This window comes from Streptomyces sp. NPDC003032, assembly GCF_053591415.1.
Genome location: NZ_JBSFTT010000042.1, coordinates 1 through 54,742, shown reverse-complemented (window position 1 = coordinate 54,742; position 54,742 = coordinate 1). Strand labels below are relative to the sequence as shown.

The following is a 54,742-nucleotide window of genomic DNA, read 5'->3' as shown; positions in this document are numbered from 1 at the left end:
CTCACCGAAGTGAGTCGGGGTATCAACATATCTGGCGTTGACTTTTGGCACGCTGTTGAGTTCTCAAGGAACGGACGCTTCCTTTGTACTCACCCGCAGAACATTCTCTGGGGCTTTCCTCCGGGCGCTTCCCTTCGGTATTTCGTGTTTCCAACCCTACCAGATCCGCTTTCCGTTCCGTTTCCGGTTCGGATTTCATTTCCGGTGGCCGTTGGAGGGCCTTTGCCTTTCGGCGTGTTCACTACGTTAGCGGATTCCCTCCGCAACTCATAATCGAGTTCCGCGGGTTCGAATTCCGACATGCGAGCATGCGAAACAAGCCCCCGCCGAGGGGAAGTCGTAGGTAGTGGTTGGCCGCTTCCAGCTCCCGGCAGATTGCCGTGACCGGTTCAAGCGGCTCGGACTACATTACGGAGGCCCCCAGGCCGCGTCAAGTTCGGCGGCGACGGGGCGCGTGGGCCCGATAGGGGCTGACCGTAGGGTCGTTGGCCGTCCAGAACCGCCAGGGGTGGACCGACCCCTCCCCTCCTACTCCGGTGCGGGGACCCTCACTGACCTGGTCGGCCTCGACGGGAGTGCCCGCGAGGACCGTGAAGGGACTGGCCGGGTCTCCACAGAGGTCCGCGCCGTCGAGGCTTCGGTCCACATCGAGGGCGGTGGCCAGGCGGGCCGGGCCTTTGGCCAGTTCCTTGTCGTTACGGGCCGAGAGTCGACGCTTGCGGGCCAGCTCGGCGCCCACGGTGATCTCGCCGGCCCGCAGCAGGACCGCGCTCGCCATGCCCTCCGGGCCGCACACCATGTTCATGCAGTGCCACATGCCGTAGGTGAAGTAGACGTACACATGTCCCGGCGGACCGAACATCACGTCGTTGCGGGGTGTGCGGCCGCGGTAGGCGTGCGAGCCGGGGTCGACTTCACCGGCGTATGCCTCCACCTCTGTCAGGCGCAGCTCGATCGGTCCTTCGTCCGAGTCGCGTACAAGGACGCGTCCCAGGAGGTCCCGGGCGACCTCCAGGACGGGGCGGTCGAAGAAGTCTCGGCTCAGAGGCGTACGGTCAGGGGTCGCGATCATGCCTTACGAGCGTAGCGCACCTGGTCCGTATATACGGATGGCCTTCGGGGCGCTCGGTCGCCAGGGTGGTGACGCGGAACCGGGTGGGGTTCCCTCGCGTTTGTACCGATCAAAGATTCCATTCGAAGAGGAGAGTCATGGGGTTCAAGAAGCTGCTCGCGAGTCTGGGGGCCGGAGGTGCCTCGGTCGAGACCGTGCTGACCGAGGTCAATGTGGTCCCGGGCGGCGTGGTCCAGGGTGAGGTGCGGATCCAGGGCGGGTCGGTGGACCAGCAGATCGAGGGGCTCTCCGTCGGTCTGCAGGCCCGGGTCGAGGTCGAGGGCAACGACCAGGAGACCAAGCAGGACATCGAGTTCACCAAGCTGCGGCTCGGCGGCGCCTTCACGCTCCTGGCCAACGAGGTGCACGCGGTGCCGTTCGGCCTGGAGATCCCCTGGGAGACGCCGGTCACGAGCATCGACGGGCAGCAGCTGCGCGGCATGAACATCGGTGTGACCACCGAGCTGGAGATCGCGCGCGCCGTGGACTCCGGGGACCTCGACCCGATCAACGTGCACCCGCTGCCGGCGCAGCAGGCCATTCTGGACGCCTTCATTCAGCTGGGCTTCCGCTTCAAGAACGCCGACATGGAGCGCGGCCACATCCGCGGTACACGGCAGAAGCTGCCGTTCTACCAGGAGATCGAGTTCTACCCGCCGCAGCAGTACCGCGGCCTCAACCAGGTCGAGTTGAGTTTCGTCGCGGACGACCGGGAGATGGACGTCGTCCTGGAGATGGACAAGAAGCCGGGTCTGTTCAGTGAGGGCAGCGACTCGTTCCGGTCGTTCAAGGTGGGTCTGAACGACTTCCAGGGCACGGACTGGACGGCGTACCTGAACGAGTGGCTGTCCCAGGTCGGCAGCAAGCGCAACTGGTTCTAGGCTCGGACGCACAGCAATCGACCAGGAGGTGCTCACGTGACCGAGCTGAAGAGGCCGCCGCTTCCCCACGACTTCCACCCGCCCGTGCCGTCGTTCACAGTCGCGAGCGAGGACCTGGAGCCGGGTGCGGTCCTTAAGGACGCTCAGGTCCAGGCGGGCGGGAACACCTCGCCGCAGCTGCGGTGGGAGGGCTTTCCGCCGGAGACCAAGAGCTTCGCCGTGACGTGCTTCGACCCTGATGCCCCTACGGGCAGCGGGTTCTGGCACTGGACCGTCTTCGACATCCCGGCGTCGGTCACCGAGCTGCCGGCCGGAGCGGGCAGCGGCAAGTTCGAGGGGCTGCCCGAGGGTGCGGTGCAGGTGCGCAACGACTACGGGACGAAGGACTTCGGAGGCGCCGCCCCGCCGCCCGGCGACCCGGCGCACCGCTATGTGTTCACCGTGTACGCGGTGGACCAGGAGAAGCTGGGGCCGGACTCGGACGCCTCGCCCGCGGTCGTGGGCTTCAACCTCCGGTTCCACACGCTCGCGCGTGCGCACGTGATCGCCGAGTACGGCGCCCCCGCCGAGAGCTGAGTTCCGTTGTGATCGTGAACTGAGCGTTCATGGATTGTTTGCCCGTCTCTGGTCATGGAAGTGATCAGAGACGGGCATTTTTTATTGCGTTGTCCATCTCGGCGTGCCCGGCCAGAGTTGATCCAAGCCCGCCAGGGGGTGGGCCGGTGCGTACGGGAGGTGGGCAGGTTGATGCGGGACACGCTGGTGCTGAACGCGAGCTTCGAGCCGCTCTCGACGGTGACGCTCAACCGAGCCGTCATTCTGGTGCTCCAGGACAAGGCGGTGGTCGAGCAGGCCCACCCCGGGCTCCGTGTGCGGGCCGCGGCGGTCGACATACCGGTGCCGCGGGTGATCAGGCTCTGCAGATACGTACGGGTGCCGTTCCGAAGACAGGCGCCGTGGTCGAGGCGGGGCGTCCTCGTCCGGGACCAGCACCGGTGCGCGTACTGCGGCAGGCGCGCGACGACGGTGGACCATGTGGTGCCGCGGTCGAAGGGGGGCGCCGACTCCTGGCTGAACACGGTGGCTTCGTGCGCGATGGACAATCACCGCAAGGCCAACCGGACGCCGGAGGAGGCGGGGATGCCGTTGCTGCGGCAGCCGTTCGAGCCGACGCCGGCCGACGCGATGCTCCTGTCGCTCGGGCGGGATGAGTTGGCCTCCCTGCCGGGGTGGCTGGCGCAGCCCGCGGCGTAGGGCTCCGCGTCAGTCGATCGGGGGCTGTTCGCGGCGCTCCTTGCTCGGCGAGGGGCTCGAACCGCCGCCCATCGGGCCGAAGTTGCCGAGTGCTCCGCCGAGGCCCTTGAGTGCGTCGCCGATCTCGCTGGGCACGATCCAGAGCTTGTTCGCGTCGCCCTCGGCGATCTTCGGGAGCATCTGGAGGTACTGGTACGCGAGGAGCTTCTGGTCCGCGTCGCCGGCGTGGATGGACTCGAAGACCGTACGGATCGCCTGGGCCTCGCCCTCGGCGCGCAGGGCCGCGGCCTTGGCCTCGCCTTCGGCGCGCAGGATCGCGGACTGCTTCTCACCCTCGGCGCGGAGGATCTCCGACTGCCGTACACCCTCGGCCTGGAGGATCGCGGCGCGCTTGTCGCGGTCGGCGCGCATCTGCTTCTCCATCGAGTCCTGGATGGAGGTCGGCGGCTCGATCGCCTTGAGTTCGACGCGGTTGACGCGGATGCCCCACTTGCCGGTGGCCTCGTCGAGGACGCCGCGCAGGGCCGCGTTGATCTCCTCGCGGGAGGTCAGGGTCCGCTCCAGGTCCATGCCGCCGATGATGTTGCGCAGGGTGGTGACGGTGAGCTGCTCGATCGCCTGGATGTAGCTGGCGACTTCGTACGTCGCGGCCCTTGCGTCGGTCACCTGGTAATAGATGACCGTGTCGATGTTGACCACCAGGTTGTCCTGGGTGATCACCGGCTGGGGCGGGAAAGGGACGACCTGTTCACGGAGGTCGATGCGGTTGCGGATCGAGTCGATGAACGGGACGACGATGTTCAGGCCGGCGTTCAGCGTGCGTGTGTAGCGGCCGAAGCGCTCGACGATGGCGGCGCTGGCCTGTGGGATGACCTGGATGGTCTTGATCAGGGCGATGAAGACCAGCACCACCAGAATGATCAGGACGATGATGATGGGTTTCATCGTGACTCCCCGTACCCTTCATGCCTCGGTGTTTGTCCGCGCGATCCCGAAGATCTGCGGGATCTCAAAGATCTTGCTGGTCGAGTCTGTCAGACCGCCGCACGGCCCGTGGGGCGTTCACAGGACGATGGCCGTCGCTCCGTCGATCTCGACGACGTCCACTTCTTGGCCCGCCTCGTAGGCCCGGTCCGTGTCGAGCGCGCGCGCCGACCAGATCTCGCCCGCGAGCTTGATGCGGCCGCCGGAGCCGTCGACCCGTTCCAGGACGACGGCCGACCTGCCCTTCAACGCCTCGACTCCGGTGGCCAGTTCGGGTCGTTGCGCTCGGTGCCGGGTCGCGATGGGGCGTACGACGGCGATGAGCGCGACCGAGACCGCGGCGAAGACGACGACCTGAAGGACCGTGTCGCCGCCGAGGCCGGCGGTCACGGCGGCCGCGACGGCGCCCACGGCGAGCATGCCGAGCTCCGGCATCGCGGTCAGTACGAGCGGGATTCCGAGCGCGGCGGCGCCGATCAGCCACCACACCCATGCGTCGATGTCCACGTGGTCATCGTAGGACCGGGGGTCCCTTCCGGGACAGGGCGCGATCAGTCCGGCCGGCACGCCCCTCAGGAGAGGGGCAGTCCCGTGGCGGTCCAGCGGTCGTTGCGCTGCTCGACGACGAGCGGGAGGCCGAAGCAGAGGGAGAGGTTGCGGGAGGTGAGTTCCAGCTCCAGCGGGCCCGCGGCGAGAACCTTGCCCTGGCGGATCATCAGGACGTGGGTGAAGCCGGGGGCGATCTCCTCGACGTGGTGCGTGACCATGATCATCGAGGGGGCGATCGGGTCGCGGGCGAGGCGGCCGAGGCGGCGTACGAGGTCTTCGCGGCCGCCGAGGTCGAGGCCCGCGGCGGGCTCGTCGAGGAGGAGCAGCTCGGGGTCGGTCATCAGGGCGCGGGCGATGAGGGTGCGCTTGCGCTCGCCCTCGGAGAGGGTGCCGAACCTGCGGTCGAGGTAGTCGCTCATGCCGAGTCGGTCGAGGAAGGCGCGGGCGCGCTGCTCGTCCACGTCCTCGTAGTTCTCGTGCCAGCCGGCGGTCATGCCGTACGCGGCGGTGAGGACCGTCTGCAGGACGGTCTGGCGCTTGGGCAGCTTCTCCGCCATCGCGATGCCTGCGACGCCGATGCGCGGGCGGAGTTCGAAGACGTCGGTGCCGGGCTTGCCGAGGGTCTCGCCGAGGATGGTGGCGGTGCCGGTGCTCGGGTGGAGGTAGCTGGACGCGACGTTGAGGAGGGTGGTCTTGCCCGCGCCGTTCGGGCCGAGGATGACCCAGCGCTCCCCTTCCTTGACCGACCAGGAGACCTGGTCCACCAGAGCCCGGCCCTCGCGGACCACAGATACGTCCTCAAGCTCCAGTACATCGCTCATGAGCGCGCTGTCTCCCATTGCAGTCTCGGTCGTCGCTCGCGCCGGTGGACGCGGCCCCCGGATAAAACCTACGCCACCGGTCGGGCGTTCCTGTCGTGAGGCCGGTCCTTAGGCTGTGTGCATGCTCTCGGAACCACGCTCAGGATCTCTGGCCGCATGGGGAAACGCCCTTTTGGCCGGACTTGTTTCTCCGGATGACGCGGTGCTCGCGATGGTCGGCGAGGACGCGGTGCACCGGGTCGAAGGACTTCCCGGCGAGTCGGGCCCCGTCGGCCTGACGCTCGCGATGGGGCGCTTGCGCACGCTCGGCGTGACGGGCTTCCGGGTGGCGCTGCCCGCCCCTGGGCATCCGCTCGGGCTGAGCGGGCCGCCCGAGTTCAACGCGCGCGCCCTGGAGGCGGAGGAGGCCGTCGTCGCGTTCGGGGCGCCCTTCGGGCTCGTGCCGGAGGTGTACGAGGCCGGGCCGGAGGGCGACGTGCACGTGGAGGTCCTCTGGCACTGTCTGCCGGTCCGTGCGGCGCCGCCCGCCGATGTGCCCTCGCTGGGCGAGGCGGAGCGGGAGCTCGCGGAGGCGCTGCGGGAGGCGACGCGGGTGCTTTCCCGGCTCGATGTCGCGGGGTCGGGGCCGGTCGCCGAGGCGGCGCTCGACGCGTACCGGGCGCGGGCGGAGGCGGGCCGCGAGGTGCTGGCCCCGGGGTATCCGCCGCGTGCGGTACGCGTGTTGGAGCTGGCGCAGCGGGTCGGTCTGCTGATTTCGCTGGCGTACGAGAACGGCCATGGCGGCGCCGTGAGCGCCTCGGAGATGGCCGCGCGGGGGCAGGCGCTGCGTCCGGTGGAGCGGACGGCCAGGCGTGCGCAGGTGGCCGCCTACAACGCGTACGTGGAGGAGCGGGAGCGGCGCTGAGGGGGCGGGGCGCGGCCCGCGGGGCGCGCTGTGGCGGCGAAGTGCCGCGGACTGCTTCACGTGGTCGGAGGACCCGGCCTGAGCGGCGGCACGGGCCTTGGGCGGGCCGGTCGGAATGGGGTCGGCTCGGGGCGCCCGGGGCAGGCCCCACGGACCGGGGGGAGCCGTGGGGCCTTCTGTGCTTGAGGGGACGGTGCGTCAGTGGCTCGCCGAGGCGTTGCCGAAGGCGGGGTTGAGCACGCCGATCACGGTGGCGCTGTCGCCCGTGGCGTTGACCGGGACGTGGACGGGTGCCTCGGGGAGGTTGCCGGAGCCGGCGCCCGGCGGGTTCTTGGCGGTGCCGTGGGCCTGGGCGTCCGGGGCGGCCTTCTCGGCGGTGCTGTTCATGGGAAGTGCTCCTCCTGCTGACATGGGCGACGCGGGCTGCGGGGTCAGGGGTCGTGCGGCGCGGTGGGGGGTGCGGAGAACGGGACCGGCCCCGCGGACGGAGCGTCGCAGGGCCGGTCGGCCGTGAATCCGGGCGCGGGCGAGCCGCCGGTCGATCGCGCGGGTGCGATCAGAGGTTCCCGCAGAGGTTGCCGAACGTCGGGTTCAGGGCGCCGATGACGGTGATGGTGTTGCCGCAGGCGTTCACCGGGACGTGGACCGGGGCCTGAACCAGGTTGCCGGAAACGACGCCCGGGGAGTTCTTGGCGGTGCCGTCGGCTTCCGCGCCGCCGTGGGCGGAGGCCATGCCGGCGCCGGCCGCGGCCAGTCCACCGGCCACCATCGTGACGGCCGCGGCCTTCTTCAGGTTCTTCACTTCTGGACCCTCCTTGCGATCGCTGCGACCGGCCGTCGCAGCACGCACTGGAGAACGGCCGGGCGGCGCGCGGGTTGCGCCATTCGGGTGACACTCACACGACGGTATGAATCTCATCCCGGAAGACGACGGTCCGCTTGGACAGCCCGTCGGCCCGTCGGCCGGTCAGCCGGTCAGCCGGTCACGCCATGGCGTACGGCCCAGAGCGCGGCCTGGGTGCGGTCGGCCAGGTCCAGCTTCATCAGGATGTTCGAGACGTGCGTCTTGACGGTCTTCTCGGAGAGGACGAGGGCGCGGGCGATCTCGCGGTTCGAGCGGCCGTCGGCGATCAGACAGAGGACCTCGCGCTCACGCTCCGTCAGCGAGCCGCCCCTTCCCTGGCTGCCGTTGGCCTCCTCCTGGGAGAGCAGCGCGCCCGCCACCTCGGGCTGCAGCAGGACGTGTCCCGCGTGCACCGAGCGGATGGCGCCGGCGAGGGCGTCCGGGTCGACGTCCTTGTAGACGTACCCCGCGGCGCCCGCGCGCAGGGCCGGGACGACCGTGCGCTGCTCGGTGAAGCTGGTGACGATGAGCACGCGCGCGGGGTTGGCCAGTTCGCGGAGCTTGCGCAGCGCCTCGACGCCGTCCATGCCGGGCATCTTGACGTCCATCAGGACGACGTCCGGCTTCAGCTCCTCCGTCCGCGCGACTCCTTCGGCGCCGTCGGACGCCTCGCCGACGACCTCGATGTCGTCCTGGATCTCCAGGAACGTCCGCAGGCCCCGGCGGACCACCTGGTGGTCGTCGACCAGCAGGACCCGGATCCTTGTCCTCGCATTGAGCACCGCGTCAGCCACCGGGGACCTCCATCTCGATCGTGGTGCCCTTGCCGGGCTCCGATTCCACGGTCAGCCGTCCGCCGACCCCGCTCGCCCGGTCCCGCATGGAGACTAGGCCCAGGTGGCGCCCGGCGCGCCGTATCGCCTTCGGGTCGAAGCCCGTGCCGTCGTCGACGACGCGCAGGGCGGCTCCGGCGCCCCGCTTGTCCAGGAGCACCGTGACCCGCTCGGCCCCGGAGTGGCGCAGGGCGTTGTGCAGGGCCTCCTGGGCGACCCGCAGCATGGCCTCCTCCTGGGAGGCGGGCAACGCGCGTACGCCGTTGCTCTCGAAGGTGACCTCGGCGGAGTGCGCGCGGTGCAGCACCTGTGTGTGCGTACGCAGTGTGGCCACCAGGCCGTCCTCGTCGAGGGCGGCGGGGCGCAGCTCCACGACGGCCGCGCGCAGCTCGTCGGCGGCTTCGGCGGCGAGGACCGCGACCTGCTGCAGTTCACCCTTGGCGCGGGTCGGGTCGCGGTCGACGAGGGCCGCGGCGGCCTGTGCCGTCAGGCGCAGGGAGAAGAGCTTCTGGCTGACGGCGTCGTGCAGCTCGTGGGCGAGGCGGGAGCGCTCCTCGGCGATGGTCAGCTCGCGGCTGCGCTCGTACAGGCGGGCGTTGGTGAGGGCGATCGCGGCGTGCTGGGCGAGGAGGGAGAGCAGTTCCTCGTCGTCCGCGGTGAAGCCGCAGCCGCCCTGGGGCTTGGGGCACTTCTTGTTGGCGAGGAAGAGCGCGCCGAGCGTCTCGTCGCCGTAACGGATCGGGAGGCCCAGGAAGTCGGACATGTCCGGGTGGGCGGAGGGCCAGCCCTCGAAACGGGGGTCCTCGCGCACGTCCGCGAGACGCTCGGGCTCGGCCTTCTGGAGCATCGCGGCGAGGATGCCGTGCTGTCTGGGCAGTGGGCCGATGGCCTTCCACTGCTCGTCGCTGACGCCGTCGACGACGAACTGGGCGAAGCCTCCGTGGTCGTCGGGGACCCCGAGCGCGGCGTACTCCGCGTCGAGCAGCTCGCGGGCCGAGGCGACGATCGTCTTGAGGACGTCGTGCACCTCCAGATGCCTGCTCATGGCGAGCAGCGCGGCGCTCACCGCGTCCAGGCCGGATCGGGGTCCTTGACTCATGGCCACACCGTACCGGCGGGGTGTGACAGTGCGTATCCGTCCTGTGGAGGCCCCCACCTAGGCCGCGGGGCCTAGGCCTATATAGGGAGGAGGGTCTAGCCGGGCAGCCCTCACGGAGAGCGTTGCTGCGGCAACTCCCGGTGAGGCTGTTACATGACCGATGTGAGCCCGCGCATAGGACGAACATCACGTACGAAGGTCCCTAGTGGACAAGGAATCCCTTATCCGATCGGGAATGCACGGCCGTCAAGGCCTCCTACCCGACCCCTGATCCACTATGCGGCATCGTACGTCACTTCTTTGCCACAGAATTTTGCTGCCGCTAAGAATTGCTCCGTCGCTCGGCGCCGCGGTCCCCCACCGCGGCGTTTGTGCCGGAGAAGCAGAACTGTCCCCCACCGGACGAGAGCGACCTCCGCTATCCGAAGAGGTCCCTTACGCATGTCCCAGCGCACCCCCGGTCATAGTCGCGCCAGCGTGACCAAGACCCAGAAGTTCTCGATCGCCGGTGTCGCCACGCTCGGCGCCGCCGCTCTCGCCTTCTCCCTCGTGCCGGGCGGCTCCGAGGCCGGAGCCCGGGTCACCGACGTCTCCCCCGTCGCCTTCGCCGCCTCCACCGGCGCCCAGAAGACGGTCCACGCCAGCGTCTCCAAGCAGCAGTCGAACGCCGACAAGCAGGCCAAGGACGCCGCCGCGAAGGCAGCCGCCGACAAGAGGGCCGCCGACGAGGCCGCCGCCAAGAAGAAGGCGGAGGACGAGCGCAAGGCCAAGGAGACGGCGAGCCGCGCCGCCGCCCGCAAGCCCGTCTACGCCAACAACCTCGACGGCTGGATACGCCAGTCCCTGGACATCATGCGGGCCAAGGGCATCCCCGGCTCCTACGAGGGTCTGCACCGCAACATCATCCGGGAGTCCTCGGGCAACCCCAACGCCGTCAACGGCTGGGACATCAACGCCATCAACGGCACCCCGTCGATCGGCCTGCTCCAGGTCATCCAGCCGACGTTCGACGCGTACCACGTAGAGGGCACCTCGACGAACATCTACGACCCGGTCGCCAACATCACGGCCGCGGCCAACTACGCCGCCGACCGGTACGGCTCGATGGACAACGTGAACGGCGCCTACTGAGCCTTGATCGCCTGATCAACGGACCTCTTCAGCCGAAGACGAGGTTCACGGACGCCGAAGGGCGGCACCCCGCGCTGGGTGCCGCCCTTCTCGTGTGCCCGGGGGCACGGGGTCACTTGCGCATGACCTCCGGCTCGTGGCGGCGCAGCAGGCGTGCGACGGCGAAGCCGCAGATGACGCCGAGCGCTAGCAGGATCGTGAGGTTCATGCCCCACTGTCCGGCCGAGTGCTCCCACAGGGGGTCGAGATCGGTGGGGTTCTTCGTGTCCCACGGCGGCATCAGGTGCGCGAGGTCCAGTGTGGAGCCCGCGCCCGCGATGGCCCAGCGCGACGGCATCAGCCAGGCGAACTGCTCCAGGCCCGGCGAGCCGTAGACCTGGAAGAGGACGCCGGTGAAGACGACCTGGACGATGGCGAACATGACCAGCAGCGGCATGGTCTTCTCGGCGGTCTTCACCAGCGAGGAGATGACCAGGCCGAACATCATCGAGGTGAAGCCGAGCGCGATGATCGTCAGGCAGATCTCCGCGGCCGGCGGCATGATCAGGCCTTCCTTCGGCAGCTCGCGCGGGGCGAAGCCGATGGCGCAGATGATGACGCCCTGGAAGGCCGTGATGACGCCGAGGACGATGACCTTGGACATCAGGTACGCCGAGCGGGAGAGGCCGGTGGCCCGTTCCCGTTCGTAGATGACCCGTTCCTTGATCAGCTCACGTACGGAGTTGGCCGCGCCCGAGAAGCACATGCCGACCGCGAGGATCAGCATGATCGTGCCGGCGTCGCCGTTGAACTTGTTCGGCGGCTTGGGCGGGCCGAGGCCGAAGTCGGCCGGGATGACGACGCTGACGATGCCGAGGACCGCGGGCAGGATCACCATCAGGCCCAGGAAGCCCTTGTCGGAGGCGATCACCGAGGTGTAGCGGCGGATCAGGGTCCACAGCTGCGAGCCCCAGCCCTGCGGCTTGGGCGGCTTCACCGCCTGCGGGGGCGACATCGATACGGACTGCGCGGCGACCGCGTCGATGTCCGCGGCGTACATCTGGTAGTGCTGCGAGCCCTTCCAGCGGCCCGCCCAGTCGTAGTCGCGGTAGTTCTCGAAGGCGGAGAACACGTCGGCCCAGGTGCTGTAGCCGAAGAAGTTGAGGGCTTCCTCCGGCGGGCCGAAGTACGCCACCGAGCCGCCCGGCGCCATGACGAGGAGCTTGTCGCAGATCGCAAGCTCGGCGACGGAGTGGGTAACGACGAGGACCGTGCGGCCGTCGTCGGCGAGGCCGCGCAGGAGCTGCATGACATCGCGGTCCATGCCCGGGTCGAGACCGGAGGTCGGCTCGTCCAGGAAGATCAGCGAGGGCTTGGTGAGCAGCTCCAGGGCGACCGACACGCGCTTGCGCTGGCCACCGGAGAGGGAGGTGACCTTCTTCTCCTTGTGGATGTCCAGCTTGAGCTCGCGCAGCACCTCGTCGATGCGGGACTCGCGCTCGGCCTCCGTGGTGTCGGCCGGGAAGCGCAGCTTGGCCGCGTACTTGAGGGCCTTCTTGACGGTCAGTTCCTTGTGCAGGATGTCGTCCTGCGGGACCAGACCGATGCGCTGGCGCAGCTCGGCGAACTGCTTGTAGAGGTTCCGGTTGTCGTAGAGGACGTCGCCCTGGTTGGCGGGCCGGTAGCCAGTGAGCGCCTTGAGCAGGGTGGACTTGCCGGAACCGGAGGGTCCGATCACCGCGATGAGCGACTTCTCCGGGACGCCGAAGGAGACGTCCTTGAGGATCTGCTTGCCGCCGTCGACCGTGACCGTGAGGTGGCGGGCCGAGAAGGAGACGTCACCGGTGTCGACGAACTCCTCTAGCTGTCCGCCGACGAGGCGGAAGGTCGAGTGGCCGACGCCGACGATGTCGTTCGGGCCGATCAGGACGGTCGAGGACTTCGCGATCGGCTGGCCGTTGACGTACGTGCCGTTGTGCGACCCGAGGTCGTGGATCTCGAAGCGGCCGTCGGGCGTCGCCGTGAACTCGGCGTGGTGGCGCGAGACCTGCAGGTCGGAGACGACCAGCTCGTTCTCCAGGGCGCGACCGATCCGCATCTTGCGGCCGAGTGCGAGCTGGTGGAACGTCGTCGGGCTGCGGTCGCCGTAGACCGGCGGGGCCCCCGCGGCGCCGCCGGAACCGGGGGTCTTCTGCGCGTACTGCTCGGCAGGGCCGCTCTGCTGCTGCGGCACGTGTGCTTGCTGCGGCGGCTGATGCTGTTGGGGCTGATGCTGTTGGGGCTGGGCTTGGTGCTGCTGCTGCCAGCCCTGCTGCTGCGGCTGGTACGGGACCTGCTGCTGGGGTGCCTGCTGGTGCGGGGCCTGCTGCTGAGCGGCCTGCGCGGCCCAGCCGGGACCCTCCTGCCGGGCCTGCGGCTGCTGGGCATGCTGCTGCTGAGATGCGGCCTGCTGCTGGGGCGCGGACACGGCCGCGGCCGCGGCGCTGCCGGACAGGTTCAGCCGCGGACCGTCGGTCGCGTTGCCGAGGTGCACGGCCGAACCGGGGCCGATCTCCATCTGGTGGATCCGCTGGCCCTGTACGAAGGTGCCGTTGGTACTGCCGTGGTCCTCAATGACCCAACTGCGCCCGCTCCAGCTGATCGTGGCGTGACGCCAGGACACCCTGGCGTCGTCGAGCGCTATGTCTCCCTGAGGATCACGTCCGAGGGTGTATGGCCTGGACGGATCGAGCGTCCAGGTCCTTCCATTCAATTCCAGTACGAGTTCCGGCACTCCATGCCCCACTGAGTTGTCCCCCGAGCTAGCCCCCATGTGGGGAGTCTAGGGATGTCGAACATCGGGAGGAACTATTTCAGGCTGAGGCGTCTGACCGAAAGTCGGGCCTTGTGAAGAGTGCGTACGGGCCCCCATGGTTGCCCCGTTGACGGGGAAGAAACCGCCCCGGAGAGTAGTAAGCACCCATCACGGCCATTACGCGCAGGACATATGTGAAAACGTATGTATCGCGTGAAACGTGAGCACCGTGGTGAGAGGGTGACGCACTGCGGTTCGGGGGTCCTGATGCAGGCCGGCGAAGACAGAGGTGAAGGCCGCGGCGTGCGGTGGGGTGACGTACTGCTCTGCGCGATCGCCGCGGTGAGCTGGTCACTGATCGGCATGGCGGGGACGGCCGCGCTCGGGCTGCATCTGCTCGGCGCGGACTCGGTGGGCGCGCTCGGACCGATGACGGCCGCGACGGTGGCGCTCGGCGCGGGAGGTTCGGTCACTCCGTCCGGTGACGTGTCGGCGTTCGGCCTGGACGAGGCCGAGGCGACCACGGCGATCGATATCGCGCCACTCGGCGTGGGTCTGGTGGGGGCGCTGCTCCTCGCCTCTTTCTTCCTGCGTTCCCTGCGGGGGATCGGTGTGGTCGTCACGCCCGCCGAACTCATCGCGCGCGCGGGCTCGGTGATCGCCCTCTTCCTGGCGATGCTCGCCGGGCTCGCCTGGGTGGGCCACGACGTCATCACGATCGACGGCGAGCAGCTCGGCATCGACAAGGGAATCGACAAGGGGATCGAGGACGGGCTCGACCAGCTGCCCGGCGGCATCGGCGACAAGCTGCCGGGGGGCCTCGGGGACATCGGGGGGCTGCTCCCCGACCGGCTCGGGGATCTGGCGCAGGCGAAGGCCTCGGTCGGCTTCACCGTCGACACGGCGCCGACGCTGCTCGGCGGGACGGCGTGGGCGGCCGGCGTCCTGCTCATCGCGCTGCTCGCGTCGCGCCGCACACCGCTGCCGCGTGGCCTCGGTGGTCTGCACCGGGTGGTGCGGCCCGCGGCTTCCGCGCTGGTCACGGTGGTCTTGGTGGCGGTCGCCGCGGGGCTCGCCGCTGCGGCGTACGCGATGATCGGCGACGCCCATCCCCGACGGATCGCCGGAGCTGCGCTGCTCGGGGCGCCGAACGGTGTGTGGCTCGGTATCCCCGTGGGGCTCTTCGTCCCCTGGGACGGCAGGGCGACGGGCGTGCTCGCGCGGTTCCTGCCGGATCCGGTGGACGATCTGCTGTCCGGGACGTCCGACAAGGCGCTCACGCTGGGGCGGCTCGCCGAACTCGACGGCAGAGTGTGGCTGTTGGGCGTCGCCGCGGTGCTGATGATGCTGTTCGCGGGGGTGCTCGCAGCGGTGCGGACGCCCTTGGCCGGCGGCGCTGTGGGGTTCGCCGGGCGCTGCGGGGTGCGGCTCGGGGCCGTGACCGCGGCGGGGCTTCCGCTGCTGGTGTGGCTGACCGGGGTGTCCGCCGACGCCTCGCTGTCGGTACTCGGCTTCGACGCGTTCGGCGCGGGGGTCGAGCTGCACGGACGCCTGGGGATGGCGGTGCTGCTCGGGGCGGCGTGGGGGTTCGCGGCGGGACTGGCGGGGGCGCTGCTCGCGTGTGCCACAGGGGCGGCGGGCGGGAGGGCTTCGCCTCTCGCCCTGGCCGGGGCCGACGTCGGGGCGACGGCTCCGGGTGTCGGGGCCGGGGCCGGCGTCGGGGCCGGGGCCGGGGCGACGGCTCCGGGTGAGGTGGCCCCCGCCGCCGCGCGGGAAGGGGCGGGCCCGTACCGTCCCGGCACGCCGCACCGTCCGCCGAACCCTGACACCAACCCTTATCTGCGACCCCCGCGGGACGCCTCCGACGCCTCCGGCGCGCCGACGGTGGCGGCGCCACTCGTCCCACCACCCCGCCCCCGGCCAAACCGCCCCCGCCCCCGCTCGGGCGACTGGCCTCCCCCACCGCCACCTCCCCCACCACCTCCGGAGACCCCGCCCCGAAGGCCACGCTGAGGTACGTCGCGTGTGAGCCTTGGGCCCCTACCTGGCCCCTGCAACGCGGGGCAAACGGGCGGCTGGGTGGGAGAGCATCGCCGCGAAGCGGCGGCACGAACAACAACCGAACAACAACCGATGTCCGGCAAGCGGACCACCAGGCACCCAAAAGAAGGGGGCGGATACCGTAGGGAGCACCATGAGCGCTTCACAGCCCCCTAAGCCCGCCGAAATCCCCACACTCCTCGTCAAGATCTTCGGCAAGGACCGCCCCGGCCTCACCGCCGGCCTCTTCGACACCCTCGCCGCCTACTCCGTCGACGTCGTCGACATCGAGCAGGTCGTCACCCGCGGCCGGATAGTCCTGTGCGCGCTCGTGACCGAGCCGCCCGCCGGCCTGGAGGGTGACCTGCGCGCCACCGTCCACAGCTGGGCGGAGTCCATGAAGATGCAGGCCGAGATCATCTCGGGCATCGGAGACAACCGGCCTCGCGGCCTCGGGCGTTCGCTCGTGACCGTGCTCGGCCACCCTCTGACCTCGGAGTCGACGGCCGCGATCGCCGCCAGCATCACCGGGACCGGTGGCAACATCGACCGTATCTTCCGGCTCGCCAAGTACCCGGTGACCGCCGTCGAGTTCGCGGTGTCCGGCACCGAGACCGAGCCGCTGCGCACCGCCCTCGCCATAGAGGCCGCGAAGCAGGGCGTGGACGTCGCGGTGGTCGCGGCCGGCCTGCACCGCCGCGCGCAGCGCCTGGTCGTGATGGACGTCGACTCGACGCTCATCCAGGACGAGGTCATCGAGCTCTTCGCCGCGCACGCCGGTTGCGAGGACGAGGTCGCCGAGGTGACGGCGGCGGCGATGCGCGGCGAGCTGGACTTCGAGCAGTCGCTGCACGCGCGCGTGGCGCTGCTCGCGGGCCTCGACGCCTCGGTCGTGGACAAGGTCCGCTGCGAGGTCCGGCTGACCCCGGGCGCCCGCACCCTCATCCGCACCCTCAAGCGCCTCGGCTATCAAGTGGGCGTCGTCTCGGGTGGTTTCACCCAGGTCACCGATGATCTGAAGGAACGTCTCGGCCTCGACTTCGCCCAGGCCAACACCTTGGAGATCGTCGACGGCAAGCTCACCGGCAAGGTGACCGGCGAGATCGTCGACCGGGCGGGCAAGGCGCGGCTGCTGCGCCGTTTCGCCATGGAGGCCGGGGTCCCGCTGGAGCAGACCGTCGCGATCGGAGACGGCGCGAACGACCTCGACATGCTGAACGCGGCGGGGCTCGGTGTCGCCTTCAACGCCAAGCCCGTGGTCCGCGAGGCCGCGCACACCGCGGTGAACGTGCCCTTCCTGGACACCGTCCTCTATCTCCTCGGTATCACCCGCGAAGAGGTCGAGGCGGCGGACACCCACACCGACTGACGGCCGCGCCGCACCCACTCCTCTCGTATACGTCTCTCGCATACGTCGGTACGTCGGTACGTCGATGGGGCCCCGCACCACAGTGGTGTGGGGCCCCATCGACGTACCGACGAAGGAGGGACGGAGGGGGACGCGAGGTCTACTCGGACGGCGCCCAGTAGCCGACGAGGGTGGCCACGCCCGGTTCGAGCGCCTTCCAGGAACCGGAGTACGTCAGGACGGAGAAGGTCGCGGTCGGGAAGCCTCGGCGGGTCAGCCGCTCCCGGGCGTCGCCCTCGGCGTCCCCGGCGAGGATGTCGGTCAGACCCTGCACTCCGGGGTTGTGGCCGATCAGGAGGACGTTCTGCACGTCGTCCGGGACTTCGTTGAGCACGGCGATCAGCTCGCCGGGAGAGGCTTCGTACAACCGCTCCTCGTAGACGGTCTTCGGCCGCTGCGGCAGCTCCTGGACGGCGAGCTTCCAGGTCTCGCGGGTCCGGACCGCGGTCGAGCAGAGGGCCAGGTCGAAGGGGATGCCGCTGTCGGCCAGCTTGCGTCCGGCGACGGGGGCGTCCCTGCGGCCTCGGTCGGCGAGCGGCCGTTCGTGGTCGGAGATCTGCGGCCAGTCGGCCTTCGCATGCCGGAAGAGGACAATCCTGCGGGGTTCTGCGACGCTCATGCATCCCAGCTTCGCATGAAACGCGCCACAGGGCGCAGGTAGTTGACGCGGTGGCCCTGGGCGGGTGACGGCTCCGGCGGGGCGGTGGTCACGGGGCCGCTCGCAGGACCATCGCCTGTATGCGCTCGAGGAGGTTGGTGACGACGGGCTCGCTGGTCGCGGCGTGGGCGTCCGCGGGGTTCAGGATCAGCAGGAGCAGGGCCGCGAAGGCGACGGCGGGCAGGGCGATGGCCCACCAGGGGAGCTGGATCTCGACGCTGCCCGACTCCGCGGGGTCGCGCCGGGTGTGCGTGCGGGCCGACATGCCGCCTCCGTGGTCTTCGAGTGGTCCGTGCCGCGTCGTCGCGGGCACAACTCGAAACTAGGCGATCGGCGGCCCTTGGGCCCATCCGGTGATCCACCCACTTGACCCTGACACTGACCCCCTAGGGGATGGGGGTGCTAGCCCCACCATCGGGTCGGATCACGGGGAGACGATGGAGGCGACGATGCCGATGATCACGGTGATGGCCAGCATCGCGCCGAGCACGATGAGCAGCTTCTTCTGGCCGTTCTGGGGGTTCGGGTCGAGGACGGGCATACCGCCAGTCTCGCACCCCGGACCCGCACCCCCGCCGGTGGGGTCGAACCGGCCCGCACCCCCGCCGGTGGGGTCGAGCCGGCCAGCGCCCCCGCCGGTGGCGTCAGGCCGCCCTGGCCGCCACTTCGTCCTCGACCGTGCGGTTGCGGCCCGCGAGGGTGCCGACGACGATCTGCGGCACCATCAGCCCCGCCATCAGCGCGATCGGCAGGCCCCAGCCGCCGCTGTGCTGGTAGAGGACGCCCACCAGAAGCGGCCCGGGGATCGAGATCAGGTAGCCGGTGCTCTGCGCGAAGGCGGACAGCTTGGCCACGCCCACGCTGCTCTTGGCCCGCATGCCGACCATCGTGAGGGCGAGCGGGAAGGCGCAGTTGGAGACGCCGAGCAGCAGCGCCCAGACCCAGGCGCCGCCCGCGGGCGCGAGGTAGAGACCCGCGTACCCGGCGAGGCCGCAGGCGCCGAGGACGACCACGACGGGGCCCTGGTTGGTCAGGCGCGTGGCGACCCTGGGGATGACGAACGCCAGCGGCACGCCCATGGCCATCGTCACGGCGAGCAGCACGCCCGCCTCACCCGCGGGGACGCCCGCGTCACGGAAGATCTGCGGCATCCAGCCCATCGTGATGTACGCGGCCGTGGCCTGGAGCCCGAAGAAGACGGCGAGCGCCCAGGCGGTGCGGCTGTGGGTGATGCGCAGCCCGGCGTCCTCCTGCCGCACGGTGGTGCTGACGTGCTCCGGTGCGGCGGAGGCCGCGCTCCGGTCACGGACGAGCGGGATCCACGGCACGATGGCGACGACGGCGAGGACCGCCCAGACGGCGAGCCCGGTCTGCCAGCGCCCGCCGAGCGCGTCGGTCATGGGGACCGTGAGGGCGGCGGCGAGGGCGGTGCCGAGCGCGAGCGCCATGGAGTACAGGCCGGTCATGGAGCCGACCCGGTCGGGGAACCAGCGCTTGACGATGACCGGCATCAGGACGTTGCTGACCGCGATGCCCATGAGGGCGAGGGCGGTGGCGGCGAGGAAGCCGGCCGTGCCGCCGAGGAAGGGGCGTATCGCAAGGCCCGTGGCGATCGCCACCATGCCGACGCAGACCACCGCGCTCGGGCCGAAGCGCCGGGCGAACCGGGGCGCCATCACGCCGAAGACCGCGAAGCACAGGGGCGGTACGGAGGTGAGCAGTCCGGCGAGGGTGCCGCTCATGCCGAGGCCGTCGCGCACCTCTTCGAGGAGGGAGCCGAGGCTGGTGATGGCCGGGCGGAGGTTGAGGGCCGCGAGGACGATGCCGACGATGACAAGACGCGTCGCCCACGCGCGCGTGGGGGGTTGTTTCCGCGCCGTGTCGGTACGCGTGGGCGGTGTCGTTGCTGTCGGGGTCATCGTGCTGGTTTCCTCACTGGCCATGGAGCCATCATAGAATCATGGGATGATTGGATGTCCAATCCACACGAATGGCTGTCCAATCCACACGAAGGAACGTCATGCCGCTGACCTCCCCTCGCCGTTCGGCTCTCTCCGACCAGGTCATCTCCGAGCTGCGCAATCAGATCTCCTCGGGCGAGTGGCCGGTCGGCTCCCGCATCCCCACCGAGCCGGAGCTGGTCGAGCAGCTGGGCGTGGCCAGGAACACCGTCAGGGAGGCCGTGCGCGCCCTCGCGCACAACGGCCTGCTCGACATCCGGCAGGGCTCGGGCACCTACGTGGCCGCGACCAGTGAGCTGGCGGGCGTCATGCACCGCAGGTTCGCCGACGCCGACCCGCGGCACATCGCCGAGCTGCGCAGCACCCTGGAGTCGAGCGCCGCGAGGCTCGCCGCCGAGCGCCGCACCGAACGCGACCTCAAGCAGCTCGACGCCCTCCTCGCGCGCCGCGAGGAGATCTGGGCGTCGGGGGACGCGGAGGCCTTCGTGACGGCGGACGCGACGTTCCACATGGCCGTCGTCGCCGCGTCGCACAACGACGTCATGACGGCCCTCTACGCGGACCTGGGCGAGGTCCTGCGCGACTGGCTGCGCGAGGACATCGGCACGGAGCTGACCCCCGAGACGCACATGGACCACGCCCGGCTCGTCGACGCGATCCGCGCGCGGGACGCGGAGGCGGCCGCGACCGAGGCGGCGGGCTACCCGTTCCTGTGCCGTCCGGTCACTTCTGGTGGCTGACCCAGGCCGAGCGGACCTCTTTCCAGCACCGCCCGGTCAGGCGCACCGTCTGGGCGGGCCCCGCCTCGACCGGCGCGCTGTCGACGTCGATGTCCCACCACCGGTCGCACTCCACGTGCAGGCGGACCCGGTCGGTCTCGGGGTAAGGGTTGTGGCAGTACGCGATGACGCCGGAGCCGGCGACCCCGGTGCGGCACTCCGAGCCGAAGGGCCGGGGCTTTGGCGTCCCCACGCGCGCGTGGCGGTGGTCCGGATCGGCCTCGCCCAGGGACGCGGCACCGGGAGGCACGGCGACCAGCAGGGCGAGAGCGGTGAGCACCGCACCGGTAAGACGCACACTTCAGGGTGCGCGGCACCGGCCCCCCACCGCCCGGCCGGTGGGCCGAACGGGTGACGCCCCGCCTGCCGCACGGAGCGGGGGACGGGGCGTCACCTACGTACGAGATGCCTGGTCAGGCGCTCTTCATCCCGGTCAGGCTCCGACCATGTGGACGCCGCCGTCGACGTGGATGATCTCGCCGGTGGTCTTCGGGAAGAAGTCCGAGAGCAGGGCGACGATGCCGCGGCCCGCGGGCTCGGGGTCGGCCATGTCCCAGCTCAGCGGGGAGCGGGTGTTCCAGACGTCCGCGAGGTCGGCGAAGCCCGGAATGGACTTGGCCGCCATGGAGCCGAGCGGGCCCGCGGAGATGAGGTTGCAGCGGATGTTCTCCTTGCCCAGGTCGCGGGCGAGGTAGCGGCTTGTGGCCTCCAGGGCGGCCTTGGCCGGGCCCATCCAGTCGTACTTCGGCCAGGCGTACTGCGCGTCGAAGGTGAGGCCGACGACCGAGGCGCTGTCGCCGAACAGGGGGCGGCAGGCCATCGTGAGCGACTTCAGGGAGTACGCGGAGACGTGCATCGCCGTGGAGACGTCCTCGAAGGTGGCCTCCAGGAAGTTGAAGGCACCCTGCGGGGCGAAGCCGATGGAGTGGACGACGCCGTCCAGTCCGCCGAGCTCCTCGCGGACGAGGCCTTCGAGGCGGTCCAGGTGCTCGTCGTTGGTCACGTCCAGCTCGATGACCTTGGCGGGCTTGGGGAGCTTCTTGGCGATGCGCTCGGTGAGGGTGGGCCGGGGGAAGGCGGTCAGGATGACCTCGGCGCCCTGCTCCTGGGCGACCTTGGCCGCGTGGAAGGCGATGGAGGACTCCAGCAGCACACCCGTGATGAGGATGCGCTTGCCGTCGAGAATTCCGCTCATGTGATCAGTGACCCATGCCCAATCCGCCGTCAACGGGGATGACGGCTCCAGTGATGTACGAGGCGTCGTCGGACGCGAGGAACCTCACCGCGGCGGCGATCTCCTCGGGCCGCGCGTAACGGCCGAGCGGCACCTGGGCGACGATGCCCGCGCGCTGCTCGTCCGTCAGCACCTTGGTCATGTCGGTGTCGACAAAACCGGGCGCGACGACGTTGAAGGTGAGATTGCGCGACCCGAGCTCGCGGGCGAGCGAGCGCGCGAAGCCGACCAGACCGGCCTTGGACGCGGCGTAGTTGGCCTGCCCCGGGCCGCCCATCAGGCCCACGACCGAGGAGATCAGGACGACGCGGCCCTTCCTGGCCCGCAGCATGCCGCGGTTCGCGCGCTTGACGACGCGGAAGGTGCCGGTGAGGTTGGTGTCGAGGACGGACGTGAAGTCCTCCTCGGACATGCGCATCAGGAGCTGGTCCTTGGTGATGCCGGCGTTGGCGACCAGGACCTCGACGTTCCCGTGCTTCTCCTCGATCTCCTTGTAGGCCTGCTCCACCTGTTCGGCGTCGGTGATGTCGCACTTGACGGCGAGGACCCCGGCGTCGGTGAGGACCTGCGGCGGCTCACCCGAGCGGTAGGTGATCGCGACCTTGTCACCGGCGTCGGCGAAGGCGCGGGCGATGGCGAGGCCGATGCCCCGGTTTCCTCCGGTGACGAGAACCGAGCGGCTCAACGGATCACCCTTTCGATAGCGGTCTGGTACGTCGAAAACCTATCGGTACCTTCCGCGATACGGAGAATCGGCGACCGACAGTGGCGCAGAGGACTCCCTGTTGGATCCCTACAGAAAGGTCTGGCCGCGGGGCCACCGCGCGCGACATGATCGGACCTGACCGGTGCCGACAGCAGGGAGACATCCGTGCCTCATTCCATCGATGAAGCCTTCACGGCGTTGCCGCTGCGGGCTCTCGCCGACGCCGCGCTCGCCCGCGCGCGGGCGCTCGGCGCCGACCACGCGGACTTCCGCCTGGAGCGGGTGCGCAACGCGTCCTGGCGGCTGCGCGACGCCAAGCCGTCCGGGTCCTCGGACACCACGGATCTGGGGTACGCGGTCCGTGTGGTGCACGGCGGTACCTGGGGGTTCGCCTCGGGTGTCGACCTGAGTATGGACGCGGCGGCGAAGGTCGCCTCGCAGGCCGTGGCCATGGCGAAGCTGTCGGCGCGGGTGATCGCGGCGGCCGGGTCGGACGAGCGCGTCGAGCTGGCGGACGAGCCCGTGCACGCCGACCGGACATGGGTCTCCTCGTACGGGATCGACCCCTTCTCGGTGCCCGACGAGGAGAAGGCGGGGCTGCTCGCCGACTGGAGCGCTCGGCTGCTCGCCGCCGAGGGGGTCGCGCATGTCGACGCCTCGCTGCTCACCGTGCACGAGAACAAGTTCTACGCGGACACGGCGGGCACGGTGACCACGCAGCAGCGCGTGCGGCTGCACCCTCAGCTCACCGCGGTCGCCGTCGACGAGTCGAGCGGTGAGTTCGACTCGATGCGCACGCTCGCGCCACCGGCCGGGCGGGGCTGGGAGTACCTCACCGGGACCGGCTGGGACTGGGAGGGCGAGCTCGCGCGGATCCCCGAGCAATTGGCGGAAAAGATGCGGGCGCCGAGCGTGCGGGCGGGCTCGTACGACCTCGTCGTCGATCCGTCGAACCTCTGGCTGACCATCCACGAGTCCATCGGCCACGCCACCGAACTGGACCGCGCGCTCGGCTACGAGGCCGCGTACGCGGGCACGTCGTTCGCCACCTTCGACCAGCTCGGCAAGCTCGCCTACGGCTCGCCGCTGATGAACGTGACGGGCGACAGGACCGCCGAACACGGGCTCGCCACCATCGGCTACGACGACGAGGGCGTCGCCGCGCAGTCCTGGGACCTGGTCAAGGACGGCACGCTCGTCGGCTACCAGCTGGACCGGCGCATCGCGCGGCTCACCGGCTTCGAGCGGTCCAACGGCTGCGCGTACGCCGACTCCCCCGGCCACGTGCCGGTACAGCGCATGGCGAACGTGTCGCTCCAGCCGGATCCCGGCGGGCTCTCCACCGAGGATCTGATCGCGGGCGTCGACCGCGGCATCTACGTGGTCGGCGACCGGTCGTGGTCGATCGACATGCAGAGGTACAACTTCCAGTTCACCGGGCAGCGCTTCTACAGGATCGAGAACGGGCGGCTCGCCGGGCAGCTGCGCGATGTCGCCTACCAGGCGACGACCACCGACTTCTGGGGCTCGATGGCCGCGGTCGGCGGCCCGCAGACGTACGTCCTCGGTGGTGCCTTCAACTGCGGCAAGGCCCAGCCGGGCCAGGTCGCCGCGGTCTCGCACGGCTGCCCGTCCGCCCTCTTCCGGGGCGTGAACATTCTGAACACCACGCAGGAGGCCGGTCGATGAGCCCGCGCAACACCAAGCCGCACGAGATCGTCGAGCGCGCCCTCGAACTGTCCACCGCCGACGGCTGCGTGGTGATCGCCGACGAGGAGTCCACGGCGAATCTGCGCTGGGCGGGCAACGCCCTCACCACCAACGGCGTCACCCGCGGCCGCACCCTGACCGTCATCGCCACCGTCGACGGCAAGGAAGGCACCGCCTCCGGTGTCGTCTCCCGCTCGGCCGTCACCAAGGACGACCTGGAGCCGCTGGTGAGGGCCGCCGAAGAAGCCGCGCGCGGGGCGGGCCCGGCGGAGGACGCACAGCCGCTGGTGACCGGCACCGCCCCCTCCACCGACTTCACGGACGCCCCGGCCGAGACCTCCTCCGCGGTCTTCGCCGACTTCGCACCCGCCCTCGGCGAGGCCTTCGCGTCCGCCCGCGCGGGCGGACGCGAGCTGTACGGCTTCGCGAACCACGAACTCGTATCCAGCTATCTCGGTACGTCGACGGGGCTGCGCCTGCGGCACGACCAGCCCAACGGCACCCTCGAACTCAACGCCAAGTCACCGGACCGCACCAAGTCGGCGTGGGCGGGGCGCGCCACCCGTGACTTCAAGGACGTCGACCCCGCGGCGCTCGACTCGGAACTCGCGCAGCGCCTCGGCTGGGCCCAGCGGCGCGTCGACCTGCCGGCCGGGCGGTACGAGACACTGCTGCCGCCCACCGCCGTGGCGGATCTGCTGATCTACCAGCTGTGGTCCTCCTCGGCCCGGGACGCCGCCGAGGGCCGCACGGTCTTCTCCAAGCCGGGCGGCGCCACACGCCTGGGCGAGCGGCTCGCCGAACTGCCGCTGACGCTGCGCAGCGACCCGCACGAGCCCGGCCTCGAGTCGGCGCCGTTCGTGCTCGCGCACGCCTCGGGCGACGACACGTCCGTCTTCGACAACGGGCTGCCGCTGAGCGCCACCGAGTGGATCCGCGCCGGCGAGCTGGCGCACCTGGCCACCAGCAGGCACAGCGCGGGCCTGACCGGGCTGCCGGTGACGCCCGCCATCGACAACCTCATCCTCGACGGGGGCGGCGACCGCTCCCTGGACGAGATGGTCGCGGCCACCGGGCGCGGGCTGCTGCTCACCTGCCTCTGGTACATCCGCGAGGTCGACCCGGCCACGCTGCTCCTGACCGGCCTCACCAGGGACGGCGTCTACCTCGTCGAGAACGGCGAGGTCGTGGGCGAGGTGAACAACTTCCGCTTCAACGAGTCGCCGGTCGGCCTGCTCGGCCGGGCCTCGGAGGCGGGCCGTACGGAGAAGACGCTGCCGCGCGAGTGGGGCGACTACTTCACCCGGGCCGCGATGCCCGCGCTGCGCGTCCCCGATTTCAATATGAGTTCGGTCAGCCAGGGCGTATAACCTCGACCCTTGCACGTACGTGCACCCTGTAAGCACTGCCGAGGAGACGCGAGACCGTGACGGACATCGTCGACGAGCTGAAGTGGCGGGGACTCTTCTCCCTGTCCACCGATGAAGACGCACTGCGCAAGGCGCTCGCGGACGGTCCCGTCACGTTCTATTGCGGCTTCGACCCCACCGCGGCGAGCCTGCACGTCGGGCACCTCGTGCAGGTCCTCACCGTCCGCCGGCTCCAGCAGGCGGGGCACCGCCCGCTGGCCCTGGTGGGCGGCGCCACCGGTCAGATCGGTGACCCGCGGCCGACCGCCGAGCGCACCCTGAACGACCCGGAGACCGTCGCGAACTGGGTGGCGCGGCTGCGCTCGCAGATCGAGCCGTTCCTCTCCTTCGAGGGCGACAACGCCGCGGTGATGGTCAACAACCTCGACTGGACCGCGGGTCTGTCCGCGATCGAGTTCCTGCGCGACATCGGCAAGCACTTCCGTGTGAACAAGATGCTTACGAAGGACTCCGTCGCCCGGCGTCTGGAGTCGCAGGAGGGCATCTCGTACACGGAGTTCAGCTACCAGCTCCTGCAGGGCATGGACTTCCTGGAGCTGTACCGCCGCTACGGCTGCACGCTCCAGCAGGGCGGCAGCGACCAGTGGGGCAACCTCACGGCCGGCATCGACCTGATCCACCGCCTGGAGCCGGACGCGAGCGTGCACGCGCTCGCGACGCCGCTGATGGTCAAGGCGGACGGCACCAAGTTCGGCAAGTCCGAGAGCGGCGCCGTCTGGCTCGACCCGGCGATGACGACGCCGTACGCGTTCTACCAGTTCTGGCTGAACGTGGACGACCGGGACATCTCGACGTACATGCGGATCCTCTCCTTCAAGTCCCGCGAGGAGCTGGAGGAGATCGAGAAGCAGACCGAGGAGCGTCCGCAGGCGCGCGCCGCCCAGCGCGCGCTCGCCGAGGAACTGACGACGCTGGTGCACGGCGCGGACCAGTGCGCCGCGGTCATCGCCGCGTCCAAGGCGCTCTTCGGCCAGGGCGAGCTGGCCGATCTCGACGAGGCGACGCTGGTGGCGGCCCTCTCGGAGCTGCCGCGCGTCGCGGTCGCCGAACTCGGTCCGGTCGTGGACCTGCTCGCCGAGGTCGGCCTGGTGGCGAGCAAGTCGGCCGCGCGGCGGACGGTCAAGGAGGGCGGTGCCTACGTGAACAACGTCAAGGTCGCCGCCGAGGACGCCGTGCCCGCTCGTGAGGAGCTGCTGCACGGGCGGTGGCTGGTGCTGCGCCGAGGCAAGAAGAACCTGGCGGCGGTCGAGGTCACGGCGGGCTGATCCTGCGGCCCTGCCGATCCTGCTGAGCGCGCGTCGCCGCGCGCACGGCGATGGCCCGGCTCCCCGCGTGGGGCGCCGGGCCTTCGTCATGGGGTGTGCGGCTCAGGCCGTGCGTCTATTACCCTTGATCATCTTGTACGCCGCGTCGCCCAGGCCGACGACCACGACCGCCGCGGCCAGTTGCAGGGCGTGGCGGCCCCAGTCGATGCCCTTGGTCTCGTTGATGCCGAACTGCGTCGCGAGCCAGTTGCCCAGGACGGCTCCGATGATGCCGAACACCGTGGTGAGCCAGAGCGGACTGTGCTGCTTACCCGGCAGGATCGCCTTGGCAATCAGCCCCAGCACGAATCCCACGATGATCGCCCACAACCAGCCCATAGCTGCCTCCTTGTACGGCTCTACGTGAGCATTACCGCCAGTGTCGGCGTGTGCGCCGTACGGCGCATGTCGGGCGCCTCCATACGTGGCCGGACGCAGGGACCACGCCGAGGTGAGGCCCGCCCCGGTCTCGTGGGCTGCGCAGGCCAGGCGTAACGTGGAAGGGCCGGACCGGGGCAGATACCGGGGAGAGTCCGGCACAGCGGACAGGGTGGTGGAACGTGATGCGGAAGCAGAGCGATGGCCAGGTCTTCCGGATCACGGGCGCCCGTCAGGGACTCGCGGAAGACGTGCGCGGCCGGCAGCGCCGGTATGTGATCTCCATGTCGGTCCGGACCGTCTCCGTCGTCGCCGCGGCCGTGCTGTGGAACGTCGAGCGGCACGTCGCCATCGTCGCTCTGGTGCTCGGCGTCCTCCTCCCCTACATCTCCGTGGTGATCGCCAACGCGGGCCGCGAGGGCAACCCTTCGCTTCCGTCGACGTTCGTACCCGCTCCTTCTCGGCCAATGCTCGCGCCGCCCGCCGCGGCCGGTCCCGCGGAATCCGTCCCGGAAGATCCCCTGGGCGCCGCGTACGACCAGCGGCGCGGCAGTTCACGCGGGCAGAGCTGACCGTCGACGTTCCGCCAAGCTCAAGAAAAGCTCAGATCAACATGTAGTTCCGGTGCCAGTCACCGGGTCCCGCGTGACATACTTCGTACGCGCTCCGCATCCCCCGTCGGAGCGACAGACCGACGCCGGGCAGCTCCCCCCGTGGCTGCTCGGCGTCGCCTTGTTCGGAACGTTCAGGGACGCGACTGTGAGTGACGAAACGCCGATCTGTTCCGCCAAGGGCTGCCGCGTCGACGCGGTCTGGGTGCTCGCCTGGAACAATCCGAAGATCCATACGCCGGAGCGGCGCAAGACGTGGCTCGCGTGCGAGGAGCACCGCGAGCACCTCTCCCAATTCCTGGGCGTGCGGGGCATGTTGAAGGAAGTCGTGCCCCTGGCGGAGTGGGCGGCCCGGGAGGGCTAGCCGCCGATCGCCGACATCGGGCGCTCCGGCTGGAGGAACGAGGGGTCGTCGAGGCCCGAGCCCGCCTTCTTGCCCCACATGGCCAGCTTCCATATGCGGGCGATGGCCTCGTCCGAGCCGTCCGGGCCGTCGGAGCCGTCCGTGCTGTCCTCGGGGGCCGCCCGCAGCGCTGCGCGCAGGTCGGTCTCCTCGGTGGCGAAGAGGCAGGTGCGGACCTGGCCGTCGGCCGTCAGCCTCGTACGGTCGCAGGCCGAGCAGAAGGGGCGGGTCACCGAGGCGATGACGCCGACGCGGTGCGGGCCGCCGTCGACGAGCCAGCGCTCGGCGGGCGCGGAGCCGCGCTCCCCGGAGCCCTCTTCGGTGAGTTCGAAGCGGGTGCGCAGGGACTGCAGGATGTCGCCCGCGGTGATCATGCCGTCGCGCTTCCAGCCGTGCTGGGCGTCGAGGGGCATCTGCTCGATGAAGCGCAGTTCGTAGTCGTTCTCGACGGCCCAGGCGAGGAGGTCGGGGGCCTCGTCGTCGTTCAGGCCCGGCATCAGGACGGTGTTGACCTTGACCGGGGTGAGGCCCGCGTCGCGTGCCGCTTCGAGGCCTTCGAGGACGTCCTTGTGGCGGTCGCGGCGGGTGAGCGTCTTGAAGACGTCGGGGCGCAGTGTGTCCAAGGAGACGTTGACCCGGTCGAGGCCGGCGGCCTTGAGGGCCTTGGCGGTGCGCTTGAGGCCGATGCCGTTGGTCGTCAGGGACATCTTGGGGCGGGGCTCCAGCTGGGCGCAGCGCTCGACGATGCCGACGAGGCCGGGGCGCAGGAGGGGCTCGCCGCCGGTGAAGCGCACTTCGGTGATCCCGAGCTGGGTGACGGCGATCCGCACGAGGCGGACTATTTCGTCGTCGGTGAGCAGATCGGGCTTGGCCAGCCACTGCAGGCCTTCCTCCGGCATGCAGTACGTGCAGCGCAGATTGCAGCGGTCGGTCAGTGATACGCGCAGGTCAGTGGCTACGCGGCCAAATGTGTCGATGAGCACTGCGGCCCCCTCCCCGGCGGTTGGATGCTGAGGTCCCATCGGTATGGGCCCCACTGGTTTCGACCTTACGCGACACCTCTGACAACGCCATGGGCCATTTGCCACGAGGAACGGTGCGGCCGCGTCGTAGGACTCTACGACGCGGCCGCTACGGGCGTGTGAACGATTTCCTGTCAGTGGGCCCCGACGCCGGTGAGGGACTTGACCTCGAGCTCGGCGTACTTGCCCTTGTCCGGCTTCTCCTTGGAGAGGATCGAGCCGAGCCAGCCGAGCAGGAAGCCGAGCGGGATGGAGATCAGGCCGGGGTTCTCCAGGGGGAAGAAGTCGAAGTTCGCGTCGGGGAACATCGAGGAGGGCTTGCCGGAGACGACCGGGGAGAACAGCACCAGGCCGACGGCCGCGGCCAGACCGCCGTAGATCGACCAGAGCGCGCCCTGGGTGGTGAACTTCTTCCAGAAGAGGCTGTAGAGGATCGTCGGGAGGTTCGCGGAGGCGGCGACCGCGAAGGCGAGGGCGACGAGACCGGCGACGTTCAGGTCGCGGGCCAGGGCGCCCAGCGCGATGGAGACGACGCCGATGAAGACGGTCGCCCAGCGGGCCGCCTTCATCTCCTCCTTCTCGGTGGCCTTGCCCTTGCGGATGACGTTGGCGTAGATGTCGTGCGCGAAGGACGAGGACGAGGCCAGGGTCAGGCCCGCGACGACGGCGAGGATCGTGGCGAAGGCGACCGCGGAGATCACCGCGAGGAGGATCGCGCCGCCGGCGGAGTCGCCGCCGCCGCCGATCTCCATGGCGGTGAGTGGCGCCGCGGTGTTGCCCGCCTTGTTGGAGGCGATGATCTCGCCGGGCTTGAGCAGGGCCGCGGCGCCGAAGCCGAGGACGATGGTCATCAGGTAGAAGGCGCCGATGATGCCGATGGCCCAGTTCACGGACTTGCGGGCGGCCTTGGCCGTGGGGACGGTGTAGAAGCGGATCAGGATGTGCGGCAGTCCGGCGGTGCCGAGGACGAGGGCGATGCCGAGCGAGATGAAGTCCAGCTTGGAGGTGGCGCTGACGCCGTACTTGAGGCCGGGCTCCAGGAACTTCGAGCCCTGCCCGCTGTTGGAGGCGGCGGAGCCGAGCAGGTCGGAGACGTTGAAGTTGAACTTCAGGAGGATGAGGAAGGTGATGAGCACGGTGCCGGTGATGAGCAGGACGGCCTTGACCATCTGCACCCAGGTGGTGCCCTTCATGCCGCCGATGGTGACGTAGACGATCATCAGGACGCCGACGAGGGCGACGATGAGGATCTTGCCCGCGTCGGAGGTGATGCCGAGCAGCAGCGAGACCAGGACGCCGGCGCCCGCCATCTGCGCGAGCAGGTAGAAGATCGACACGACGATGGTGGAGGTGCCGGCGGCGGTGCGGACGGGGCGCTGGCGCATGCGGTACGCGAGCACGTCACCCATGGTGTAGCGGCCGGAGTTGCGCAGCGGTTCGGCGACCAGGAGCAGCGCCACCAGCCAGGCGACCAGGAAGCCGATGGAGTAGAGGAAGCCGTCGTATCCGAAGAGGGCGATGGCGCCCGCGATGCCGAGGAAGGACGCGGCGGACATGTAGTCGCCGGAGATCGCCAGGCCGTTCTGGAAGCCGGTGAACTGGCGTCCGCCCGCGTAGAAGTCGGCGGCGCTCTTGGTCTGCCGGCCGGCCCAGACGGTGATGACGAGGGTGGCGACGACGAAGGCCGCGAAGAGGCTGATGATCAGCGGCCGGTGCTGGGAGGCGTCGGACGCCGCCGCGAGGTCGATGACGGCGGTGTGCGCGGGGCTCATGCGTCGTCCTCCGTGCGGGACTTCATGCCGGACTCCATACGGGACTTGATCGCCTCGGACTTGGGATCGAGTTTCGCCGCGGCGTGCCGCGAGTAGAACCAGGCGATGAGGAACGTGGTCAGGAACTGCCCGAGGCCGAGCACCAGGGCGACGTTGATGTTGCCGAACAGCTTGGCGCCCATGAGGTCGCCCGCGTAGTTGGAGAGCAGGACGTACACGAGGTACCAGGTGATGAAGGCGATGGTGAGCGGGAAGGCGAACGAGCGGTGGGCGCGGCGCAGTTCACCGAATTCCGCGCTCTCCTGCACCTCGGTGAACTCTTCCGTGGAGGGCGCGTGGGGAGTGGGTTCTTTTCCTGCGCCACCCTTCGAAGGGGGCGGTGCGTCGGTGGCCACGGAGTCTCCTCGTGGTGCGGGTGGGGTGGGGACGGACAGTTGTTCCATGGGGGTCTGGTCTCACATCCGGCGTGACGCGGATCACGTGAGCCACGGATGGCGATGCTAAGGCCACAGGACGTGATCCGACAGGGGTTGATGTTGCTTCTGTTGTCTGCTCAACGTCACGGCGGCGCGTGCGACGCGCCCCGACTCACCGGTTTCTTCCGGTTCTTCCGGAAGGCATTGCTGGCCTGGGAGTTCGGGAGATAGCTTCGCCCTGCACGACCCGTCATGTACCTGCCCGAGCACCAGCTGTGTTCGGGCGGTTCCGTATCCGGATGATGTGGAGATCCCATGGCTCATCTGCGTTCCAGACGCCGTACGGCGCTGACCGTGCCGCTCGGTATCGCGCTCGCCGCCTCGGTCGGCTTTGTGCCCGGTGCCGCGACGGCGGCCCCGAACGAGTCGCCCGCCCCCGTGTCGGCGTCGGCGTCGGCCGCGAAGGACGCCCCCGTCTTCGCGTACGTCGTCAACACCCGCGCGGACCACAAGACGATGGCGTACGTGAAGCGTGCGATAGCCAAGGCCGGCGGCTCCGTCGTCGTGGCGCACCAGAAGATCGGCGTCATCGTCGCGCACTCGTCGGATCCGAAGTTCGGCGAGCGGATGCGTGACGTGCGCGGTGTGCAGTCCGCGGGCGCGACCCACACCGCTCCGCTGCGGGCGGCGGGCACCACGGACGACGGCAAGGCGAAGCTCCTGTCCGAGGCCGACGCCAAGTCCCTGAAGCGGAGCGCCGCTCCCGGCGCCGAGCCGATGGAGGCCGACCAGTGGGACCTGCGGGCGATCGGCGCCGACAAGGCGGCCAGGATCAACCCGGGCAGCAAGAAGGTCACCGTCGCCGTGATCGACACCGGCGTCGACGACACCCACCCGGACCTCGCCCCGAACTTCTCGGCGTCGCAGTCCGCGAGCTGTGTCGGCGGCAAGGCGGACACCTCGGCCGGGGCCTGGCGCCCGGCGAACAAGGACCACTACCACGGCACGCACGTGGCGGGTGAGATAGGCGCCGCGCGCAACGGCGTCGGCGTCGCGGGCGTCGCGCCCGGCGTCAAGATAGCGGGCATCAAGGTCGCCGACCCGGTCGATGAGCTGTTCTACCCGGAGAACGTGGTCTGCGCCTTCGTGTTCGCCGCCGAGCACAGCGTCGAGATCACCAACAACAGCTACTACGTGGACCCGTGGCTGTACAACTGCAAGGACGACCCGGACCAGAAGGCCATCCTCGACGCGGTCAACCGCGCCCAGCTGTACGCCAAGGGCAAGGGCATCCTCAACGTCGCCTCCGCGGGCAACTCCAACCACGACCTGGACTCCCACGCGATCGTCGACAAGTCCAGCCCGGACGACTCCACGCCGGTGACCCGCACCATCGACCCGCACGAGTGCCTCGACATACCGACCCAGCTGCCGGGCGTCGTCACCACCAGCGCGACCGGTGTCAAGAACCTCAAGTCGTCGTACTCCAGCTACGGCAAGGGCGTCGTCGACGTCACGGCCCCGGGCGGCGACAAGTACCAACTGCCGACCGACACCCCGTCCAAGAACGGCAACATCCTCTCCACCATGCCGAACGGCGAGTACGGCTGGCTGCGCGGTACGTCGATGGCCGCGCCGCACGCCGCGGGCGTCGCCGCGCTGCTGAAGTCCACGCACCCCAAGGCGGGCCCGGCCGAACTGCAGCGCCTCCTCAAGGCGCAGGCCGACCGCATGGAGTGCCCGGCCGGGCCGTACGACCCGGACGGCGACGGTGACGTCGACGCGGTCTGCGAGAGCGGCGGCAAGGGCAGGAACGGCTTCTACGGCAGCGGTCTCGTCGACGCGCTCGACGCCGTGAAGAAGAAGTGACGGGGGGTACGGACGTGACCAGGTTCCCCAGCAAGGCCGCCGCCTTCCCGCGCTCCCGCCGCGCGCTGGCCATCCCGCTCGGGGTGGCGGTGGCGTCGGCCGTCGCCTTCCTGCCGGGTTCGGCGTCGGCGCGGCCCGCCTCGATGCCGGACGCGCCCGCTTCGGCGTCCGCCGCGGCCTCGGATGCCACATCGATGAGCTATGTGGTGAACGTCCTCCCCGGCAAGGGAAGTTCCCAGCGCGTCAAGAAGGCCATCACCAAGGCCGGTGGCGACGTCGTCATCGCGTACGACAAGATCGGTGTCATCGTCGTCCACTCGGCGAACCCGGACTTCGCCAGGACGATCCGTGAGGCGAAGGGCGTCGACTCGGCGGGCGCGACCCGGACGGCCCCGCTCTCCGCGCAGTCCGACAACGCCTTGGACGCCGAGCGGCCGCTGACCGCCGACGAGGCGAAGGCCGCGGCGGGCAGGGCGTCGGCGGGGCAGGACGAGCTGGAGCCGCTCCAGTGGGACCTGCCCGCCATGAAGGCGGACAAGGCGCACGAGATATCGCTCGGCAGCCGCAAGGTCACGGTCGCCGTCCTCGACTCCGGGGTCGACGACACGCACCCCGACATAGCGCCCAACTTCGACCGCCGGGCGTCCGCGAGCTGCCTGGGCGGCGTGCCCGTCCAGAAGGACAACGCGTGGCGTCCGGTGGCCAAGGAGAGCGACCACGGCATGCACGTGGCGGGCTCGATAGCCGCCGCGAAGAACGGCACCGGCATCACCGGGGTCGCGCCCGGCGTGAAGGTGGCGAGCCTGAAGGTGGCGGAGCCCGCGACCGGCCTGTACTACACGGAGGCCGTCGTCTGCGGCTTCGTGTGGGCGGCCGACCACGGCGTGGATGTCACCAACAACAGCTATTACACCGACCCGTGGCTGTTCAACTGCACGACGGACGACGACCAGAAGGCGCTGGTCGACGCCGTCGGCCGGGCCGCGAGGTACGCCGAGCGCAAGGGCGCGGTGAACGTCGCGGCCGCGGGCAACGCGAAGACCGACCTCGCCCAGGACGAGATCGTCGACACGACGAGCCCCAACGACACCACTCCGGTGCCCCGCACCATCAAGACGAAGGACTGCTTCGACCTTCCGTCGCAGCTGCCCGGCGTCGTGACGGTCTCCGCCACCGGTGCCAAGGACATCAAGGCGTCGTACTCGAACTACGGCAAGGGCGTCATCGACATCACGGCCCCGGGCGGCGACGCCACCCGGTACCAGGCGCCCAACCCGCCTGCCGTCGACGGCAGGATCCTTTCGACGCTGCCGGGCGGCAAGTTCGGCTACAAGGGCGGTACGTCGATGGCGTCGCCGCACGCCGCGGGCGTGGCCGCACTCCTGAAGTCCACGCACCCGCACGCCTCGCCGGCGCGGATCAAGGCGCTCCTGTACCGCCAGGCGGACGCGATGGCCTGCACCGATCCGTACGACTTCGACGGTGACGGCAAGGCCGACGCGGTCTGCGAGGGCGGCAAGAACAAGAACGGGTTCTACGGCGTGGGCATGGCCGACGCCTTGGACGCCGTGCGCGAGTAGCGTGAGGTGACGGTGTGACGAGGGGGCCGGGCGGTGGTGCACCGCCCGGCCCCTCCCTGCTCCCGACTTGCCGGGTGCGGTCACCCCTGGTGAAGATCTTGTGGTGAGTTCCATGCGACCGTCTTCCGGGGGCGAGGTGGCGGCCGCGCCCCCCGCCTCGCACCACGCCCCGCGTCGACGGCCTTCCGTCGGGCGCGCCGTGGCCGTGCTCGTCCTGGTGGCCGTCGCCGCGCTGGTCCCGCTGCTCGGCCCCTCGGTCGCGCTGCGCGGCACCGGCGAGGCGCAGGCCCCCGGCACGGGCGGGATCACGTTTCTGCGGGCGGTCGTATTCGGCGCGCTGTGCGTGCAGCTGGGCGAGGTGTTCGGGACGCGGCTCGCCCGCCGTGTCCCGGGGGCGCCGCTGGACCGTGTGCCGCGCGGCTGGGCGGCGTACGCGGCGTGGGCGGGGTGCGCCGCGGCGCTCGGGCTCGCCGCGATCGTGGCTAACGGCAATCTCGTCCCGCAGCAGCTCTCCGACCTGGACATCGGGCGGCTCTACGACTCCCGGGACGGCAGGCTCGCCCTTCTGGAGGTCAACGCCTTCGTCGTGGCCGCGCTGTGCGCCCGCTCGCGGCGCCCCGCGGTGGCGGCTCTCCCCCTGGCCGCCGTGATCGTCGCCGAGGCGCTGCGTGCCCACCCTCCGGTGGAGGACTCCCCGCTGGTCGGCAGCGGTCTCACGCTCGTGCACCTGACGTGCGGGGCGCTATGGGCGGGTGGTCTGCTGTACGTCCTGCGGATGCTGCGGCGGTGGCGGACGACCGCTCCGGAGGCGAGCGTCGCCGTTCTCGGCCTCTACGCGCGCGTGGCCGCCGTTCTGTTCGCGGCCATCACCGTGACCGGGATCTGCAGCACGCTGCGCCGGATGCCGCCGAGCACGGTCGTGGACCAGCTCACCGAGACGGCGTACGGCCGCACGCTGCTCGCCAAGGTACTGCTCGTGGCCGTGGTCGCCGTGCTCGCGCTGCTGGCCCGCCACCGGCTGCGCGGCACGGGCGACCGGCTCCACACCTACGTCCCCGCGCGCGCAGAGGTGATGGCGCTGGCCGTGGTCGTCGTGCTTTCGGCGCTGCTGACCGCGGTGCCGGTGCCGATCCGCTGGTGACCTTCGCACTGGAGGGTTGTGACCAGCACGGCTCTGGCCAGCAGGAACTGCGCCGCGATGTAGGTGAGCATGATCGCGAAGTCGGGCCGGGGCAGCTGCGGCCACTCGGCGACGCCGGTCGCGATGAGCGTGTCCGACAGCAGGAACAGCGCCCCTCCGGCGGCTGCCGTGAGGCCCAGCGTGGTCGCGCCGAACGCCATGGTGGTGAGCAGCAGGCTGTAGCCCGCGACGGGGCCCCGCATGTCGGCCGGCAGGTCAGGCCAGAGCAGCGCCACGGTGACGGCGAGCGCGAGGGCGTAGGCCGCCACGAGCGCCGCTCCACGCGCGCGTGGCGAGCCGCCCGTACGGGCGTACCTCGTGGTGTCGCCGTACCGCTTGAAGAGTACGAGGTAGCAGATGTGCCCGGCGGCGAAGGAGCCCATTCCGGCGAGGAAGGCGGGTTCGGCGTCGAAGAGCAGGAGGGTGTCGCCGCCCCAGCCGAGGAGGAGGGCGGCGATCAGGAGTCGCGGGCCCCGCCGCACAGCCGCGTACGCCGCGAGGAGCGGCATGAGCAGCGGCTTGAGGACGGCGTGGCCGGGGTCGAAGTCCGCGAGAAGCGCGAGGAGGTCCCCGAGCGCGGCGAGGCCGAAGGCGCCGAGGAGCAGCCTCGGCGCGGGCCGCCCCGTCATGCCGCCCGCTCCGCGACCGTCGCCTCGGCGGCTGCTGTCTCGGGGGTTGTCGCCTCGGCGGCTGTCGCCTCGGGGGCTGTCGTCTCGGAGCCTGTCGCCTCGGAGGCCCGTACGGGGGCCGTGGGCGCCTCGGGAGCCTTCGGCTGCCATCCGGGGCCGCGGAGGACCCGCCCGGCCCGCTCTCGCCAACTGGTCGCCGCCTTCACGTCCTTGGCGATGGCGGCGTACTCGTGGGTGGCGACGCGCAGCGGGTTGTACGTGGTGATGTTCTTCGTCAGGCCGTACACGGGGCGGTCGGTCTCCGCCACCCAGGAGCCGAACACGCGGTCCCAGACGATGAGGATGCCGCCGAAGTTGCGGTCCAGATAGCCGCCCTGGGACGCGTGGTGGACGCGGTGGTGCGAGGGCGTGTTGAAGACGAACTCGAAGGGGCGGGGCAGCTTTTTGATGCGCTCGGTGTGGATCCAGAACTGGTAGACGAGGTTGGCCGAGGAACAGAAGGCGAGCGCCGCCGGGTGGACGCCGCAGGCGATGAGCGGCAGGTAGAACGGCCACACCGTCAGGCTCGTCCAGGGCTGGCGCAGCGCCGTCGTGAGGTTGAACTTTCGGCTGGAGTGGTGCACGACGTGGCAGGCCCACAGGATGCGGATGACGTGGTGGCCCCGGTGCGACCAGTAGTAGAAGAAGTCCTGCGCGAGGAGCATCAGCGGGACGGTCCACCACAGGACCGGCACGCGCAGCGGCGTCAGCGCGTAGACGGCCGAGTAGATCGCGACGATCGGGATCTTCCACAGGAAGTCGAAGGCGAGGCTGCCGAGGCCCATGGTGACGCTGGTGGTGGCGTCCTTGGTCTCGTACCCGGCGGCGTCCTCATCGGGATGGATCCGGTGGCTCACGATCTCGACGACGGTGAGCAGCACGAAAGCCGGGATGGACCACAGCACGACATCGGGCAGGTTCGGGGACATGCGTGCACCGTAGAACGGCTCCCCGCCCGCGACTAGAGGTTGTTACCGACAAGTATTACCGGCGGTACGGGAGCGGATGTTGGTGATCCTCGCCAAAGGCCCTGCCGCAAACACCGGCCGCTCCCGCCGAGGTCACCAGACGCGCACCGACCCTCCCGGCGCGAACACCGGGCTCGTCGCGTCGGCCGGGGCCCCTTTGAGGGGTTCGTCCAGTTCCTGGACCGTGGGTCCCACGCGCGCGGCGATGCGCCCGAGCCGCTCCAGGTCGAAGCCGTAGACACGGGCGGTGTTGCCGCCGACCATGGCCGCGATCTCGTCCCTGGGCAGGCCCGCGTAGGCGACGCGCAGGCCCTCGCGCGAGTAGGGGTGGGTGCCCTCGTCGTGGGGGTAGTCGCTGCCCCACATGATCTTGTCGAGGCCGATACGGTCCCGCAGGGCCGCCTCGTGCGGGCGCATGAAGCTGGCGCCGACGAAGCAGTTCTCGCGCCAGACGTCGGAGGGGCCCTTGCCCATCGCCTCGGCGAGGCCCGCGCCGAACTTCGACTCGGCCGTATCGGCGCTCCCTGTCCTCGTCGCCGCCGCGACCAGGCGCGCGTGGTAGTAGTCCAGCATGTCCAGGACGCCGGGGATCCAGCCGGAGCCCTGCTCGGTGAGGACGAGGCGCAGCCCCGGATGGCGGCGGAAGGCGCCGCCGAAGACGAGGTGCCACAGCGCCCGGTGCGAGAACCACGTCGTCTCGACCATGAACACCGCGCGCGCGGCGGGTTCCTCGCCCAGCGGCGGCGACGCCGAGCCCGCGTGGTGGTTGACCGGCACGCCCAGCTCGGCGCAGGCCGCCCAGATCGGGTCGTACGCCGCCGAGTGGAGCTCCGGCAGGCCCGAGCCCGGCGGGGTGCCGGGCAGCAGGAGCCCGCCCGTGAGGCCGGCCTCCACCGACCGGTGGATCTCCTCGACGGCCTGGTCGACGTCGTTCAGGAGGATCTGGAAGACGCCCGCCCTGCGGCCGGGCGCGGCGGCGCAGAAGTCGGCGAGCCAGCGGTTGTGGGCGCGCAGACCCGCCCAGCGCAGCTCGAACTCCTCACGGGTGGGGGCCGGGGCCATCAGCGAGGCCGAGGGGAAGAACGGCGGGATGGTGTTCGGGAAGACGACCTCGGCGACGATGCCGTCCGCTTCGAGTTCGGCGATACGGCGGTCCGAGTTCCAGTTGCGGTCGGCGGTGTCCGCGAGGAGATCCTCGTACGGATTGACGTACGTGGCCGCCCAGGCGTCGAACGCGTCGTGGTGGCGGGACTCCAAGTAGGGCTTGTAGTCCAGGAGATCGGCGCCCGCGTGGCAGTCGGCGGAGATCACGGTGTAGCGCTCCGCGCTGGTATGTCCGCTCATGTGTCCGCCCCCAGTACCGGGAAGTCGTGGTCGGTCAGCCAGTGGCGGCCCACCTCGCGCGAGCGGGCCCACGAGGCCTCCACGGCCGCTTGGTCGGTGTCCTGTCCGAGGTCGGCGGGGGTCGGGCCGATGCGGCGTGCCAGCGGCGCGAGCCTGTCCGTGTCGAAGCCGAAGACCTCGGCGGCGGCGAGGCCCAGCATGCGGCGGCTCTCCCCCACCGGGATGTCGTGGAAGGTTTTCCGCAGCCACGCGCGCGTGTCGGGCCATGTGCCCTCCGGGTGCGGGAAGTCGCTGCCCCAGAGGATGTTGTCGACGCCGATCTCGTAGCGCTGGGCCAGCTCGCGGCGCTTGGTGTTGGTGGCGCAGACGAAGAGCTGCCGGTCCAGGTACTCGTGCGGCGGGCGCTTCAGCTCGGCGAACGGGGAGAGCTTCTTGCCGCCGTGCGCGCCCAGATAGAGGCGGTCCATGAACCACAGGAGGTTCGGCAGCCACCAGCAGCCGGACTCCGCGACGCCGAACCTCAGCCCCGGGTGGCGCTCGAAGACGCCGGACCAGAGCATGAACCACAGCGGCCGGGCGGGCCACCACGTCACTTCGGAGACGTAGATCCCGAGGTGGTCGCCGTACTCGTGGCGGGGTGCCGCCCCGGAGTGCGTGAGGACGGGCATCGCGCACTCGGCCGCCGCCGCCCACACCGGGTCGTAACGCCGGTCGTGGTAGGGCGCCTTGTCGACCCACATGGAGGGGATCATCAGCGCGCCGAGCCCCGACTCCTTGGCGCGGTGGATCTCGGCGACGACGCGGTCGACCTCACCGGTGACGGGCAGCAGGGCGACGCCGCAGTGCCGTTCGGGGTGCTCGGAGACGAACTCGGCGAGCCAGCGGTTGTGCGCCCGCGCGCCCGCCATGCCGAGCTCGGGGTCCTGGTCTCCGGAGAGGCCGAGGCCGACGCCGAAGGGCGCGGCGGTCTGGCTGTCCACGGCGTCCGCGTCGGGGAAGACGACCTCGGCGGCCACGCCGTCGCCGTCCAGTTCCTTGAGGCGCTGCGCGGTGTCCCAGCCGCCGCGCAGGCCCTCCTCGTTGTCGTGGAACCACTTGGCGGCGAACGCGTCGTTGCGGATGCCTAGCCGGGTCGCCTCCTGTCGGCGTGCGTCCCGCTCCCCGAGGAAGTCGTCGAAGGCGCGGTGGAAGCGGCTGTCCAGGTAGGGGCGGTACTCCTCGGTGGGGAGCCCGGCGTGGCAGTCGGAGGAGATGATCAGGTACGGGTCCTGCGGCGTCTGCGGGTCCTGCGGGTTCTGGTGACCCTGGTCGCTCATCGTTGGCGCTCCTTTCAGTCCAGGATGAAGTTCTCGAGGTACGTCGGGTCGGAGCGGTCGAGCATCGACCGCGACCTCGCCTTGATCTGCCGGTCGCTGTGCTCGCTCTCCGGAAGCAGCCAGAAGCGGCCCGCCGCGATGCCGTCCGCCACGAAGTCCGCGACCTGCTCGACGGGCGTGAACCGCACCTCCTGCCCGGCATCCTTCATCGCGGCCTCCCACTGGTCGAGGCTGCGGTAAGGGGTTCTGCGGGGGCGGGACTTGGCGTACCGGTCGGGCCGGTTGCGGTGCGACTCCCACAGGCCCGTGCGGAGCATGTGGGGTCCGGGGAAGAGCACGGAGGCGCCCACGCGCGCGTGCTCCGCCTTCAGATGCGCGTACAGGGACTCGGTCATCGTCACCACGGCCGCCTTGGTGACCGCGTACACGGAGGCGGTGGGCAGCGGTGCGATGCCGCCGTCGCCGGAGGAGGTGTTGACGACGTGTCCGGGCTCGCCGCCCGCGATCATCCGGGGGACGAAGGCCTGGATGCCGTGGAAGACGCCCCACACATTGACCTCGAAGGCCCACTTCCAGTCGTTCGGCTCGTGCTCCCACATGCGGCCCTCGGCGCCCGAGCCGACGCCCGCGTTGTTGCACAGCACATGGACGGCGCCGAACGTGTCGTACGCCTCGTCGGCGAGGGTGATGACCTGCTCGCGGTCTCCGACGTCGACCACGCGCGCGTGCACGGTGGCTCCGTCCTCGCGCAGCCCCGCGGCGGCCTTCTCCAGGGCGCCGCCCTCGACATCCGCGAGGAGGACCTTCAGGCCGTCCGCCGCGAACCGCCGCGCCATGGCGAGCCCGATGCCGCTCGCCGCGCCGGTGACGACGGCGACCTGTCCTTCGCGCAGCTCCATCTCAGACGCTCCCCTCGGGCGGGCCGTCGAGGATCTGCGCGGGATCGTCGTAGCGCTGGTGGATGTAGGGAAGCAGGGCCTGCGCGCTGACGCGCTCCACGACGCGGCCCTGCTGGTCCGTGGTCTTCTCGCCGATGGTGATCTCGACGATCGCCCGCACCGGCAGATCGGCCACCGGGTCGTACATCGACTCCCGCAGGACGACGTCGCCGGTGATGCCCTCCAGCTTGCGGACCTTCTCGTTCCGTACGCAGTGCACGAGCACCGGGTCGGCGTCGAAGCCCGAACCGTCCACCCCGGGCAGGAACTTGAAGTAGAAGTCCGTCTTCCGGGTCGGCTCCGGGAGCGGCAGCGCACCACTGACCGCGCCGCGCACCTCCACGAACGCGATGCCGTGCCGGGCCAGCGAGGCACGTACGACCATGCCGTCGCGCTCGACCTCCACCTCGCCGAGCTTCTTCGGCTCGCCGAAGACCTCGCGCCCGCCGATCAGGGCCCGCTCATGGGTCATCGGCATCACCAGCGGATACCAGCCGGCCACTCCCCCGTGCTCGGCGGCGACGGCCACCGAGCCCGCGCCGAGCGGGTAGCCGGGCAGGTCGACCTTGCTGATGTTGGCCCGCACCAGGGGCCGCCCGGCGGGCTTCAGCGGGGGCGGCAGGACCGCCGCGACCGCGTCGGGATCGCTCTCCCAGACGGCCACCACGCCCGTGGACCAGATGTCGGGGAGCTTGGAACTCGCGGTGCGCGCGGCGGCGATCTCCGCCTCGGTGCGCGCTCCGTACCGTACGCGTGCCATGTCGTACCACCCTTCGTCAAGCTTGTGGTAGTCGGGCTTGCGGCTGCTCTGTAACACAGTTACAACAGGAAGCGTGAAGGGTAAAGAGACGCGTACGCACCTCAGCAGAGACGACGTGCTGGACACCGCCGCACGTCTTGTCAAACGGCATGGCCCGCGGTCCCTGACGATGCGCAGGCTGGCCGCCGAGCTGGGCGCCGCCGTCACCTCGATCTACTGGCACGTCGGCAACCGCGAGGCGCTCCTGGACGCCCTCGTCGAGCGCACCCTCGCCGACCTCGGCGAGATCCGCCCCACCGGCCGCACCCCCGCGCGGCGCGTCGTCTCCGTGGCCCGCGCCCTGCGCCGCCAACTGCTCGACCATCCGCACCTCGTGGCGATGGTCCACGAACGTGGCCTGACCGAACGGATGTTCCTGCCCGCCCAGCGTTCCCTGGTCCACGAAGTGCACGAGGCGGGCCTGCGCGGTGCCCGTGCCGCCGACGCCGTCCGCGCCGTCCAGGTCCATGTCGTCGGCCACGTCCTGGTCGAACGCAACCGTGAACGCGCCCCGGCCCAGCATCCCGCCGAGGAGGAGCTGTGGACGGCCGAGGCGGCGGAGCGGGACGGCGCGCTCGCCCGCGCGCTGGCCGGACCCCTCGATCCGGAGGCCCTGTTCACCACCTCCGTCAAGGCTCTGGTGACGGGGCTTCTCGGACCGGGGGCATGACTGTCGGTGGCGGCCCGTATCCTCATGGACCATGCTCGAAGACCGCACGACCGCAGCGTCCGCCATCCCCTGGCCGGCCGCGTATCCAACGGGGTACGCGGTCGTCGACGTGGAGACCACCGGCCTGGCCCGCGACGACCGCATAGTGTCGGCGGCCGTCTACCGCGTGGGCGCCCAGGGCGAGATCGAGGACCACTGGTACACGCTGGTCAATCCCCAGCGCGATCCGGGCCCCGTCTGGATCCACGGCCTCACCAGCGAGACGCTGGCCCAGGCGCCGCTGTTCCCGGACATCGCCGAGGAGTTCGCGAGCCGCCTCGAAGGCCGCGTCCTCGTCGCGCACAACGCCGTCTTCGACTGGTCGATGATCGCCAGGGAGTACGCACGCGCGGAGCGCACCGCCCCCGTGCGCCAGCGGCTGTGCACCATCGCGCTCTCCAAGGAGCTGGCGCTGCCCCTGCCCAACCACAAGCTGGAGTCCCTGGCCGCCCACTTCGGCGTCGAGCAGCGCCACGCGCACAATGCCCTGGACGACGCGCGCGTGCTCGCCGAGGCGTTCCGCCCGAGCCTGCACGCGGCCGCCGGCGGCAATGTGCGCCTGCCGCTCCTGGAGTGCCGCCCGCTCACCGAGTGGTCCGACGGCGCGCCCCGCGTCGTCCGCCAGTCGACGGGACCGGCGCCCTCCTCGTCGTACCGGCCCGGAAGTTGGCGCCCCTCGCGCAAGCGCCCGGCGTGCCCGTATCCGAACCCGGGACGTTACGAACCGGGCAAACCACTCAAGCAGGGCATGCGGATCGCGTTCTCCGGAGACACCTCCGTGGAGCGCGAGCTGCTTGAGGACCGGGCGGTCGAGACGGGCCTGCACATCGCGACGAGCGTGTCGCGTCTCACGAGTCTGCTCGTCACGAACGACCCGGACTCGGGCACTTCCAAGACCGTCAAGGCGCGCTCGTTCGGCACGCCGGTGATCGACGAGGCCGCCTTCGGGCAGCTCCTCCAGGACGTGGCGCCCGCCACGGACGAGTGAACCTTGGGGCGGTGACCGTCGCACGGGTGACGACGTGGTCGGCGAGTCCGCGACCGTCAGACGGGTGATTGCGGGCGACTCGCCCGCCGACCGCTCGCACCGCACCGCCGCGGCGCCCCACCCTGTGGCGCATGGCACGTTGCGAGGTCTGCGGAAACGACTACGGCATGTCCTTTGAAGTGCACGCACAAGGCGCGGTGCACGTCTTCGACTGCTTCTCCTGCGCCATCCACCGCATGGCGCCCATCTGCGAGCACTGCCGGTGCCGCATCATCGGCCAGGGCGTCGAGGCGGACGGCCACTGGTACTGCGGTGCCCACTGCTCGCGCGCGGAGGGGCGGGTGGGCATCATCGACAAAGTCTGAGCGCCTCACGCCCGACCCCACCTCCAGGCACCTCACGACCGAGTTGTACGGTCGTGGGGTGTACCGCTTCCTCCTGACCCGGCAGTGGGTGATCCTCACCCTCATCGCCCTCGTCCTCATCCCTGTGATGGTCGAGCTGGGTTTCTGGCAGCTGCACCGGCACGAGCACCGCGTCGCGCAGAACCAGCGGATCTCCAAGGCGCTGGCCGCCGATCCGGTCCCGGCCGAGGAGATCACCTCCCCCGGCCACAAGGTGCCCAAGGAGGACCTGTACCGCCGGGTGAGCGCCAAGGGGACGTACGACACGGAGCACGAGGTCGTCGTGCGGCGCCGCACCGACTCCGACGACAAGGTCGGCTTCCATGTGCTGACTCCCTTCGTCCTGGACGACGGCAAGGTCCTGCTCGTCAACCGCGGCTGGATCCCCGCCGACGGGCCGCAGACCGCCTTCCCGAAGATCCCCGCCGCCCCCAAGGGCGAAGTCACCGTGACCGGCCGTCTGATGGCCGACGAGACGTCCGCGGCCAGCGGCATCAAGGACGTCCGCGGCCTGCCCGACCGTCAGATCATGCTGATCAGCAGCGGGCAGCAGGCCGACAGCCTCGGCAAGCAGGTCCTCGGCGGCTATGTCGAGCAGACCTCGCCCGACCCCCCGGGCGACACTCCCGAGCTGATCGGTGAGCCCGACCACAGCGGCATCGGCCCGCACATGGCGTACGCGGTCCAGTGGTGGCTGTTCGCCGCGGGCGTCCCCGTCGGCTGGGTGGTCCTGGTCCGCAGGGAGCGCCGTGACCGCGCGGCCGCCGCGGAGGCTCCCGCCCCGGAAGCGGCACCGGCGACCGCCTGAGTCCACCCGAGTCCCGTTCGATTGACAAGGGCCTCCCCCGGGAACCCGTTCCGCGTGCCCCGACCAATCGAAGACTTCGCGCTCATCGGCGACCACCAGACCGCCGCCCTCATCGGCAAGGACGGCTCGCTGGACTGGCTCTGCCTGCCCCGCTTCGACTCCGCCGCCTGTTTCGCCGCGCTGCTCGGCGACGAGGAGAACGGCCACTGGCGCGTCGCCCCGAAGGACGCGGGCCCGTGCAGCCGCCGCGCCTACCGCCGCGACTCCCTCGTCCTGGACTCCGAATGGGACACCGAGGACGGCTCGGTGCGCGTCACCGACTTCATGCCACAGCGTGACCGCTCCCCCGATGTCGTACGCATCGTCGAAGGTCTCAAAGGCAGCGTCACCGTGCGCAGCACGCTCCGGCTCCGCTTCGACTACGGCTCGGTCGTGCCATGGATGCGCAAGGTGGACGGGCACCGCGTCGCCGTCGCGGGGCCCGACTCCGTGTGGCTGCGCAGCGAACCGCCCGTGCGCACCTGGGGCCGCGACTTCGGCACCCACTCCGAGTTCACCGTCAAGGAGGGGGAGAAGGTCGCTTTTGTCCTTACTTGGCACCCCTCGCACGAGCCCCGCCCGCCCCTCGTCGACCCGTACGCGGCGCTGCGCGACAGCCTGGCGGACTGGCGCGCCTGGTCCTCCCGCTGCCAGTACGACGGCCCGTACCGCGACGCGGTCATGCGCTCGCTCATCACCCTCAAGGCCCTCACCTATGCCCCGACCGGCGGCATCGTGGCCGCCCCCACCACCTCCCTGCCGGAGGAGATCGGCGGCGTACGCAACTGGGACTACCGATACTGCTGGCTGCGCGACTCCACCCTCACCCTGGGCGCGCTGCTCATGGCGGGCTATCTGGAGGAGGCCGAGGCCTGGCGCGACTGGCTGCTGCGCGCGGTCGCGGGCAACGCGTCCGACCTCCAGATCGTGTACGGCCTCGCCGGCGAGCGGCGCCTTCCGGAGTACGAGATTCCATGGCTGCCGGGCTACGAGGGCTCGGCGCCCGTGCGGATCGGCAACAAAGCCGTGGAGCAGTTGCAGCTCGACGTATACGGCGAGGTCATCGACTCCCTCTCACTCGCGCACCACGCCGGCCTCACCACCCGCCCCCCGGGTTGGAATCTCCAACTCTGTCTCCTGGAGTTCCTGCGTGAGAAGTGGCGCGAGCCGGACCAGGGACTGTGGGAGGTACGCGGTCCGGGCCGCCACTTCGTGTACTCGAAAGTCATGGTGTGGGTCGCCGCCGACCGGGCGGTGCGCGCCCTGGAGGAGAACCCCGAGCTGCGCGGCGACCCGGACCGCTGGCGGAAGCTGCGCGACGAGGTCCACCGGGAGGTGTGCGAGAAGGGCTACGACCCGGAGCGCAACACCTTCACGCAGTCCTACGGCTCCACCGAACTGGACGCCTCCTTGCTGCTCATCCCGCACACCGGCTTCCTGCCGCCCGACGATCCGCGTGTCATCGGCACGATCGACGCGGTCCGCTCGGAGCTCGACCACCACGGTCTGCTGCGCCGCTACACGTCCGACGCGAAGGTGATCGACGGTCTGCCCGGTGAGGAAGGCACCTTCCTCGTCTGTTCATTCTGGCTGGTGGACGCGTTGCACATGACGGGCCGCGCGAAGGAGGCGCGCGAACTCTTCGAGTACCTGGTGTCGCTGTGCAACGACGTGGGGCTGCTCGCGGAGGAGTACGACCCGGTGTCCGGGCGCCAGCTGGGCAACTTCCCGCAGGCGTTCAGCCACATCGGTCTGGTCAACACGGCTCTCGCGCTCTTCGGTGAGGACGCGGGAGGATAGGGCCATGGATCTTGGACTGAAAGACCGTGTCTACGTAGTCACCGGCGCGACCCGCGGCCTCGGCAACGCCACCGCGCGCGAGCTGGTCGCCGACGGCGCGAAGGCCGTCGTCACCGGCCGCGACGAGAAGACGGTCGCCGAGGCGGCCGCCGAGCTGGGCCCCAACGCGGTGGGTGTCGCCGCCGACAACGCCGACCCGGCCGTCGCCGACCGGCTGATCGCGGCGGCGCGCGAGCACTTCGGCGGCTTCGACGGCGTACTGATCAGCGTCGGCGGGCCCGCGCCCGGCTTCGTCGCCGACAACACCGACGAGCAGTGGCAGGCGGCCTTCGAGTCGGTCTTCCTCGGCGCGGTACGGCTCGCCCGCGCGGCCGCCGCGGAGCTGCCCGAGGGCGGGGTCATCGGGTTCGTGCTGTCCGGTTCGGTGTACGAGCCGATCGCGGGCCTGACGATCTCCAACGGCCTGCGGCCGGGGCTCGCCGGGTTCGCCAAGTCCCTGGCGGACGAACTCGGCCCGCGCGGCATCCGCGTCCTCGGCGTGCTCCCCGGCCGCATCGGCACCGACCGCATGCGCCAGCTGGACGGCCTCTCCCCCGACTCGGAGGCGACCCGTGCCGCCAACGAGGCGAGCATCCCGCTGCGCCGCTACGGCACACCCCAGGAGTTCGGCCGCACGACAGCGTTCCTGCTCTCGCCCGCCGCCTCATATCTGACGGGGATCATGGTGCCGGTGGACGGCGGAGCACGCAGCGGCTTCTGACGGGGGCACGGTCCCGGCGTCCGGGGGCCGCCTGAGGGGCCTTACGGGCCTCAACTCACGCGCCCCGCGCGGTGCTTGACGCCCCGCAGCCGTAGCGTAGCCGGCAGGCTCGTCAAGCCTGCCGAGTCGCGGGCGCGTGCGAGGATCTCCGAGGAGAAGCGGTGCAGCGTGTCGGCCGGGGTGGCGTCGGGTGCGAGGGTGAGTTGTACGCGTGCTCGCGGGGCGGCGCGGCGGCCCCTCAGGGCGGCCTGGGCCCGGTCGACGCCGTCCAGTGACTCCGCCTCCCCGGCCAGGACGTTCTCCATGGCGCGCCCGCGCAGCAGCGCGCCCTCGCCGTCGCCGGTCTCCACCAGGACCTCCGCGAGGCGGCGCCTGCGCAGCTGCGCCGAGAGCCACCACAGGGCGAGCAGGACCAGCACGGCGAGGACGCCGATGACCGTGGGCCAGAACCATCCCTCGTCCCGCCACCGCGCCCGGTCGGCCGCGCTGACCAGGACGTCGTGCCGCCCGTCGTGGATCCACCAGGAGGGCGGCGAGGCGCCGAGCCCGACGGCGAGTACAGAGCCGCCGAGGACGAGCAGCACGAACCCGGCCAGGGCGAGGACCACGCGGTTGACCGTGCGGAGCATCGCACTCACCCCTTCCTGCCGGGCCGGGCGACGTGGACGGAGAGTCCGGGGGCGCGCGCGAGACCGAGATCACGGATTCCGTCGGCCAGCGTGGCGTCCAGGTCGCCGCGTACGTCGTCGAGTTCGCGGAAGTGGGAGACGGCCCGCACATCCACCTTGGAGCGCTTCATGCGGACCCGCACGGACTGCACGCCGGAGACGTCCATGGCACGGTCGCGCAGCACCGTGGCGGCGGCGCCGCGGTACAGCCCGGCGCGTACGTCGGAGTCGGTGCGCCGCATCGGCAGGAGCGCGCGCTGCCCGGGGGTCGCGGCGAGCACGATGAGCCAGAGTCCGACAAGAGCGGCGATGACGGCTCCGGCGAGCACCCCGTCGTCGTCGAGAGGGCGCTCGCCGAACTGGCGGGCGAGGTCGCGCCGCCAGCTCATCGCGGGGTGGTCGGCCCGCACGGCGACGACGTCGTACAGGAGCAGCCCCGCGCCGCCCAGGACCACCAGGGCGAGAAGGGCGGCGGGCACCCGGCGCGGCGACCAGAACCGGGACGCCTTGTCGTCGCCCGAGAGCGTGGGCAGCGGATGGTAGGTGGCACCGGAGGCCGACTGGTCGAGCTCATCCTCGCCTTGGCGGGCCTTCTCGACGACCGGCAGCGGCTGCGTGGCGCCGCTCCCCGGGGGCTCGCTCATCGTGTCCTCCCCTGTGCCGCGGCGCGTACCCGCGCCGAGTGCAGCCGCTCCACCTGGACGACCACCTCGGGCACGTCCATCCCCGCCAACGCTTTTACCCGCTCGGCGACTTGGTGACGCACGGCACCGCACTGGCGGCCGATGTCGCAGGGGTAGTCCAGTTCGAGGCTGACGCGGACGCGGGCGGTCTCGTGGCGTACGGAGACCGTGGCGTGCGGCGGTGAGCCGTCGGCCGGCACCGCCTCCATCGCCTCACGCGCCGCCCACGCGGCGATCTTCGCGACGACCCGGTCGGCGATCCGGGTGGCGCCGCGCTCCCCGGGCGCGACCTGTGCCGCCACCGCTCACCGCCGCCGGTCGCCGCGCGTGCGGAAGAACTCGCCGGGTTCCAGGTCCCCCTCAAGGAACCGGCCCGCCACGAAGCCGACGGCTCCCAAGGCGGCCACCAGCAGGAACGCCCCGAATCCGCCGAAGTATCCGGCGAAGCCGAGCGCCATTCCCGCCACCATGCCGATCACGGCCATGCTCATCGTGCGCTCCTTAGCGAGACGCGGCTGAAGGTTGGTACCTACTGGAGGCGGCCCTGAGGTTCCTCGTCGTCATCCTCGTCGGGCAGCTTCACATCGCTCACCGCGATGTTGACCTCGACGACTTCGAGCCCGGTCATGCGTTCGACAGCGCCGATCACGCTCTCCCGCACGTCCTGCGCGACATCGGCGATCGGCACGCCGTACTCGACGACGATCTCCAGGTCGAGCGCGGTCTGCACCTCGCCGACCTCGGCCTTCACCCCTCGCGATACGGATTTCGAGCCGCCGGGGACCCGGTCGCGCACGGCCCCGAAGGTCCGCGCGAGGCCGCCGCCCATCGCGTGCACGCCGTCGACGTCGCGCGCGGCGAGCCCGGCGATCTTCTCGACGACTCCGTCCGCGATGGTGGTGCGGCCCCGGCTCGCGGGGTCACCGCCACCGCGCCCGGTCGCGCCGCCCGCCAGACCTCGGCCTTGGCCTTGGCCTTGGCCTTGACGTTGACCTTGATCTTGGCCTTGGTTCGGGGAGTCCTTCTCCAGCGTCTGAGACGTCTTCCGCTCTCCGGTGTCGTCGGTCATCGCCGTCCCGTCCGTTTCGAAAGGGGATCTGCTTTCTTCGCCCACATTAGGACGGGTTGCGCGGCGGCGCCCCAGGGATGCGGCAGGGTGGGGCCATGACGGGTGACGATTGGACCCAGGCGGTACGCCGGCAGCTCGGCCTCGGCCGGGTGCTGCCGCTGGGCGGCGCGCGCGACGGCGCGTGGGTGACGGAGTCGGCGGTGGACAGCGTGCTGTGCCGTGCGGCGCGACCGGTCACCGGCGTGCGCCTGGGCAGGGTCCGCGTCGCCCTGGCCGACCCGGACACCGCGTACGTCGCCGCGGTGCCGCCACCGCCGAGCGCGCTGCCGCCCGGACCGCTGCGGATCACGGCGGACTTCGCGGTGGACTTGGGGGTGGACCTCGCGGCGGCCTTCGCGGCGGCGACGGCCCAGCCGCTGCCCGCCTCGGCGGACCGGCTGCGCGCCGCGCTCGGCGGGGCGGCACAGCGGCTCGGTCTGGTGGTCGACGCGGTGGATCTGCGGGTGACGGCGCTGCTGGACGAGGGCACCGGCCTCAAGGACGTACGCCCGGAAGCGGCCCGTGCGCCTGGGGCTCGGACGCCCCAAGGCGACGGCGACGAGGCGCGCGTGGGGCAGGCGGCTCTGTCGGTGCCCGGGGTGACCCGGCTGACGGGGGCGCTCGGCGCGGCGGCCGTGCACATCGAGGAACGCCCGGAGCGCCCGGCGGCGGGCGCGCTGCCGCGCCGCCACGCGCGCGTGGAGCTCGCGACGGACCGGGAGCACCGCGCCCTGGACGTGGCGCTCGCGGTCCGCGCGGCGGTCGGTGACGCTCTGCCGGACCGCCCTTCGGTGGCCGTACTCGTCACCGCGGTGGAGCAGGCCACGGAGTAGCCGTGCCCGCGGAGTAGCCCATGGCCGTGGAGCAGCCGTCAGTCGCCGAGGCCCGCGAGGTCACGCAGACGGCGGCCCTGTGCGGCGCGTTCGGCGACGCGCTGCTCCTCGTACGAACGGCCCGCGGCGCCCCGCAGCAGGGCCTTGGTCTCGATGACCGCGTCACGTGGCGCGGAGATCAGCGCGGCCGCCAAGTCCTTGGCCGCGGCGTGGAGTTGATCCTCGGGCACGACGAGGTTGGCGAGGCCCACCCGCTCGGCCTCGTCCGCGTGGACGAAGCGTCCGGTGGCGCAGATCTCCAGCGCGCGGGCATAGCCGACGAGCCCCACGAGCGGGTGCGTGCCGGTGAGGTCAGGGACGAGGCCCAGGCTGGTCTCGCGCATGGCGAACTGCACGTCGTCCGCCGCGATCCGCAGATCGCAGGCGAGCGCGAGCTGGAAGCCGGCGCCGATGGCGTGGCCCTGGACGGCGGCGATGGACACGATGTCGCTCCGCCGCCACCAGGTGAAGGCCTCTTGGTACTCGGCGATCGTGGCGTCGAGGACGCCGTCTTCGCCGCGCGCGAGGTCGATGAAGGACGGCTCGCCGTCGAAGCCCTCGGGCGTGAACGCCTGCCGGTCCAGGCCCGCGGAGAAGGACTTGCCCTCACCGCGCAGCACCACGACGCGGACGCTGCCCGGCAGCAGCTGACCAGCCTCGGCCAACGCCCTCCACAGCGCGGGAGATTGGGCGTTCCTTTTGGCCGGGTTGGTCAGCGTCACCGTGGCGACGGCCTCGTCGATGGTGAGGCGTACGCCGTCCTTGTCGAGAACCGGTGCGAGCTCGCTGTCGGACGAAGCCATGGGTGCCTCCGATGGGATGCATGCAGTCGGGCCGGGCGCACAGAAGCGCCCGTAAGTGACTGCACAGTAACCACCCGACCGATCAGACGATCGACCGGGTGGTCACCATCGGACCACTGAACAGCGTGAAACAGCGTGCCGCCTGCGTCAGCCGGCGGCCTTCTTGCCTCGCGTCGCCCCGCCGCGTCCCCGCAGCGTGACGCCGGACTCGCTGAGCATCCGGTGCACAAAACCGTACGAGCGGCCGGTCTCCTCGGCCAACGCCCGGATGCTCGCACCGCCGTCGTACTTCTTCTTCAGGTCTGCCGCGAGCTTGTCGCGCGCGGCGCCGGTAACCCGGCTGCCCTTCTTCAGAGTCTCGGCCACCCGTGCCTCCTCATGGGAAGTGCGCTCTGGACTTCTCATGATCACCCCTCCCGGGCTTCCTGGCCACCCATTCGGCAAGGTCCGTACGACAAGGTTTGGCTCTTCGGAAAGGGCCACCACGAGCGGAACTAATGATTCCGCCTGCTGGATTCCGTACGACGGATCGGACCGCGCGACGAAGGGCCAGGTCAGCGCGGTGCCGGGGCAGAAGGTCGCCTCCATGCCCCGACGGCACCAAAATCCGTGTATGCCACACCTCGGTACGAGGACAGCTCACACAGATGGGGGATCACGGATCGGCCGAATGATCCATACGCAGTGGATCAATGGTTCGATCACGCGAAGTGGACGCCGCCGCCCCTGGCGCCGGGGCTCAGGCGAGCGCCACGAGGTCCGCGTAGTCCTGGCCCCACAGGTCCTCGACGCCGTCCGGCAGCAGGATGATCCGCTCCGGCTGGAGGGCCTCGACCGCGCCCTCGTCGTGGGTGACGAGGACGACCGCGCCCTTGTAGGTGCGCAGGGCGCCGAGGATCTCCTCGCGGCTCGCCGGGTCGAGGTTGTTGGTGGGCTCGTCCAGGAGCAGGACGTTGGCCGAGGAGACGACGAGGGTCGCGAGCGCGAGCCGGGTCTTCTCACCGCCGGAGAGCACGCCGGCCGGCTTGTCGACGTCGTCTCCGGAGAAGAGGAACGAGCCGAGCGTCTTGCGCACCTCGACGAGGTCGAGGTCGGGGGCGGCCGAGCGCATGTTCTCCAGGACCGTGCGCTCGGGGTCCAGGGTCTCGTGCTCCTGCGCGTAGTAGCCGAGCTTGAGGCCGTGGCCCTCGATGACCTGGCCGGTGTCGGGCTTCTCGGCGCCGCCGAGGAGCCTGAGGAGCGTGGTCTTGCCCGCGCCGTTGAGGCCGAGGATGACGACCCGCGACCCCTTGTCGATCGCGAGGTCGACGTCGGTGAAGATCTCCAGCGAGCCGTACGACTTCGACAGGCCCTCCGCCATCAGCGGCGTCTTGCCGCACGGCGAGGGCTCGGGGAAGCGGAGCTTGGCGACCTTGTCGCTCTGGCGCACCGCCTCCAGGCCCGCGAGGAGCTTGTCCGCGCGCCGCGCCATGTTCTGGGCCGCGACGGTCTTGGTCGCCTTGGCGCGCATCTTGTCGGCCTGCGAGTGGAGCGTCGCGGCCTTCTTCTCGGCGTTCTGACGCTCGCGCTTGCGGCGCTTCTCGTCGGACTCGCGCTGCTGCTGGTAGAGCTTCCAGCCCATGTTGTAGACGTCGATCTGGGCACGGTTGGCGTCCAGGTAGAAGACCTTGTTGACGACCGTCTCGACCAGGTCGACGTCGTGGGAGATCACGATGAAGCCGCCGCGGTACGTCTTCAGGTAGTCCCGCAGCCAGACGATGGAGTCGGCGTCGAGGTGGTTGGTCGGCTCGTCCAGGAGGAGCGTGTCGGCGTCCGAGAAGAGGATGCGGGCCAGCTCGATGCGGCGGCGCTGACCACCGGAGAGGGTGTGCAGGGGCTGGCCTAGCACACGGTCGGGGAGGTTGAGCGCGGCGGCGATGGTGGCGGCCTCGGCCTCGGCGGCGTACCCGCCCTTGGTGAGGAACTCCGTCTCCTGGCGCTCGTACTGCTTGAGGGCCTTCTCGCGGGTGGCGCCCGCGCCGTTCGCGATGCGTTGTTCGTTCTCGCGCATCTTGCGCATCAGTACGTCGAGTCCGCGCGCGGAGAGGACGCGGTCGCGGGCGAGCACGTCGAGGTCGCCCGTACGGGGGTCCTGCGGCAGGTAGCCGACCTCTCCGGAGCGGCTGATGGTGCCGCCGGCGGGGATGCCCTCACCCGCCAGGCACTTGGTGAGGGTGGTCTTGCCCGCCCCATTGCGGCCGACGAGGCCGATGCGGTCGCCCTTCGCGATGCGGAAGGAGGCGTTCTCGATGAGGATGCGGGCGCCGGCGCGCAGCTCGATGCCGGAAGCGGTGATCACGGGGGTACTCCTGAACAGATGTGGACGGCGAGTGGGACGACTAGGTGCTCGGGACCGGTGTCTATGCCGTCCAACTGAGGAGAGGAGCTGCCATGGCAGCCATTCTAACGGGCGAACGCAACTAATTTTCTGGGCTCCGGCCGCCCGTGCCGCCCCCGCTGCGCTACTCCAGGTCGCCGTTGCCCAGTGGAGTGCGGCCGGGAACGATCCTTCCGCGGTCGTCCACCGCCATGACCTGGGACGTCCAGGAGGTGGCGGCGCCCGTGCAGGGCTGGGCGACCAGGAGGGCGCCGTCGCGGCGGAGCGAGCGGCCCGGTTCGAAGGCGCAGCCCCGGCGGGCGGGCAGCACCCAGCGCAGGTCGCCGTCCGAGGCGCGGTAGGCGGCGATGCGGTGCGGGGTGACGACCGCCAGCATCCGCGCCCCCGGGGTGAGCGGCCGCAGCACTCCGGCGCCGCCGCGCGCGGCCGGTGTACGCAGCCAGCCGGCGCTCTCCGGGATGGCCCGATGCCAGCGCACGGAGCTGCCCGCGTCGCGCTCGGTATCGGTGACCAGCCCGTCGCTCCAGAGCACGAAGGCGTGCCCGGGGGCGCCGAGCAGCGTGACGGGCCGACGCCCTTCACGCGTGTACGTCCAGCGACCCTCGCCGCTCCTTGTGTCGTACGCCTCGACGGCCCGCCCCTTTGTCCGCAGTGCGGGAGCCGCGCCGGTGTCCGCGCCCATGCCCATGCCCACGCGCGCGTGGGCATGGGCGGTGAGGTGGTCTCCGTAGGGGGCGGGCCGCGAGTGGTGGGCGGCGGTGATGAGGGGCAGGGCGAACAGCGCAAGGACGACGGGGAGCAGGATGCGGGCGCTTCTGTGGGCGGGGTGGGGGGGTGCTGCCCCGGTGGGCGCGGTCGCCGCAGAAGGCGCAGCTGGCGCGGCAGGCGTGGCGGTGCCGGTGGTGTTGGCGGGTGCAGCATGCGCGGCCAGCGACGGGGGCGCGGGGGATGCGGTGGGCACGGCAGGCGCGGGGGGCGCGGCGGGTGCGGCCGGCTCGGGGGACGCGGTGGGCACGGCAGGCGCGGGGGGCGCGGCGGGTGCGGC

The 54,742-nt window shown here is 70.7% G+C and carries 58 protein-coding genes; 23 read left to right on the top strand and 35 right to left on the bottom strand.

All coding sequences use genetic code 11. The features are described from left to right. Positions 1-430: 430 nt before the first annotated feature. Entirely contained in the window at positions 431-1,072 is a 642-nt protein-coding gene (locus tag ACWDZ7_RS36550) for a DNA-3-methyladenine glycosylase (protein WP_451803051.1), read from the bottom strand. A gap of 137 nt (positions 1,073-1,209) precedes the next feature. Between ACWDZ7_RS36550 and ACWDZ7_RS36545 the strand changes: the two genes are divergently transcribed. The 3 genes from ACWDZ7_RS36545 (at position 1,210) to ACWDZ7_RS36535 (ending at position 3,246) form a co-directional block, all read left to right on the top strand. Beyond that, positions 1,210-1,992 (top strand): sporulation protein, encoded by a 783-nt coding sequence (locus tag ACWDZ7_RS36545; RefSeq protein ID WP_451519768.1) that lies wholly within the window; start codon positions 1,210-1,212, stop codon positions 1,990-1,992. Between the two features lie 36 nt (positions 1,993-2,028). Next, positions 2,029-2,568: a YbhB/YbcL family Raf kinase inhibitor-like protein gene (locus ACWDZ7_RS36540; RefSeq protein WP_451803050.1), complete on the top strand. Its 540-nt coding sequence runs from the start codon at positions 2,029-2,031 to the stop codon at positions 2,566-2,568. A 171-nt stretch (positions 2,569-2,739) separates the two neighbouring features. Continuing rightward, positions 2,740-3,246, top strand: a complete 507-nt coding sequence (locus ACWDZ7_RS36535; protein WP_451803049.1) for an HNH endonuclease — start codon at positions 2,740-2,742, stop codon at positions 3,244-3,246. Positions 3,247-3,255: 9 nt separating this feature from the next. On the opposite strand, the gene ACWDZ7_RS36530 is transcribed toward ACWDZ7_RS36535, so the two are convergent. The 3 genes from ACWDZ7_RS36530 to ACWDZ7_RS36520 form a co-directional block, all read right to left on the bottom strand. Next, complete coding sequence (locus ACWDZ7_RS36530; protein WP_451803048.1) at positions 3,256-4,191, bottom strand: SPFH domain-containing protein; 936 nt, start codon at positions 4,189-4,191, stop codon at positions 3,256-3,258. Between the two features lie 117 nt (positions 4,192-4,308). Then, positions 4,309-4,737: an NfeD family protein gene (locus ACWDZ7_RS36525; RefSeq protein WP_451803047.1), complete on the bottom strand. Its 429-nt coding sequence runs from the start codon at positions 4,735-4,737 to the stop codon at positions 4,309-4,311. 65 nt (positions 4,738-4,802) lie between these two features. Beyond that, complete coding sequence (locus ACWDZ7_RS36520) at positions 4,803-5,600, bottom strand: ABC transporter ATP-binding protein (RefSeq protein ID WP_451519763.1); 798 nt, start codon at positions 5,598-5,600, stop codon at positions 4,803-4,805. Between the two features lie 121 nt (positions 5,601-5,721). Between ACWDZ7_RS36520 and ACWDZ7_RS36515 the strand changes: the two genes are divergently transcribed. Continuing rightward, a complete protein-coding gene (locus tag ACWDZ7_RS36515) occupies positions 5,722-6,504 on the top strand; it encodes a hypothetical protein (RefSeq protein WP_451803046.1) in 783 nt (260 codons plus the stop codon). 198 nt (positions 6,505-6,702) lie between these two features. Here the strand turns inward: ACWDZ7_RS36515 and ACWDZ7_RS36510 are convergent, their stop codons facing one another. From ACWDZ7_RS36510 to ACWDZ7_RS36495, 4 genes are all read right to left on the bottom strand, one after another. Next, the gene (locus tag ACWDZ7_RS36510) at positions 6,703-6,891 is read right to left on the bottom strand and encodes a chaplin (RefSeq protein ID WP_451803045.1); all 189 of its coding nucleotides are present in this window, start codon (positions 6,889-6,891) and stop codon (positions 6,703-6,705) included. Positions 6,892-7,060: 169 nt separating this feature from the next. Then, a complete protein-coding gene (locus ACWDZ7_RS36505; protein ID WP_451803044.1) occupies positions 7,061-7,306 on the bottom strand; it encodes a chaplin in 246 nt (81 codons plus the stop codon). A 173-nt stretch (positions 7,307-7,479) separates the two neighbouring features. Continuing rightward, complete coding sequence (locus ACWDZ7_RS36500) at positions 7,480-8,142, bottom strand: response regulator (protein WP_451803043.1); 663 nt, start codon at positions 8,140-8,142, stop codon at positions 7,480-7,482. Next, on the bottom strand, positions 8,135-9,280 hold the full coding sequence (locus ACWDZ7_RS36495; RefSeq protein ID WP_451803042.1) for a GAF domain-containing sensor histidine kinase: 1,146 nt from the start codon (positions 9,278-9,280) through the stop codon (positions 8,135-8,137). The genes ACWDZ7_RS36500 and ACWDZ7_RS36495 overlap by 8 nt, the downstream gene beginning before the upstream one ends. A gap of 441 nt (positions 9,281-9,721) precedes the next feature. Between ACWDZ7_RS36495 and ACWDZ7_RS36490 the strand changes: the two genes are divergently transcribed. Next, entirely contained in the window at positions 9,722-10,411 is a 690-nt protein-coding gene (locus tag ACWDZ7_RS36490) for a transglycosylase SLT domain-containing protein (protein ID WP_451803041.1), read from the top strand. 112 nt (positions 10,412-10,523) lie between these two features. On the opposite strand, the gene ACWDZ7_RS36485 is transcribed toward ACWDZ7_RS36490, so the two are convergent. Then, positions 10,524-13,163, bottom strand: a complete 2,640-nt coding sequence (locus tag ACWDZ7_RS36485; protein WP_451803052.1) for an FHA domain-containing protein — start codon at positions 13,161-13,163, stop codon at positions 10,524-10,526. A gap of 288 nt (positions 13,164-13,451) precedes the next feature. Between ACWDZ7_RS36485 and ACWDZ7_RS36480 the strand changes: the two genes are divergently transcribed. Both ACWDZ7_RS36480 and serB read left to right on the top strand, forming a co-directional pair. After that, on the top strand, positions 13,452-15,197 hold the full coding sequence (locus ACWDZ7_RS36480; protein ID WP_451803040.1) for a streptophobe family protein: 1,746 nt from the start codon (positions 13,452-13,454) through the stop codon (positions 15,195-15,197). 181 nt (positions 15,198-15,378) lie between these two features. Next, complete coding sequence (gene serB / locus ACWDZ7_RS36475; protein ID WP_451803039.1) at positions 15,379-16,593, top strand: phosphoserine phosphatase SerB; 1,215 nt, start codon at positions 15,379-15,381, stop codon at positions 16,591-16,593. Positions 16,594-16,732: 139 nt separating this feature from the next. Here serB and ACWDZ7_RS36470 read toward each other — a convergent pair whose 3' ends face one another. From ACWDZ7_RS36470 to ACWDZ7_RS36455, 4 genes are all read right to left on the bottom strand, one after another. Then, positions 16,733-17,251 carry a SixA phosphatase family protein gene (locus ACWDZ7_RS36470; protein ID WP_451517439.1) on the bottom strand — a complete coding sequence of 173 codons (519 nt, stop codon included), beginning with the start codon at positions 17,249-17,251 and terminating at the stop codon, positions 16,733-16,735. 88 nt (positions 17,252-17,339) lie between these two features. Then, positions 17,340-17,555 (bottom strand): hypothetical protein, encoded by a 216-nt coding sequence (locus ACWDZ7_RS36465; protein WP_451803038.1) that lies wholly within the window; start codon positions 17,553-17,555, stop codon positions 17,340-17,342. A gap of 159 nt (positions 17,556-17,714) precedes the next feature. Beyond that, positions 17,715-17,831 carry an SGM_5486 family transporter-associated protein gene (locus ACWDZ7_RS36460; protein WP_451803037.1) on the bottom strand — a complete coding sequence of 39 codons (117 nt, stop codon included), beginning with the start codon at positions 17,829-17,831 and terminating at the stop codon, positions 17,715-17,717. Positions 17,832-17,934: 103 nt separating this feature from the next. Next, positions 17,935-19,233 (bottom strand): CynX/NimT family MFS transporter, encoded by a 1,299-nt coding sequence (locus ACWDZ7_RS36455; protein WP_451803036.1) that lies wholly within the window; start codon positions 19,231-19,233, stop codon positions 17,935-17,937. A gap of 77 nt (positions 19,234-19,310) precedes the next feature. Between ACWDZ7_RS36455 and ACWDZ7_RS36450 the strand changes: the two genes are divergently transcribed. Beyond that, a complete protein-coding gene (locus ACWDZ7_RS36450; RefSeq protein WP_451803035.1) occupies positions 19,311-19,991 on the top strand; it encodes a FadR/GntR family transcriptional regulator in 681 nt (226 codons plus the stop codon). Here the strand turns inward: ACWDZ7_RS36450 and ACWDZ7_RS36445 are convergent. From ACWDZ7_RS36445 to fabG, 3 genes are all read right to left on the bottom strand, one after another. Beyond that, the gene (locus tag ACWDZ7_RS36445; RefSeq protein ID WP_451803034.1) at positions 19,975-20,328 is read right to left on the bottom strand and encodes a hypothetical protein; all 354 of its coding nucleotides are present in this window, start codon (positions 20,326-20,328) and stop codon (positions 19,975-19,977) included. The two genes, ACWDZ7_RS36450 and ACWDZ7_RS36445, sit on opposite strands and share 17 nt — an antisense overlap. A 135-nt stretch (positions 20,329-20,463) precedes the next feature. Beyond that, complete coding sequence (gene fabI / locus ACWDZ7_RS36440) at positions 20,464-21,225, bottom strand: enoyl-ACP reductase FabI (RefSeq protein WP_451803033.1); 762 nt, start codon at positions 21,223-21,225, stop codon at positions 20,464-20,466. A 4-nt stretch (positions 21,226-21,229) separates the two neighbouring features. Then, entirely contained in the window at positions 21,230-21,949 is a 720-nt protein-coding gene (gene fabG, locus ACWDZ7_RS36435; protein WP_451517445.1) for a 3-oxoacyl-[acyl-carrier-protein] reductase, read from the bottom strand. Positions 21,950-22,135: 186 nt separating this feature from the next. On the opposite strand from fabG, the gene ACWDZ7_RS36430 reads away from it, so the two are divergent. From ACWDZ7_RS36430 to tyrS, 3 genes are read left to right on the top strand one after another with little or no spacing between them, the layout of a single operon-like run. Further along, the gene (locus tag ACWDZ7_RS36430; protein WP_451803032.1) at positions 22,136-23,659 is read left to right on the top strand and encodes a TldD/PmbA family protein; all 1,524 of its coding nucleotides are present in this window, start codon (positions 22,136-22,138) and stop codon (positions 23,657-23,659) included. After that, positions 23,656-25,050: a metallopeptidase TldD-related protein gene (locus ACWDZ7_RS36425; RefSeq protein ID WP_451803031.1), complete on the top strand. Its 1,395-nt coding sequence runs from the start codon at positions 23,656-23,658 to the stop codon at positions 25,048-25,050. Before ACWDZ7_RS36430 ends, ACWDZ7_RS36425 begins: the two co-directional genes overlap by 4 nt. Before the next feature lie 56 nt (positions 25,051-25,106). After that, on the top strand, positions 25,107-26,375 hold the full coding sequence (tyrS, locus tag ACWDZ7_RS36420; RefSeq protein WP_451803030.1) for a tyrosine--tRNA ligase: 1,269 nt from the start codon (positions 25,107-25,109) through the stop codon (positions 26,373-26,375). Between the two features lie 102 nt (positions 26,376-26,477). Here tyrS and ACWDZ7_RS36415 read toward each other — a convergent pair whose 3' ends face one another. Next, the gene (locus tag ACWDZ7_RS36415; protein ID WP_451517449.1) at positions 26,478-26,753 is read right to left on the bottom strand and encodes a GlsB/YeaQ/YmgE family stress response membrane protein; all 276 of its coding nucleotides are present in this window, start codon (positions 26,751-26,753) and stop codon (positions 26,478-26,480) included. A gap of 224 nt (positions 26,754-26,977) precedes the next feature. Between ACWDZ7_RS36415 and ACWDZ7_RS36410 the strand changes: the two genes are divergently transcribed. Next, positions 26,978-27,364 (top strand): DUF3099 domain-containing protein, encoded by a 387-nt coding sequence (locus ACWDZ7_RS36410; protein WP_451803029.1) that lies wholly within the window; start codon positions 26,978-26,980, stop codon positions 27,362-27,364. A 187-nt stretch (positions 27,365-27,551) separates the two neighbouring features. Beyond that, a complete protein-coding gene (locus ACWDZ7_RS36405) occupies positions 27,552-27,767 on the top strand; it encodes a hypothetical protein (RefSeq protein ID WP_451803028.1) in 216 nt (71 codons plus the stop codon). Here ACWDZ7_RS36405 and moaA read toward each other — a convergent pair. The 3 genes from moaA to ACWDZ7_RS36390 all read right to left on the bottom strand — a co-directional run bounded on the left by moaA (position 27,764) and on the right by ACWDZ7_RS36390 (position 30,995). Beyond that, complete coding sequence (moaA, locus tag ACWDZ7_RS36400; protein WP_451803027.1) at positions 27,764-28,789, bottom strand: GTP 3',8-cyclase MoaA; 1,026 nt, start codon at positions 28,787-28,789, stop codon at positions 27,764-27,766. The two genes, ACWDZ7_RS36405 and moaA, sit on opposite strands and share 4 nt — an antisense overlap. 173 nt (positions 28,790-28,962) lie before the next feature. After that, positions 28,963-30,600: a solute symporter family protein gene (locus tag ACWDZ7_RS36395; RefSeq protein WP_451803026.1), complete on the bottom strand. Its 1,638-nt coding sequence runs from the start codon at positions 30,598-30,600 to the stop codon at positions 28,963-28,965. After that, complete coding sequence (locus ACWDZ7_RS36390) at positions 30,597-30,995, bottom strand: DUF485 domain-containing protein (RefSeq protein WP_451803025.1); 399 nt, start codon at positions 30,993-30,995, stop codon at positions 30,597-30,599. Before ACWDZ7_RS36390 ends, ACWDZ7_RS36395 begins: the two co-directional genes overlap by 4 nt. Before the next feature lie 336 nt (positions 30,996-31,331). Here ACWDZ7_RS36390 and ACWDZ7_RS36385 point away from each other — a divergent pair, with 336 nt between their 5' ends. From ACWDZ7_RS36385 to ACWDZ7_RS36375, 3 genes are all read left to right on the top strand, one after another. Next, the gene (locus ACWDZ7_RS36385; protein WP_451803024.1) at positions 31,332-32,885 is read left to right on the top strand and encodes a S8 family peptidase; all 1,554 of its coding nucleotides are present in this window, start codon (positions 31,332-31,334) and stop codon (positions 32,883-32,885) included. 14 nt (positions 32,886-32,899) lie between these two features. After that, a complete protein-coding gene (locus ACWDZ7_RS36380; RefSeq protein ID WP_451803023.1) occupies positions 32,900-34,465 on the top strand; it encodes a S8 family peptidase in 1,566 nt (521 codons plus the stop codon). Between the two features lie 112 nt (positions 34,466-34,577). Continuing rightward, positions 34,578-35,606, top strand: a complete 1,029-nt coding sequence (locus ACWDZ7_RS36375; protein ID WP_451803022.1) for a CopD family protein — start codon at positions 34,578-34,580, stop codon at positions 35,604-35,606. On the opposite strand, the gene ACWDZ7_RS36370 is transcribed toward ACWDZ7_RS36375, so the two are convergent. The 6 genes from ACWDZ7_RS36370 to ACWDZ7_RS36345 form a co-directional block, all read right to left on the bottom strand. Next, entirely contained in the window at positions 35,513-36,274 is a 762-nt protein-coding gene (locus ACWDZ7_RS36370) for a lysoplasmalogenase (RefSeq protein WP_451803021.1), read from the bottom strand. The genes ACWDZ7_RS36375 and ACWDZ7_RS36370 overlap by 94 nt on opposite strands. Further along, on the bottom strand, positions 36,271-37,242 hold the full coding sequence (locus ACWDZ7_RS36365; protein WP_451803020.1) for a sterol desaturase family protein: 972 nt from the start codon (positions 37,240-37,242) through the stop codon (positions 36,271-36,273). The genes ACWDZ7_RS36370 and ACWDZ7_RS36365 overlap by 4 nt, the downstream gene beginning before the upstream one ends. 132 nt (positions 37,243-37,374) lie before the next feature. Further along, positions 37,375-38,625 carry an amidohydrolase family protein gene (locus tag ACWDZ7_RS36360; RefSeq protein ID WP_451803019.1) on the bottom strand — a complete coding sequence of 417 codons (1,251 nt, stop codon included), beginning with the start codon at positions 38,623-38,625 and terminating at the stop codon, positions 37,375-37,377. Continuing rightward, positions 38,622-39,941, bottom strand: coding sequence for an amidohydrolase family protein (locus ACWDZ7_RS36355; RefSeq protein WP_451803018.1), 1,320 nt, complete (start codon positions 39,939-39,941; stop codon positions 38,622-38,624). The genes ACWDZ7_RS36360 and ACWDZ7_RS36355 overlap by 4 nt, the downstream gene beginning before the upstream one ends. Positions 39,942-39,955: 14 nt before the next feature. Beyond that, entirely contained in the window at positions 39,956-40,840 is an 885-nt protein-coding gene (locus tag ACWDZ7_RS36350) for an SDR family NAD(P)-dependent oxidoreductase (RefSeq protein WP_451803017.1), read from the bottom strand. Position 40,841: 1 nt separating this feature from the next. Further along, positions 40,842-41,639 carry an acetoacetate decarboxylase family protein gene (locus tag ACWDZ7_RS36345; RefSeq protein ID WP_451803016.1) on the bottom strand — a complete coding sequence of 266 codons (798 nt, stop codon included), beginning with the start codon at positions 41,637-41,639 and terminating at the stop codon, positions 40,842-40,844. A 73-nt stretch (positions 41,640-41,712) separates the two neighbouring features. On the opposite strand from ACWDZ7_RS36345, the gene ACWDZ7_RS36340 reads away from it, so the two are divergent. The 6 genes from ACWDZ7_RS36340 to ACWDZ7_RS36315 all read left to right on the top strand — a co-directional run bounded on the left by ACWDZ7_RS36340 (position 41,713) and on the right by ACWDZ7_RS36315 (position 47,186). Further along, complete coding sequence (locus ACWDZ7_RS36340) at positions 41,713-42,348, top strand: TetR/AcrR family transcriptional regulator (RefSeq protein ID WP_451803015.1); 636 nt, start codon at positions 41,713-41,715, stop codon at positions 42,346-42,348. A gap of 31 nt (positions 42,349-42,379) precedes the next feature. Continuing rightward, entirely contained in the window at positions 42,380-43,375 is a 996-nt protein-coding gene (locus ACWDZ7_RS36335; protein WP_451803014.1) for a DEDDh family exonuclease, read from the top strand. Positions 43,376-43,506: 131 nt separating this feature from the next. Further along, entirely contained in the window at positions 43,507-43,740 is a 234-nt protein-coding gene (locus tag ACWDZ7_RS36330; protein WP_451517466.1) for a hypothetical protein, read from the top strand. Between the two features lie 58 nt (positions 43,741-43,798). Next, entirely contained in the window at positions 43,799-44,587 is a 789-nt protein-coding gene (locus ACWDZ7_RS36325) for an SURF1 family cytochrome oxidase biogenesis protein (RefSeq protein ID WP_451517467.1), read from the top strand. Positions 44,588-44,641: 54 nt separating this feature from the next. Continuing rightward, on the top strand, positions 44,642-46,426 hold the full coding sequence (locus ACWDZ7_RS36320) for a glycoside hydrolase family 15 protein (RefSeq protein ID WP_451803013.1): 1,785 nt from the start codon (positions 44,642-44,644) through the stop codon (positions 46,424-46,426). A gap of 4 nt (positions 46,427-46,430) precedes the next feature. Beyond that, positions 46,431-47,186: an SDR family oxidoreductase gene (locus ACWDZ7_RS36315; RefSeq protein ID WP_451803012.1), complete on the top strand. Its 756-nt coding sequence runs from the start codon at positions 46,431-46,433 to the stop codon at positions 47,184-47,186. Between the two features lie 50 nt (positions 47,187-47,236). Here ACWDZ7_RS36315 and amaP read toward each other — a convergent pair whose 3' ends face one another. The 5 genes from amaP to ACWDZ7_RS36290 are packed head-to-tail and all read right to left on the bottom strand — an operon-like array spanning position 47,237 to position 49,606. Then, on the bottom strand, positions 47,237-47,824 hold the full coding sequence (gene amaP, locus ACWDZ7_RS36310; RefSeq protein ID WP_451803011.1) for an alkaline shock response membrane anchor protein AmaP: 588 nt from the start codon (positions 47,822-47,824) through the stop codon (positions 47,237-47,239). After that, positions 47,821-48,498 (bottom strand): DUF6286 domain-containing protein, encoded by a 678-nt coding sequence (locus tag ACWDZ7_RS36305; RefSeq protein ID WP_451803010.1) that lies wholly within the window; start codon positions 48,496-48,498, stop codon positions 47,821-47,823. The genes amaP and ACWDZ7_RS36305 overlap by 4 nt, the downstream gene beginning before the upstream one ends. After that, positions 48,495-48,839, bottom strand: a complete 345-nt coding sequence (locus ACWDZ7_RS36300) for a hypothetical protein (protein WP_451803009.1) — start codon at positions 48,837-48,839, stop codon at positions 48,495-48,497. Before ACWDZ7_RS36300 ends, ACWDZ7_RS36305 begins: the two co-directional genes overlap by 4 nt. A gap of 3 nt (positions 48,840-48,842) precedes the next feature. Continuing rightward, on the bottom strand, positions 48,843-49,028 hold the full coding sequence (locus tag ACWDZ7_RS36295) for a hypothetical protein (protein WP_451803008.1): 186 nt from the start codon (positions 49,026-49,028) through the stop codon (positions 48,843-48,845). A gap of 38 nt (positions 49,029-49,066) precedes the next feature. Then, positions 49,067-49,606, bottom strand: a complete 540-nt coding sequence (locus ACWDZ7_RS36290) for an Asp23/Gls24 family envelope stress response protein (RefSeq protein ID WP_451803007.1) — start codon at positions 49,604-49,606, stop codon at positions 49,067-49,069. Positions 49,607-49,701: 95 nt separating this feature from the next. Between ACWDZ7_RS36290 and ACWDZ7_RS36285 the strand changes: the two genes are divergently transcribed. Beyond that, complete coding sequence (locus ACWDZ7_RS36285; RefSeq protein WP_451803006.1) at positions 49,702-50,478, top strand: nucleopolyhedrovirus P10 family protein; 777 nt, start codon at positions 49,702-49,704, stop codon at positions 50,476-50,478. 38 nt (positions 50,479-50,516) lie between these two features. Here ACWDZ7_RS36285 and ACWDZ7_RS36280 read toward each other — a convergent pair whose 3' ends face one another. The 4 genes from ACWDZ7_RS36280 to ACWDZ7_RS36265 form a co-directional block, all read right to left on the bottom strand. Continuing rightward, a complete protein-coding gene (locus tag ACWDZ7_RS36280) occupies positions 50,517-51,320 on the bottom strand; it encodes an enoyl-CoA hydratase/isomerase family protein (RefSeq protein WP_451803005.1) in 804 nt (267 codons plus the stop codon). Positions 51,321-51,467: 147 nt separating this feature from the next. Continuing rightward, entirely contained in the window at positions 51,468-51,686 is a 219-nt protein-coding gene (locus tag ACWDZ7_RS36275) for a helix-turn-helix domain-containing protein (protein WP_451517477.1), read from the bottom strand. A 373-nt stretch (positions 51,687-52,059) separates the two neighbouring features. Next, positions 52,060-53,658 carry an ABC-F family ATP-binding cassette domain-containing protein gene (locus ACWDZ7_RS36270; RefSeq protein WP_451803004.1) on the bottom strand — a complete coding sequence of 533 codons (1,599 nt, stop codon included), beginning with the start codon at positions 53,656-53,658 and terminating at the stop codon, positions 52,060-52,062. 163 nt (positions 53,659-53,821) lie between these two features. Beyond that, the coding region (locus ACWDZ7_RS36265; RefSeq protein WP_451803003.1) for a hypothetical protein at positions 53,822-54,742 on the bottom strand (921 nt) is incomplete at its 5' end.

What these genes read in the sequence shown, in the direction of transcription:
- ACWDZ7_RS36305 (WP_451803010.1), bottom strand. Translation starts at nt 48,498, where the DNA reads ATGAGCGAGCCCCCGGGGAGCGGCGCCACGCAGCCGCTGCCGGTCGTC.
- ACWDZ7_RS36295 (WP_451803008.1), bottom strand. Translation starts at nt 49,028, where the DNA reads ATGAGCATGGCCGTGATCGGCATGGTGGCGGGAATGGCGCTCGGCTTC.
- ACWDZ7_RS36350 (WP_451803017.1), bottom strand. Translation starts at nt 40,840, where the DNA reads ATGGAGCTGCGCGAAGGACAGGTCGCCGTCGTCACCGGCGCGGCGAGC.
- ACWDZ7_RS36410 (WP_451803029.1), top strand. Translation starts at nt 26,978, where the DNA reads ATGCGGAAGCAGAGCGATGGCCAGGTCTTCCGGATCACGGGCGCCCGT.
- ACWDZ7_RS36470 (WP_451517439.1), bottom strand. Translation starts at nt 17,251, where the DNA reads ATGAGCGTCGCAGAACCCCGCAGGATTGTCCTCTTCCGGCATGCGAAG.
- ACWDZ7_RS36370 (WP_451803021.1), bottom strand. Translation starts at nt 36,274, where the DNA reads ATGACGGGGCGGCCCGCGCCGAGGCTGCTCCTCGGCGCCTTCGGCCTC.
- ACWDZ7_RS36450 (WP_451803035.1), top strand. Translation starts at nt 19,311, where the DNA reads ATGCCGCTGACCTCCCCTCGCCGTTCGGCTCTCTCCGACCAGGTCATC.
- ACWDZ7_RS36530 (WP_451803048.1), bottom strand. Translation starts at nt 4,191, where the DNA reads ATGAAACCCATCATCATCGTCCTGATCATTCTGGTGGTGCTGGTCTTC.
- ACWDZ7_RS36515 (WP_451803046.1), top strand. Translation starts at nt 5,722, where the DNA reads ATGCTCTCGGAACCACGCTCAGGATCTCTGGCCGCATGGGGAAACGCC.
- ACWDZ7_RS36495 (WP_451803042.1), bottom strand. Translation starts at nt 9,280, where the DNA reads ATGAGTCAAGGACCCCGATCCGGCCTGGACGCGGTGAGCGCCGCGCTG.
- ACWDZ7_RS36330 (WP_451517466.1), top strand. Translation starts at nt 43,507, where the DNA reads ATGGCACGTTGCGAGGTCTGCGGAAACGACTACGGCATGTCCTTTGAA.
- ACWDZ7_RS36345 (WP_451803016.1), bottom strand. Translation starts at nt 41,639, where the DNA reads ATGGCACGCGTACGGTACGGAGCGCGCACCGAGGCGGAGATCGCCGCC.
- ACWDZ7_RS36545 (WP_451519768.1), top strand. Translation starts at nt 1,210, where the DNA reads ATGGGGTTCAAGAAGCTGCTCGCGAGTCTGGGGGCCGGAGGTGCCTCG.
- ACWDZ7_RS36395 (WP_451803026.1), bottom strand. Translation starts at nt 30,600, where the DNA reads ATGAGCCCCGCGCACACCGCCGTCATCGACCTCGCGGCGGCGTCCGAC.
- ACWDZ7_RS36365 (WP_451803020.1), bottom strand. Translation starts at nt 37,242, where the DNA reads ATGTCCCCGAACCTGCCCGATGTCGTGCTGTGGTCCATCCCGGCTTTC.
- ACWDZ7_RS36415 (WP_451517449.1), bottom strand. Translation starts at nt 26,753, where the DNA reads ATGGGCTGGTTGTGGGCGATCATCGTGGGATTCGTGCTGGGGCTGATT.
- ACWDZ7_RS36285 (WP_451803006.1), top strand. Translation starts at nt 49,702, where the DNA reads ATGACGGGTGACGATTGGACCCAGGCGGTACGCCGGCAGCTCGGCCTC.
- ACWDZ7_RS36480 (WP_451803040.1), top strand. Translation starts at nt 13,452, where the DNA reads ATGCAGGCCGGCGAAGACAGAGGTGAAGGCCGCGGCGTGCGGTGGGGT.
- ACWDZ7_RS36290 (WP_451803007.1), bottom strand. Translation starts at nt 49,606, where the DNA reads ATGACCGACGACACCGGAGAGCGGAAGACGTCTCAGACGCTGGAGAAG.
- ACWDZ7_RS36335 (WP_451803014.1), top strand. Translation starts at nt 42,380, where the DNA reads ATGCTCGAAGACCGCACGACCGCAGCGTCCGCCATCCCCTGGCCGGCC.
- ACWDZ7_RS36520 (WP_451519763.1), bottom strand. Translation starts at nt 5,600, where the DNA reads ATGAGCGATGTACTGGAGCTTGAGGACGTATCTGTGGTCCGCGAGGGC.
- ACWDZ7_RS36360 (WP_451803019.1), bottom strand. Translation starts at nt 38,625, where the DNA reads ATGAGCGGACATACCAGCGCGGAGCGCTACACCGTGATCTCCGCCGAC.
- ACWDZ7_RS36375 (WP_451803022.1), top strand. Translation starts at nt 34,578, where the DNA reads ATGCGACCGTCTTCCGGGGGCGAGGTGGCGGCCGCGCCCCCCGCCTCG.
- ACWDZ7_RS36490 (WP_451803041.1), top strand. Translation starts at nt 9,722, where the DNA reads ATGTCCCAGCGCACCCCCGGTCATAGTCGCGCCAGCGTGACCAAGACC.
- fabI (WP_451803033.1), bottom strand. Translation starts at nt 21,225, where the DNA reads ATGAGCGGAATTCTCGACGGCAAGCGCATCCTCATCACGGGTGTGCTG.
- ACWDZ7_RS36455 (WP_451803036.1), bottom strand. Translation starts at nt 19,233, where the DNA reads ATGGCCAGTGAGGAAACCAGCACGATGACCCCGACAGCAACGACACCG.
- ACWDZ7_RS36355 (WP_451803018.1), bottom strand. Translation starts at nt 39,941, where the DNA reads ATGAGCGACCAGGGTCACCAGAACCCGCAGGACCCGCAGACGCCGCAG.
- ACWDZ7_RS36550 (WP_451803051.1), bottom strand. Translation starts at nt 1,072, where the DNA reads ATGATCGCGACCCCTGACCGTACGCCTCTGAGCCGAGACTTCTTCGAC.
- ACWDZ7_RS36425 (WP_451803031.1), top strand. Translation starts at nt 23,656, where the DNA reads ATGAGCCCGCGCAACACCAAGCCGCACGAGATCGTCGAGCGCGCCCTC.
- serB (WP_451803039.1), top strand. Translation starts at nt 15,379, where the DNA reads ATGAGCGCTTCACAGCCCCCTAAGCCCGCCGAAATCCCCACACTCCTC.
- ACWDZ7_RS36460 (WP_451803037.1), bottom strand. Translation starts at nt 17,831, where the DNA reads ATGCCCGTCCTCGACCCGAACCCCCAGAACGGCCAGAAGAAGCTGCTC.
- ACWDZ7_RS36315 (WP_451803012.1), top strand. Translation starts at nt 46,431, where the DNA reads ATGGATCTTGGACTGAAAGACCGTGTCTACGTAGTCACCGGCGCGACC.
- ACWDZ7_RS36385 (WP_451803024.1), top strand. Translation starts at nt 31,332, where the DNA reads ATGGCTCATCTGCGTTCCAGACGCCGTACGGCGCTGACCGTGCCGCTC.
- ACWDZ7_RS36535 (WP_451803049.1), top strand. Translation starts at nt 2,740, where the DNA reads ATGCGGGACACGCTGGTGCTGAACGCGAGCTTCGAGCCGCTCTCGACG.
- ACWDZ7_RS36465 (WP_451803038.1), bottom strand. Translation starts at nt 17,555, where the DNA reads ATGTCGGCCCGCACGCACACCCGGCGCGACCCCGCGGAGTCGGGCAGC.
- ACWDZ7_RS36510 (WP_451803045.1), bottom strand. Translation starts at nt 6,891, where the DNA reads ATGAACAGCACCGCCGAGAAGGCCGCCCCGGACGCCCAGGCCCACGGC.
- ACWDZ7_RS36280 (WP_451803005.1), bottom strand. Translation starts at nt 51,320, where the DNA reads ATGGCTTCGTCCGACAGCGAGCTCGCACCGGTTCTCGACAAGGACGGC.